General features: G+C 66.3%; 52 protein-coding genes (1 of these 52 running past the window's edge). 33 read left to right on the top strand and 19 right to left on the bottom strand.

Annotation, left to right across the window (positions count from 1 at the left end):
* The 4 genes from DXK94_RS15545 to DXK94_RS15530 form a co-directional block, all read right to left on the bottom strand.
* A protein-coding gene (locus DXK94_RS15545) for a universal stress protein (RefSeq protein ID WP_115525655.1) crosses the window boundary here: on the bottom strand, window positions 1–320 show its 5' portion. It extends 64 nt beyond the left edge of the window; only the first 320 of its 384 coding nucleotides appear in the window; it begins with the start codon at window positions 318–320; the stop codon falls past the left edge of the window.
* Between the two features lie 43 nt (window positions 321–363).
* Entirely contained in the window at window positions 364–2,391 is a 2,028-nt protein-coding gene (locus DXK94_RS15540) for a tripartite tricarboxylate transporter permease (protein WP_115525654.1), read from the bottom strand.
* Between the two features lie 8 nt (window positions 2,392–2,399).
* Window positions 2,400–3,593 carry a hypothetical protein gene (locus tag DXK94_RS15535; protein WP_115525653.1) on the bottom strand — a complete coding sequence of 398 codons (1,194 nt, stop codon included), beginning with the start codon at window positions 3,591–3,593 and terminating at the stop codon, window positions 2,400–2,402.
* Window positions 3,594–3,665: 72 nt separating this feature from the next.
* On the bottom strand, window positions 3,666–4,745 hold the full coding sequence (locus DXK94_RS15530; RefSeq protein WP_115525652.1) for a PrpF domain-containing protein: 1,080 nt from the start codon (window positions 4,743–4,745) through the stop codon (window positions 3,666–3,668).
* Window positions 4,746–5,020: 275 nt separating this feature from the next.
* On the opposite strand from DXK94_RS15530, the gene DXK94_RS15525 reads away from it, so the two are divergent.
* Window positions 5,021–5,935, top strand: coding sequence for a LysR family transcriptional regulator (locus DXK94_RS15525; protein WP_079596979.1), 915 nt, complete (start codon window positions 5,021–5,023; stop codon window positions 5,933–5,935).
* A gap of 14 nt (window positions 5,936–5,949) precedes the next feature.
* Here DXK94_RS15525 and DXK94_RS15520 read toward each other — a convergent pair whose 3' ends face one another.
* Together DXK94_RS15520 and DXK94_RS15515 are read right to left on the bottom strand one after the other, a co-directional pair.
* The gene (locus DXK94_RS15520) at window positions 5,950–7,515 is read right to left on the bottom strand and encodes a succinic semialdehyde dehydrogenase (RefSeq protein WP_115525651.1); all 1,566 of its coding nucleotides are present in this window, start codon (window positions 7,513–7,515) and stop codon (window positions 5,950–5,952) included.
* Between the two features lies 1 nt (window position 7,516).
* The gene (locus tag DXK94_RS15515) at window positions 7,517–7,843 is read right to left on the bottom strand and encodes a GYD domain-containing protein (RefSeq protein WP_115525650.1); all 327 of its coding nucleotides are present in this window, start codon (window positions 7,841–7,843) and stop codon (window positions 7,517–7,519) included.
* Window positions 7,844–7,949: 106 nt separating this feature from the next.
* Between DXK94_RS15515 and DXK94_RS15510 the strand changes: the two genes are divergently transcribed.
* From DXK94_RS15510 to DXK94_RS15495, 4 genes are all read left to right on the top strand, one after another.
* The gene (locus DXK94_RS15510) at window positions 7,950–8,750 is read left to right on the top strand and encodes an alpha/beta hydrolase (protein WP_115525675.1); all 801 of its coding nucleotides are present in this window, start codon (window positions 7,950–7,952) and stop codon (window positions 8,748–8,750) included.
* Window positions 8,751–8,875: 125 nt separating this feature from the next.
* A complete protein-coding gene (locus tag DXK94_RS15505) occupies window positions 8,876–9,817 on the top strand; it encodes a carbohydrate kinase (protein ID WP_079597020.1) in 942 nt (313 codons plus the stop codon).
* Window positions 9,818–9,896: 79 nt separating this feature from the next.
* The gene (locus tag DXK94_RS15500) at window positions 9,897–11,189 is read left to right on the top strand and encodes a DUF6379 domain-containing protein (protein WP_115525649.1); all 1,293 of its coding nucleotides are present in this window, start codon (window positions 9,897–9,899) and stop codon (window positions 11,187–11,189) included.
* Window positions 11,190–11,223: 34 nt separating this feature from the next.
* Window positions 11,224–12,702 carry a DUF6379 domain-containing protein gene (locus DXK94_RS15495; RefSeq protein ID WP_115525648.1) on the top strand — a complete coding sequence of 493 codons (1,479 nt, stop codon included), beginning with the start codon at window positions 11,224–11,226 and terminating at the stop codon, window positions 12,700–12,702.
* Window positions 12,703–12,776: 74 nt separating this feature from the next.
* Here the strand turns inward: DXK94_RS15495 and DXK94_RS15490 are convergent, their stop codons facing one another.
* On the bottom strand, window positions 12,777–13,721 hold the full coding sequence (locus DXK94_RS15490) for a LysR family transcriptional regulator (RefSeq protein ID WP_079596973.1): 945 nt from the start codon (window positions 13,719–13,721) through the stop codon (window positions 12,777–12,779).
* A gap of 235 nt (window positions 13,722–13,956) precedes the next feature.
* On the opposite strand from DXK94_RS15490, the gene DXK94_RS15485 reads away from it, so the two are divergent.
* The 11 genes from DXK94_RS15485 (at window position 13,957) to DXK94_RS15435 (ending at window position 24,827) form a co-directional block, all read left to right on the top strand.
* Window positions 13,957–15,246 carry an ABC transporter substrate-binding protein gene (locus DXK94_RS15485; protein ID WP_115525647.1) on the top strand — a complete coding sequence of 430 codons (1,290 nt, stop codon included), beginning with the start codon at window positions 13,957–13,959 and terminating at the stop codon, window positions 15,244–15,246.
* 53 nt (window positions 15,247–15,299) lie between these two features.
* Window positions 15,300–16,259 (top strand): carbohydrate ABC transporter permease, encoded by a 960-nt coding sequence (locus DXK94_RS15480; RefSeq protein ID WP_115525646.1) that lies wholly within the window; start codon window positions 15,300–15,302, stop codon window positions 16,257–16,259.
* 3 nt (window positions 16,260–16,262) lie between these two features.
* The gene (locus DXK94_RS15475; protein WP_115525645.1) at window positions 16,263–17,099 is read left to right on the top strand and encodes a carbohydrate ABC transporter permease; all 837 of its coding nucleotides are present in this window, start codon (window positions 16,263–16,265) and stop codon (window positions 17,097–17,099) included.
* Window positions 17,100–17,227: 128 nt separating this feature from the next.
* Window positions 17,228–18,010 carry a TIM barrel protein gene (locus DXK94_RS15470; RefSeq protein ID WP_115525644.1) on the top strand — a complete coding sequence of 261 codons (783 nt, stop codon included), beginning with the start codon at window positions 17,228–17,230 and terminating at the stop codon, window positions 18,008–18,010.
* Window positions 18,000–19,559 carry a GMC oxidoreductase gene (locus DXK94_RS15465; protein WP_115525643.1) on the top strand — a complete coding sequence of 520 codons (1,560 nt, stop codon included), beginning with the start codon at window positions 18,000–18,002 and terminating at the stop codon, window positions 19,557–19,559. The genes DXK94_RS15470 and DXK94_RS15465 overlap by 11 nt, the downstream gene beginning before the upstream one ends.
* Before the next feature lie 85 nt (window positions 19,560–19,644).
* A complete protein-coding gene (locus tag DXK94_RS15460) occupies window positions 19,645–20,040 on the top strand; it encodes a DUF6379 domain-containing protein (protein WP_115525642.1) in 396 nt (131 codons plus the stop codon).
* Window positions 20,037–21,140 carry a sugar phosphate isomerase/epimerase gene (locus DXK94_RS15455; protein WP_115525641.1) on the top strand — a complete coding sequence of 368 codons (1,104 nt, stop codon included), beginning with the start codon at window positions 20,037–20,039 and terminating at the stop codon, window positions 21,138–21,140. Before DXK94_RS15460 ends, DXK94_RS15455 begins: the two co-directional genes overlap by 4 nt.
* 20 nt (window positions 21,141–21,160) lie before the next feature.
* Complete coding sequence (locus tag DXK94_RS15450) at window positions 21,161–22,219, top strand: sugar phosphate isomerase/epimerase (RefSeq protein WP_115525640.1); 1,059 nt, start codon at window positions 21,161–21,163, stop codon at window positions 22,217–22,219.
* 8 nt (window positions 22,220–22,227) lie between these two features.
* Window positions 22,228–22,626: a DUF6379 domain-containing protein gene (locus DXK94_RS15445; protein ID WP_115525639.1), complete on the top strand. Its 399-nt coding sequence runs from the start codon at window positions 22,228–22,230 to the stop codon at window positions 22,624–22,626.
* Window positions 22,623–23,810 (top strand): Gfo/Idh/MocA family protein, encoded by a 1,188-nt coding sequence (locus DXK94_RS15440; protein ID WP_181884849.1) that lies wholly within the window; start codon window positions 22,623–22,625, stop codon window positions 23,808–23,810. Before DXK94_RS15445 ends, DXK94_RS15440 begins: the two co-directional genes overlap by 4 nt.
* Window positions 23,811–23,822: 12 nt before the next feature.
* Complete coding sequence (locus tag DXK94_RS15435) at window positions 23,823–24,827, top strand: sugar phosphate isomerase/epimerase (protein ID WP_115525638.1); 1,005 nt, start codon at window positions 23,823–23,825, stop codon at window positions 24,825–24,827.
* Between the two features lie 53 nt (window positions 24,828–24,880).
* Here DXK94_RS15435 and DXK94_RS15430 read toward each other — a convergent pair whose 3' ends face one another.
* The gene (locus DXK94_RS15430) at window positions 24,881–25,927 is read right to left on the bottom strand and encodes a restriction endonuclease subunit R (protein WP_115525637.1); all 1,047 of its coding nucleotides are present in this window, start codon (window positions 25,925–25,927) and stop codon (window positions 24,881–24,883) included.
* 68 nt (window positions 25,928–25,995) lie between these two features.
* On the opposite strand from DXK94_RS15430, the gene DXK94_RS15425 reads away from it, so the two are divergent.
* Window positions 25,996–26,412, top strand: coding sequence for a DUF6379 domain-containing protein (locus DXK94_RS15425; protein WP_079597018.1), 417 nt, complete (start codon window positions 25,996–25,998; stop codon window positions 26,410–26,412).
* 45 nt (window positions 26,413–26,457) lie between these two features.
* Here the strand turns inward: DXK94_RS15425 and DXK94_RS15420 are convergent, their stop codons facing one another.
* The gene (locus tag DXK94_RS15420; RefSeq protein WP_079596961.1) at window positions 26,458–27,720 is read right to left on the bottom strand and encodes an ROK family protein; all 1,263 of its coding nucleotides are present in this window, start codon (window positions 27,718–27,720) and stop codon (window positions 26,458–26,460) included.
* 106 nt (window positions 27,721–27,826) lie between these two features.
* Here DXK94_RS15420 and DXK94_RS15415 point away from each other — a divergent pair, with 106 nt between their 5' ends.
* From DXK94_RS15415 to DXK94_RS15380, 8 genes are all read left to right on the top strand, one after another.
* Window positions 27,827–28,867, top strand: a complete 1,041-nt coding sequence (locus DXK94_RS15415; RefSeq protein WP_115525636.1) for a Gfo/Idh/MocA family protein — start codon at window positions 27,827–27,829, stop codon at window positions 28,865–28,867.
* Complete coding sequence (locus DXK94_RS15410; protein WP_115525635.1) at window positions 28,864–29,652, top strand: hypothetical protein; 789 nt, start codon at window positions 28,864–28,866, stop codon at window positions 29,650–29,652. Before DXK94_RS15415 ends, DXK94_RS15410 begins: the two co-directional genes overlap by 4 nt.
* A 253-nt stretch (window positions 29,653–29,905) precedes the next feature.
* On the top strand, window positions 29,906–31,321 hold the full coding sequence (locus DXK94_RS15405; RefSeq protein WP_395929540.1) for an MFS transporter: 1,416 nt from the start codon (window positions 29,906–29,908) through the stop codon (window positions 31,319–31,321).
* Between the two features lie 16 nt (window positions 31,322–31,337).
* The gene (locus DXK94_RS15400; RefSeq protein WP_115525633.1) at window positions 31,338–32,906 is read left to right on the top strand and encodes a GMC oxidoreductase; all 1,569 of its coding nucleotides are present in this window, start codon (window positions 31,338–31,340) and stop codon (window positions 32,904–32,906) included.
* A 193-nt stretch (window positions 32,907–33,099) separates the two neighbouring features.
* A complete protein-coding gene (locus tag DXK94_RS15395) occupies window positions 33,100–34,320 on the top strand; it encodes an MFS transporter (RefSeq protein WP_115525632.1) in 1,221 nt (406 codons plus the stop codon).
* Between the two features lie 49 nt (window positions 34,321–34,369).
* Window positions 34,370–35,338 (top strand): LysR family transcriptional regulator, encoded by a 969-nt coding sequence (locus DXK94_RS15390; protein WP_115525631.1) that lies wholly within the window; start codon window positions 34,370–34,372, stop codon window positions 35,336–35,338.
* A gap of 53 nt (window positions 35,339–35,391) precedes the next feature.
* A complete protein-coding gene (locus DXK94_RS15385) occupies window positions 35,392–35,955 on the top strand; it encodes a DoxX family protein (RefSeq protein WP_115525630.1) in 564 nt (187 codons plus the stop codon).
* 112 nt (window positions 35,956–36,067) lie between these two features.
* Complete coding sequence (locus DXK94_RS15380) at window positions 36,068–36,850, top strand: SDR family NAD(P)-dependent oxidoreductase (RefSeq protein ID WP_115525629.1); 783 nt, start codon at window positions 36,068–36,070, stop codon at window positions 36,848–36,850.
* Window positions 36,851–36,939: 89 nt separating this feature from the next.
* On the opposite strand, the gene DXK94_RS15375 is transcribed toward DXK94_RS15380, so the two are convergent.
* The 8 genes from DXK94_RS15375 to DXK94_RS15340 form a co-directional block, all read right to left on the bottom strand.
* Entirely contained in the window at window positions 36,940–37,716 is a 777-nt protein-coding gene (locus tag DXK94_RS15375; RefSeq protein WP_115525628.1) for an SDR family NAD(P)-dependent oxidoreductase, read from the bottom strand.
* A gap of 1 nt (window position 37,717) precedes the next feature.
* A complete protein-coding gene (locus DXK94_RS15370; RefSeq protein ID WP_115525627.1) occupies window positions 37,718–38,716 on the bottom strand; it encodes a fumarylacetoacetate hydrolase family protein in 999 nt (332 codons plus the stop codon).
* A gap of 11 nt (window positions 38,717–38,727) precedes the next feature.
* A complete protein-coding gene (locus DXK94_RS15365; protein ID WP_115525626.1) occupies window positions 38,728–39,807 on the bottom strand; it encodes an amidohydrolase family protein in 1,080 nt (359 codons plus the stop codon).
* A complete protein-coding gene (locus tag DXK94_RS15360; protein ID WP_115525625.1) occupies window positions 39,804–40,928 on the bottom strand; it encodes an FAD-dependent oxidoreductase in 1,125 nt (374 codons plus the stop codon). Before DXK94_RS15360 ends, DXK94_RS15365 begins: the two co-directional genes overlap by 4 nt.
* Before the next feature lie 63 nt (window positions 40,929–40,991).
* Window positions 40,992–42,029: a cyclase family protein gene (locus DXK94_RS15355; protein ID WP_115525624.1), complete on the bottom strand. Its 1,038-nt coding sequence runs from the start codon at window positions 42,027–42,029 to the stop codon at window positions 40,992–40,994.
* Window positions 42,026–42,985 carry a fumarylacetoacetate hydrolase family protein gene (locus DXK94_RS15350; RefSeq protein WP_115525623.1) on the bottom strand — a complete coding sequence of 320 codons (960 nt, stop codon included), beginning with the start codon at window positions 42,983–42,985 and terminating at the stop codon, window positions 42,026–42,028. The genes DXK94_RS15355 and DXK94_RS15350 overlap by 4 nt, the downstream gene beginning before the upstream one ends.
* Window positions 42,986–42,991: 6 nt before the next feature.
* Complete coding sequence (locus DXK94_RS15345) at window positions 42,992–44,011, bottom strand: VOC family protein (RefSeq protein ID WP_115525622.1); 1,020 nt, start codon at window positions 44,009–44,011, stop codon at window positions 42,992–42,994.
* Between the two features lie 236 nt (window positions 44,012–44,247).
* Complete coding sequence (locus DXK94_RS15340) at window positions 44,248–45,426, bottom strand: ABC transporter substrate-binding protein (RefSeq protein ID WP_115525621.1); 1,179 nt, start codon at window positions 45,424–45,426, stop codon at window positions 44,248–44,250.
* Window positions 45,427–45,687: 261 nt separating this feature from the next.
* Here DXK94_RS15340 and DXK94_RS15335 point away from each other — a divergent pair, with 261 nt between their 5' ends.
* The 6 genes from DXK94_RS15335 to DXK94_RS15310 all read left to right on the top strand — a co-directional run bounded on the left by DXK94_RS15335 (window position 45,688) and on the right by DXK94_RS15310 (window position 53,758).
* Window positions 45,688–46,272 carry a TetR/AcrR family transcriptional regulator gene (locus DXK94_RS15335; protein WP_079596944.1) on the top strand — a complete coding sequence of 195 codons (585 nt, stop codon included), beginning with the start codon at window positions 45,688–45,690 and terminating at the stop codon, window positions 46,270–46,272.
* Between the two features lie 414 nt (window positions 46,273–46,686).
* Window positions 46,687–48,399 (top strand): choline dehydrogenase, encoded by a 1,713-nt coding sequence (betA, locus tag DXK94_RS15330; RefSeq protein WP_115525620.1) that lies wholly within the window; start codon window positions 46,687–46,689, stop codon window positions 48,397–48,399.
* Between the two features lie 31 nt (window positions 48,400–48,430).
* A complete protein-coding gene (locus DXK94_RS15325; protein ID WP_220272986.1) occupies window positions 48,431–49,984 on the top strand; it encodes an aldehyde dehydrogenase family protein in 1,554 nt (517 codons plus the stop codon).
* Window positions 49,985–50,103: 119 nt separating this feature from the next.
* Window positions 50,104–51,705, top strand: a complete 1,602-nt coding sequence (locus DXK94_RS15320; RefSeq protein ID WP_258868569.1) for an APC family permease — start codon at window positions 50,104–50,106, stop codon at window positions 51,703–51,705.
* 179 nt (window positions 51,706–51,884) lie between these two features.
* Window positions 51,885–52,844, top strand: a complete 960-nt coding sequence (locus tag DXK94_RS15315; RefSeq protein ID WP_115525619.1) for a lipid kinase — start codon at window positions 51,885–51,887, stop codon at window positions 52,842–52,844.
* 77 nt (window positions 52,845–52,921) lie between these two features.
* Entirely contained in the window at window positions 52,922–53,758 is an 837-nt protein-coding gene (locus DXK94_RS15310) for an alpha/beta fold hydrolase (protein WP_115525618.1), read from the top strand.
* A 40-nt stretch (window positions 53,759–53,798) separates the two neighbouring features.
* On the opposite strand, the gene DXK94_RS15305 is transcribed toward DXK94_RS15310, so the two are convergent.
* Window positions 53,799–55,097, bottom strand: a complete 1,299-nt coding sequence (locus DXK94_RS15305; RefSeq protein ID WP_181884848.1) for a Y-family DNA polymerase — start codon at window positions 55,095–55,097, stop codon at window positions 53,799–53,801.
* A 38-nt stretch (window positions 55,098–55,135) separates the two neighbouring features.
* Window positions 55,136–55,567 carry a LexA family transcriptional regulator gene (locus DXK94_RS15300; RefSeq protein WP_115525617.1) on the bottom strand — a complete coding sequence of 144 codons (432 nt, stop codon included), beginning with the start codon at window positions 55,565–55,567 and terminating at the stop codon, window positions 55,136–55,138.
* 116 nt (window positions 55,568–55,683) lie between these two features.
* Between DXK94_RS15300 and DXK94_RS15295 the strand changes: the two genes are divergently transcribed.
* Window positions 55,684–56,502 carry an HAD family hydrolase gene (locus tag DXK94_RS15295; protein WP_115525616.1) on the top strand — a complete coding sequence of 273 codons (819 nt, stop codon included), beginning with the start codon at window positions 55,684–55,686 and terminating at the stop codon, window positions 56,500–56,502.
* A 105-nt stretch (window positions 56,503–56,607) separates the two neighbouring features.
* A partial coding sequence (locus DXK94_RS15290; RefSeq protein ID WP_115525670.1) for a hypothetical protein occupies window positions 56,608–56,852 on the top strand: 245 nt, incomplete at its 3' end.

Here is a 56,852-nt window from a genome sequence, read left to right as displayed (position 1 = left end):
ACGGTGCTTCCCAGGATGAGTTTCCCCACCATGGAGCGGTGCCGCAGGCCGATGACGATCATGTCCACGTTCCGGTCCTGGGCGATCTGGATGACCGCGTCACCGGGGTCTGCGAGGACCGAGGATTCGAGATGCAGTGCCTGCCCTGCTGCCTGCAGCCGGTCTTCGATGTCCTTCAGGTCATTCGCCTCCAGGCCGTGATGGCCGCGGCCAACGTTGACCACAAGGAGGTCTGCTTTCCTGAGCACTGCTTCGGCGATGCCCTGGGTGAGGGCTTCGCGGCCCTCAGGTGCGGGGGCGTAGGCAACGAGAACCGTCATGGTTTTTCTCTTCCGTCGTTTTCGGTGGTGGACATGCTGGTTCCTAGACGAGTGTGTTGAGCCAGCCCTGGGGCAGGTCGATGGGAAGGAGCGACGGGAGTGCGAGGAGCACCACGTACAGCACCGCTGTGTAGACCACCGCCGTCTTGAGCCGGGCCCTTGCGACTATCAGGAGGAAGGCCGGGATGAAGATCGTGACTGCGATCAGGTATCCGAAGGCGGCCGTGAGGGCCAGGAACCCTGTCATCCATAGGAAGGTCTTGAACGCGAACTTCGCGTCAAGGGTCCAGCCTGCCTTCGCGGGCTGTGTGGCAAGGATCCCCTCTGCCTCCTCGGCGATGGTCTGACCTGCCTTAGGGGTCCTGCCGCGAAGCCTTGTCCGGATCTCAATGAAGAGCAGGATGCCGGAGAAGACCAGGCCTCCGATGCTGACCAGTTGGGGCACCAGCCGGGCCTCGGGCGAGAACGACGCCGAGGAAATCTGTGCTGCTGCGAAGGCGGCGGCGAAGATGCCTGCGGCGGCGAGGGACCAGGTGGAGTCCTTCAGCGGGCTTTCGTCATCTTCCGGGCGCTCGTCCCGGTGTCCGTCGTCGAGGTTGGTGTTCCTGCGGGCGCGGATGAACTTGATGAAGGCCCAGAGGATGGGCAGGATGAGGATGGCGAGGAAGACCAGCACGCCGGGGCGGGCCATCCAGTCCAGTCCGTTGTAGAGGCTGTCGGTGAGGAAGTAGTAGCGTTCCAGCGGGATTGCCAGGACGAACCCGATGAGGAACGGCGCCCTGGGGAATCCGGTGGACTTCAGTAGCCAGCCGAAAACGCCGAGGATGATCATCACCCAGAGGTCGCCGAGCTGGCCGCCCTCCTGGAAGGAGCCGAGCAGCATAACGGCCACGAGGCCTGCAGCCAGGACGGCGAAGGGGACCTTGGTGAGCTTGGCGAGCTGCTTGACGCTGAGGAAGCAGAACAGGGCCCCGAGGATGGAAGCAATCGCGAAGGACCACACGATGAGGTACATCAGGTCCAGGTGTTCGGTGATGATGGACGGGCCCGGCTGGATTCCGTACGTGAGCAGCATGCCCAGGAGCATTGCCGAGGGGACGCCGCCGGGGATGCCGAACAGAAGGGTGGGGATGAGGTCGCCGGCTTCGACGGAGTTGTTGGCGCTTTCGGGGCCGACGATGCCGCGGGGGTCGCCCTTGCCGAACTGGCGCTTGTCCTTGGCGGTTGCAACGGCCTGGCCGTAGGCCAGCCATGTTCCGGCGGTGGCGCCGACGCCGGGCAGCACGCCTGCCCAGATGCCGATGAGGGCGCCTCGAATGACCTGTGTCCAGTGGGACAGCCATTCCCGGATGCCCTTGCCCCAGCCTCCGCCAACGGTGATGTTCTCCGTCTGGCCGCGGCGCTGGCTCGCCCGTGAGGCGATTTCGGCCAGGCCGAAGATGCCCAGGGCCACGGCTACCAGTGACAGTCCGTCGCCGAGGAACAGGCTGCCGAAGGTGAAGCGTTCCTCGGCCGTTGTGGGTGAGGTGCCCACCATGCCGAGGACCAGGCCGAGGAGGCCTGCGGAGATGCCCTTGATGATGTTGCCGCGGGAGAGCACGGCGGCGAGGGCTACGCCGAGGACTGTCAGCATGAACAGTTCCGGGCTTGCGAAGGACAGCACGAGGGGCCGGGCGAGGGGTATGGCGAGCGTGAGGCCGACGGCGCCGATGATGCCGCCTGCCATGGAGGACAGGAACGCAAGCGTCAGTGCCCTGGCGGCCTGCCCTTTTTTGGCCATGGAGTAGCCGTCGAGCATTGTCACGCTGGCTGAGGCGGAGCCGGGGGCACCAAGCAGCACGGCCGAGACCGTGTCTGACGTGTGGACCACGGCGAGTGCGCCGATGAGGAGTGCCAGGGCCTGTGGCGGTTCCATGCCGAAGGTGATGGGCAGGAGGATGGCGACGGCGCCGGTGCCGCCGAGGCCGGGGATGAGGCCCATGATGAGGCCGGCGACTGTGCCGATCAGGAGCATGATGAGCAGGGACGGGTCAGCGAGTGATGCCAGCGCTGCCATAGCGGAGTCAAGCATGATGGTCCTTATTCAACGTGGATGTTGTAGGTGCTCTCGAGCAAGTCCTTGACGTAGGACCTGACGGAGCTGCTGACGGTGTAGGCGTCCCTGACGCGGTTGGCCATGTCCGCGTCCGCTACCAGGGGGTAGCCGCCCAGGACTTTCGCTGCCTTTGCCTGGAAGCCCTGGTCGGCGCCGAGCTTTTCGTTTGATTCACGCAGCAGCGTGATGGCCTTCTCGGGCGTGTCCTTGGGGACCCAAAGGCCCTTTTGATAGGTGTACGTCAGGCCGAGCAGGGTCTTGTACGCCTCGAACTTTTCCCCTGAGGGCTTCTTGCCGTGCAGCTGCTCGTACGCTTCCACGACCGTGGGCACATCCGGGAAGTTGGGGTCCCGGACGACGTTGCCCGAGCCGTCCAGCTGCCCGAAGGACATCAGCACGGTGGCTTTGCCCTCCTTGGCGATGCCCTCCACGGCGGAGCCGTAGGCGGAGGTGGTCTGGTAATCCAGGTCGATCTCTCCCCGCTGCAGTGCCAGGTTGACCGGGCCGCGGCCTTCGAAGCCGAAGGTGGAGGTCACGTCCGCTTCGAGCAGATCGAAGGCGACGAGGGTGGTGATGTCCAGCCCGGTGGCGCTGATGCCTCCGAATTCGAGGGGCTTGTCCCTGTTGATGAGGTCGCCGATGCCGTTGACGCCGGCTTCCGTCCGGGCGTAGATGACGCCGCCGGTGCCGTTGACCACCACGGGTTTCAGGTCCTCGAACGAGTACTTCACGGCCGAGCGGCCCAGGACCCACGGAACCACGGTGGACGCGGTGCCCACCAGGATCTCGGTGCCGTCGGTCTTTGCCGAGCGGGCGAACTTGTTGGTGCCCGAGATGCCCTCGCCGCCGGGTTCGTTGACGGGCGCGAAACCGGGGCGGCCCGGGATGTAGTTGGTCAGTTCCGTACCGATGAAGCGGGCCCAGGTGTCGGTGCCGCCGCCGGAGGCCAGGGGAATCAGGAATTCAACGGTTTCGCCGCTGTAGTTCCCGTCTTCGGTGCTGGAGGGCGGGTTCAGGAGCCCTTCGCCCAGCACGGTTGTTGCCAGGCCAAGAACGGCGAAGGAGGCTACTGCTCCCAGCACCATGCGGCGGCTGTGCTTGGCCGGTTCGGGCTGTTCCGGGGCCGCTGTTTCCTGGAGGCCTTCGGGGGGTTCCAGGGAAGACTTTTGACTCGTCATTGAGGGGTCCTTAATCATGTGCCGTGTCAGCTGTGGGGGCAGCCGGAGGGGGCGTGCTTGTAATGGGGCGCTTTACCAGGTGTCCGGCAGCAGGAGTTCCGCGTCGGCAAGCCGCCGGGCACTGCGCAGCGCACCGACAACGGGGACCCCGTCCCTGGCTTCAGACCAGGTCTGGACCAGGCCGGCAGGGGTCCGCAGGGTGACGCCCTCTGAAACGTCACTGGAAATGAGGTTCGCCGCCACGGTTCCGGTGTGCTGGGCCGCCATGGTCAGAGCAACGCTGCCCGTGATGGCAAGGGCCGGGTGGAGGCGGCCCATGGACAGCATGCGGACCACCAGGTCCGCTTCGTCGGACTGCCCGGCCCTGGCCACGAGGGCCAGTTTGGGAATGGCGCGTTCGGCTTCCGCCCGGCTTCCGGCCAGTCCCATCTGCACCGCAGCGTCTCGGCGCATGTCATCGAGATGCACCAGCAGTTCGGTCCGCGAGTCGATCTCTGCTGCCGTTTCGTGGCCGGTCAGGCCCACGGATTCGGCTTCCACGATGACAACGGGAGCGCCGGCGTCGATAAGCGTTGCCGGCACCTGCCTGCCGTCAAAGGTGACCTTGTCCATTGGCTCCCCGGAGGGGAAGAGCTTTCCCGTTGTCCGTCCGGCGGGGTCGAAGAAGCCCATTCCCACCGGCATGCCCGGGAACGGTACACCGGGGATGACCTGGTCGCCGGAGTAACCCAGTTCGCCGCCGGGTGTATCGACCTTTTGCAGGATGAGTTGGTTGGTGTTGGTGTTCAGGGTGCGGACCAGCGTGGTCTCAGGACCCGCTTCCACCCAGCCGCGTTCGATGGCATACGGGGCGACGACGGCCGAGCAGTTGCCGCAGTTGCTGCCCCAGTCGACGCGCTGTTCCTCGATGCCCACCTGGGCGAAGGTGTAATCCACATCCGCTTCATCGGAGAGCGAGCGGGACAGGATGACGGCCTTGCTGGTGGTCGATGTACCGCCGCCAACACCATCGATCTGGCGGTTGTCCGGGCTCCCGTAGAGCCGCAGGAGGACCTCATCCACGGTCTTCCCCGGGACCTGCAGGCTGTCCCATTCGAAGACCCAGCACTTGCTGGTTCCGCCACGCATCCAAGCGGCAGGGATCTTTACCATGATTGCTTTCACACCTTTCCCGGCGCCGGAATACGGGCGATCTGCCCTGTCGGCTAACCCAGTGTGATGCCCATCGCAGATGAATTACAAACGCTAAAAACTGCATATCCCTGCACTTTTACTTCATTCGAAGCACCCTGAAACTACGCGTCAGTAACGTGGACTGGGTCTTTTGGGGCGGGGACCGCGACGGCACCCCGCGCCGCGCCGCGCTGGATGAAGTAAGTGGCTAAAATTGTTAGGGGGGTATAACGAAAACTTCAAGGAAGGCCGCCATGCTGAACGTTCGGAGACTGGAACTGTTGCTGGATGTTGTGGAGCTCGGTTCGATCACTGCCGCGGCAGAGAAGCACGTCTATTCCCCCTCCGGCGTTTCGCAGCAGCTCCGGCGCCTCGAGGCCGAGGTGGGGCAGCCCCTCCTGCAGCGGCAGGCCAGGGGAATGGTGCCCACGGACGCAGGCCACGTCCTGACGGCCCACACACGAAGAATCCTCCGCCAGATGGCAGCGGCGGAAGCGGACCTTGCCGAGATCGCGGGGCTGAACCGGGGCAGCCTCACCATGGGGACGTTTCCCACCCTGGGTGGTTCGTTCCTGCCGTTGGTCATCAGCAGGTTCAAGGCGCAGTACCCGGCGATCACCCTGCACGTGCGCAGCAGCCGCTTTGATGACCTCATTGAGATGCTGGAAAACGGGCAAGTGGGGATGTCCCTGCTCTGGGACTACGAATGGAACCGCCTGAGCCCGGAAAACTTCGCCCTGACAACCGTCTTCGAAGATGCCACAGCCCTCATCGTGGGCAAGGACCACAGGCTCGCCCGCCGCAAGCAGGTGGACATGGCGGACCTGGCGAATGAGGAGTGGATTGTCCGGGAAGAGGAGCACCCGGTGGTCGAGGTGCTCCACCGCAGCGCCCAGGCTGCAGGATTTTCACCGCGGATTTCCTTCCATGCCAATGACTACCAGGAGGCCCAGGCCATGGTCAGCGTGGGCCTGGGTATCGCCCTTGCCCCACGGACGGCTGTAGTGAACAAGCACCCAGGTGTCAGCATCGTCTCGCTGGGCTCGAGTGCCCCCTCCCGCCGGGTGCTCCTGGCACACCGGCATGACAGGGTCAGGGCGGCGGCCGAGATCGCCTTCCAGACGACGCTGCTGGAGGTAGCCAAAGACAAGAGTGTCGACTTCCGGTGACGGGAACGGAACGGTCAGGGGAACCTACCCATCAGTTTGATGGCGCCCCTGACGAGCCGGGCGTACCGCTCGTTGGTCATTCCGGGCGGCGTGCCAACGGGGAGCAGCCGTTGCACGGCGACGGTCTGGGCTTCGGTGTATTTCAGGATGCCTGCCCGGCCGTGCCGCCGCCCCGCCCCGGAATCCTTCATCCCGCCCATGGATGCATCATGGGACGCCCATGCGGCCGAGTACCCGTCATTGACGTTGACTGTTCCTGCCAGCAGGCGCCGTCCCACGCCAACTCCGCGACGGGCAGACCAAACACTCGCGTTCAGTCCGTAGGGGGAGTCATTGGCGAGGGCCACCGCCTCGTCGTCGTCCTCCACCCGGTACACGGCCACCACGGGTCCGAACGTTTCCTCCCGCGCCACCAGCATGTCGCCGGTCACGTCTGCGAGGATGGTGGGCTCGTAAAACAGCGGCCCCAGATCTGGCCTGCCCCGGCCGCCGGTGATGAGCCGGGCGCCTTTGGCCAGGGCCTCCTGGACATGGCCGTTCACCCTCTCCAGTTGTTTCCGGCCAGTGAGTGGCCCCATGTCGATGTCCCAGCCAGGCCCCGCACCAAGTCGCAATGCCTCAACCTGCCCGGTGAAGGTGGCGAGGAACTGCCCATAAACCGCGCGATGCACGTAGATCCGCTCGATGCTGATGCAGAGCTGCCCGGAGTTGGAAAAACAGGCCTGCGCGGCGCCCCGGGCGGCCCTGCCGATATCCGCATCGTCGAGGACCAGCAGGGCGTTCTTGCCGCCAAGCTCTGCGGAAAAACCGATGAGCCGGTCCGCGCACTGCTTGCCCACGATCCTGCCGGTTTCCGAGGACCCGGTGAACATCAGGAAGTCCACCCCGCCAATGATCGCCGGCCCCAATGACGTTCCGTCTCCGGTGACGATCTGGAACACGTCCTCCGGCAACCCCGCCTCCCGCAGCAGCTCCAAGGCTAGGAGTGCGGAAAACGGGGTCTGCGAATCGGGTTTGAGGACAACGCCGTTGCCGGCCAACAGGGCGGGAATGGCGTCCGAGACGGCGAGCGTCAGGGGATAGTTCCACGGGCTGATGATGCCCACCACGCCCTTGGGGACCCGGTATTCTACGGTCCGTGTCAGGCCGGGCGCCGCGCCCCTGCGTCGGGCGGGGCGCAGGTGACGCTCGGCCGTCCGTACGTAGTAGGCGGCGGTGAGGGCGGCGTCCGCGAGTTCCTCGAACGCGTTCAGCCGGGACTTGCCGCTTTCAGCCTGGACCAGGTCCAGGATCTGCGCCTCCTGCCGGAGCAGCAGCCTGTGGAAACGCGCGACGACGGCGCGGCGCTCCCTGATGGAAACAGCGGCCCAGGTCCGCTGGCCCGCGCGGACGCGGGCAACAGCATTTTTGACGTCGGACGGGGTACAGGCAGGAACCTCACCCACAAGGCTCCCGTCCATCGGGGAATAGGACGCCCGCACCGGGCTGCCGGCCGCGCTGGCCACGAGGTTGGAAAGGCGGGACAGGCTTGCAGGAGCCACCGGCTTCCAGCCCGTTCCAGCCGACGTCGGGCCGGGCATGTCAGCTGCCCGGCGGCTGGTATTTGATGTCTGCCGCTTTCTGCAGGGCTTCCATTGTTTCCTCCACGCTCATCAGCACCGTGGTTTCGAGTGAGCTGAGCGCTCCGCCGCCGCTGATGGCGAGGGCTACGGCGGCCATGGAGACGTTGTCCGGGGCTTCCCAGAGGTTGTAGCCGTCGTGGCTGCCGAAGGCGTACCAGAATCCGTGCAGTTTCCCTCCAACAGATTCGATGTATGCCTGCGCGGCCGTTCGCCGGTCCTCGGGGTTGTTGATCAGCCGGCTCCAGGTCTCCGGTGTGTAGCTGAACTTCGATAGATAGAGCGGCATTGTTCTGATCCTTTTCGTCCGTGCTGGAGGTGCGGATCCACCCAGAATGGCAGTGCCGGGCCCTGACGGCAACGGCGGGCCGGGTCCTGCACGGTACGCTCGGCACATGGTCCAGCGGCACAGGTATGGCTACGGTGACGACCCCAGCCAGTGGGGCGAGCTTTTCCTGCCGGAGGTGCCCGGGGGCGGGAGGCACCAGGGTGTGGTGGTGGTGATCCACGGCGGATACTGGCGCTCGACGTACGGTGCGGAACTGGGGGAGCCGATTGCCCTGGACCTTGCCAGCCACGGCATGGCGGCCTGGAACCTGGAGTACCGGAGGGCCGGAAACGGCGGGGGCTGGCCGCACACCTTCCAGGACGTGCTGGCGGGGATCGACAAACTCCGCGACCTTGCCGGCCGGCATGCGCTGGACCTGCGAAAGGTTGTCGCCCTGGGGCACTCCGCCGGGGGCCACCTGGCGGTGTGGGCGGCAGGACGGGACCGGCTGGGCCGGCTGGGGCTGGAGGCCGAACAGCGCGAAGTCGTGGCCACAGCCGACGGCGTCCGCCTCACCGGAGTGGTGAGCCAGTCCGGTGTCCTTAATCTGGCGGAAGCTGAAAGGCTCAACCTCAGCAACGGTGCCGTGGCCAACTTACTGGGCGGGCCGTCGTCGGACGTTCCGGGACGGCACCGGTACGCGGATCCGACGGCTGCGCTGCCGCTGGACGTCCCCGTCTACGCCGTGCACACGACCGAGGACGAGGACGTACCGTTCGGCATGTCCGCAACGTACGTTGAGGCAAGCCGCGGCGGAAAGGTGCCCGCGCAGCTGGTGACGGTACCCGGGGACCACTTCGCGCTCATCAACCCCGACGATGCGGCCTACGTGAAGTGCCGGGAGCTGGTCGAGGAGCTGCTCGCCTAGAAGGCAAAACGGCTGCCGGCACCCTGACGCAGGGGCAGCGCATCAGCCACCCGCGTAAGGGCTGGGATTACCGTCATCGTGCTTAGCAACGTGCCGGCCAGCCGCTCCTCTGGCAGAGTATGAGCATGCTCACAGTTATTGGCGAAGGCCTCGTCGACGTTGTCCAGCGCGCCTCCGGAATCGAAGCGCACGTGGGCGGCAGCCCCCTCAACGTGGCGGTGGGCCTGGCCCGCCTGGACCACCCCGTGCAGTTCATCGGCCGGTACGGCCGCGACGCGTACGGCGACTCGGTGGCGGCGCACCTGCGCGCCAGTTCCGTGATGCTGCCGCTGGGCCCGGACGAACTGCCCACCAGCGTGGCCACCGCCCTGATCGACGACGACGGCGCCGCCACCTACACATTCGACCTCACCTGGCAGCTTCCCGGCATCGCTGACCGGCTCGCCTTTATGCTGCAGGGCACCACCCTGCTGCACACCGGCTCCATCGCCACAATGCTGGCGCCGGGCGCCACCGACGTGCTCGCCGCCGTCGAATATGCCCACCCGCGCGCCACCATCAGCTTCGACCCCAACTGCCGGCCCAGCATCATCACCGATGTGGCCTACGCGCGGCGCCACGCGGAGAAGTTCGTGTCCCTGGCGGACGTGGTGAAGGCGTCCGACGAGGACCTGGCCTGGCTGTACCCGGACATGGACGTGCTGGACGCCGCGCGCCGCTGGCTGACCCTGGGCGGCGCGGAAGGGCCGGCCATGGTGGTGGTCACGCGCGGCGCGGACGGGCCGTGGGGAATCACCCGGGCCGGCGAGGCCAAGGCGGATGCGCCAAAGGTTGAGGTGGCGGACACCGTGGGTGCCGGGGATTCGTTTATGGCGGCGCTCCTGTCCGGCCTGGTGGACCGCGGCCTGGACGGTGCGCAGAACCGCAAGGACCTCCGGGAACTTCCCGCCGAAGGCCTCGCCGAACTCCTGGCCCACGCGGCGCGGGCTGCTGCTGTCACGGTCTCGCGTCCCGGTGCCAACCCGCCCACGCGGGCCGAGCTGAACGGGGCGCCCGGGGAGGGTTAGGCAGAATACTCACAAACTTAGGTGTGAAACCGACATAATGCTGTTACGCTGGTTTTGCACCTAGAGAGAGTGAGCAACGATGCTTCTCGAAAGAGACCTCATCCAGTCCGTCGGCTTCCGCAACGTCACCGAGGGCGGACGCGTGACCGGCTTCCAGTTCCGGGTCCGGATGCCTTCATACCGCGGCATGGCCGCGTCCCTCATCGACGGCATCGCCGTCCGGGTAGGCAACCTCGCCGACGTCGGACCCGACGTTCCGCTGTGGACCCTGGGCGGGCGGACCTACACCCTGCAGCAGCTCTGGGAGAGCGACGGCGTCCGCTGGCCCCTTGAGGGGGCGGCAGTGGTCACCGTTCCGCTCGACGGGGGCCTGCCGCAGGGCGTCCATGACATCAGCATCGAATTGCGGCTGCGGATGTCCTACATCCCGGTTGAGCACCAGCCCACCACCCACCGGGTCAGCCGGAAAGTAACGCTGGCGCCGGAAGGCGGCGACGGTACCTTCCGCTACGGCGTTTCCCTTTACAGCTTCATGGGCGATTACGGCACCGTGATGGACCTGGAAACCGCGTTGGCGGCCGTGGCGGACGTGGGCGCCACCGGCGTCGAGATCCTGGGCGAAGGCCACGTGCCCGGCTACCCCGAACCCACCCCGGCATGGATCGACAACTGGTTCAGCCTGCTCGAGAAGTACTCCCTGGAGCCCACGAACTACGGCTCCTGGATAGATACCCGGCTGCACCCGGGGCGGAGCATGACGGCTGCCGAGGGTGCCGAGGCACTGCAGCGTGACCTGCGGCTTGCCTCCCGGCTGGGTTTCGGCTTTGTGCGGCCCAAGATCGGCGTGGTATCCAGCGACCTGGTTCCGGACCCGATCTGGACCGAGTCCGTGGAACGCTCCCTCGACCTGGCGCACGAGCTGGGGATCATCATCTGCCCCGAGATCCACTCACCCACGCCCATCAAGCACCCCGTCGTGGACGACTACATTGGCCTCATCGAGCGGACCGGAACCAAGAACTTCGGCCTGCTCATCGACACCGGAATTTTCCAGGACCGGCCCATCCCGCTGCGTGAAGGCGAGACGCGCGCAACCCGGCCCGCCTTCCTGGACGGCATCGGCGTCGACCCCGCCGACTTCGCAGCAATCGCCCAGTACGTGGTGTTCATCCAGGCCAAGTTCCACGACATCAACGAGCAACTCGAAGACCAGCAGATTCCCTGGCTGCCGGTGCTCAAGGCGATCAAGGACGCCGGCTACACCGGCTACCTCTCCAGTGAATACGAAGGCGAACGCACACCCTGGCGGGCCATCGAACAGGTGCGGCGACAGCACGCGCTGATCCGCCGCATCACCGCCGGACTTCAATAAAAACCCAATCCTCCTCCCAGCAAAGAGACCAGCCATGCCAAACGGACTTCTTGACGATTCAAGCCTCCGCACCCATCCCGAGGGCCTTGCCCTTGCCCTGACGCTGCCGTGGTACCGGAGCCTGTGGCTTTCCTCGGTCTCCAGCCTGCGGCTCACCATCGACGGACAGGACGTTCCTGCCGATGACCTGGCCCTGGAACTCGGCGGCGTCCGCTACGCACTCGCCGACCTGCCGGCCCGGAGCGAAACCCTCTGGTACCTGCAGGAGCACCCCCTGCTGATCGCCAAGCGGGATACCCCGGTGGCCCTGGGCGGGCAGCACACGGTCCAGCTGATCGGGGAGCTGCGCCTGCCTTACATGCAGATCGCCCCGGGCCAGGACGGCGGCCCCGGCATGTACGTCCCCAACTTCGTGAACCAGACACTCGAGCTGACCGTCACGGACAGGGCGGCTGCTGCTCCTGCATTGACGACGGCGGTGGCCCCGCCTCCGCCGAAGGCTGAGGACGATCCCTTCTCGCTCGGGCTCACCCTGTACTCCGCCAGCGCCGAGTTCAGGGCCGGCTGGTACGACTTCGACGGCCTGCTGAACCGCGTGGCCGGGCTGGGCATCGGCCCCGGCATCGAGATCGTGGCCTCCCAGGTCCTGCCCACCTACCCGCACGTGACGGATGGCTTCGCCCGTTCCTGGCAGGAGGCCTTCGACAAGCACGGCTTCACCGCCAGCTCCTTCGGCGCCAACCTGGACATGGGCCGCCGACGGGACCGGGACATGACTCCGGACGAGGAGTATGAGTTCACCGGGACGCTCTTCCATGGCGCCAAGAAACTCGGCTTCCCGCTGGTCCGCATCCAGAGCGCCAAACCGGAGCTGCTGCGCCGGCTCCTGCCGCTCGCCGAGGACCTCGAACTCAAGCTCGCCTACGAGATCCACGCACCGCTGGGCCCCAACTCGCCGGAAATCATGAAGGTCCGCGACGTCTACGCGGAACTCGATTCGCCGCTGCTGGGTTTCGTGGCGGACTTCTCCTCCACCATGCACAGCATGTCCCCGACGCTCCTGCGGGCCGTCCGCCGCGCCGGGCTCGACGACGAAGCCATCCACACGCTGCAGGCCATCTGGGCTACCGACGCCCCAATGCGGGCCCGGCAGGAGGAGTTCATCGGCTACCTCCGTGGACGGGACTTCGATCCGGCCCGCCTAGGTTCCTTCGCGCACCTGGCCTTCAACATGCACGGCCACGTCAGCCCGAAGGAGTGGGCGGACATCATGCCGCAGATCATGCACGTCCACGCGAAGTTCTATGACATCGACGAGCAAGGAAACGAACCGGCCATCGACTACCCGGAACTCGTCCGGGTATTCGTCGAGGGCGGGTACCGCGGCTACTGGTCCAGCGAGTGGGAGGGCCACGCCTTCGCCGAGCTCGGCGAAGTGGATCCGCTGCTGCTGGTCCGCAAGCAGCACGACCTCATCCGCAATAGCATGCGGTCTGTCCTGGCATCCGCCTGACCCTGCAATCCCAAATGCTTTGGTGCCCGCCGGTCCATCCGGCCGGGCACCGAGGCATTTAAGCGCGCGTTTGTTTACGGGGCTTCCTGGGCCGCAGCCGCTGCAACAATGCCGGCAGCCTCCGTGAAGAGCTCCCGCATCCACTCATGCTCCGAATCGCGGTTATGGACGGGGTGCCACCACAGGGCGTTGACCAGCGGCGTCGCATCGAAGGGCAGCGGCAGGATCCGCACCCCGCCGACGCGCAGCGCGAACGGCACCAGCGCCGCCTGGATGAGCGCGATCCGGTTGGTACCCACCACGAAGTGCGGCAGGGACTGGAAGCTCTCCACCACCACATCCACACGCGGCTCAACACCGAGCTGCATGATCTGGCGTTCTGCCGACGTTGACGCCGAACGGGTCTGGTAGGTCATCACCCAGGGAAGTTCGGCGATGTTCTCCATGGTGATGTTCTCGCCAACGGCGTCATTGGAGGACGAGACGACGGCGACCCAGCCGTCCCGCCACAGGTCCAGGTAGGGGAGCCCGGTCAGGAAGCCGTGCGGAATCACCATGCCGTCCACCGAACGCAGGCGGTTTGCGGCGTCCTCCACCACCATCGGGTTGTGCAGCATGAACCGGAACCGGACCCCGGGGGCGCGCTCGGCCGCAAGCTCCGAAACCACCCTTCCGATGGTGGTAAAGCCGTAATCCGAGCCGTAAATGGAGAACTCGCGCTCTGATTCGCTCGGCTCCCAGGTCGCCTGGCTTTCGAAGACACGACGGGCGGCCTCCAGCGCCGTTGTGGTGTGCTCCGCCAGCCGCAGCGCGAAGGGCGTGAGCTCATAGGCATTGCCCCGGCGGGCCAGGATGGGATCCCCGAAATGGGACCGGAGCCTCGCCAGCGAGGCGCTCAGCGCCGGCTGGCTCAGGTGGAGCCGCTCGGCCGCCCTCGTCACGCTCCGCTCGGTAATCAGGGCATCCAGCGAGATCAGCAGGTTGAGGTCGAGCCGGGAAAGCAGGACATTATTCGTCACGGCACGTCGATCTTTCAACGGTGAACTTTCGTCCCGCCAGTGTATCAGCGGCATCAATAGGTTCTGCGGTGTGCATCACATCCTCCGATGCGGATTGCTTCTGCAGACCCCCGTTCAACTTATGTCTGCCATCGGCAAGACTTATGTGCTTTTTCTGCACATCTCCCGCATACTGGTGAGTGACCGGGGTCACGGCTCCCGGATAATTTCGACAACGAAGTCAGAAAGGCTGGACATGACACAGCACCGTCGCTATTCGGGCCTGAAGGCCGGCGCCCTCGCCGTCCCCACCATCGCAGCCCTCGTCCTTACAGGCTGCTCGGCCTCCACCGGCAGCAACGCCTCTTCAAGCGGCTCGCAGGAATTCTCCCTGTCATTCGCCACCTCCAACACCATCGAGAGCCCCTTCCAGGTACTCGCCGAGAAGTACATGGAGACCAACCCGAACGTCAAGATCACGTTCAACCCCCAGCCCAACGACTCCTATGACCAGACCCTGCGGACCCAGCTCCAGGCCGGCAACGCCTCGGACATTGTGGTGACCTCGCCGGGCAGCGGCCAGGGACGCAGCATCCTTCCGCTGGCGGAGGCCGGGTTCCTTGAGCCCCTGGACGATTCCGCCAAAGAGCTCCTGCCTGAGGGGAGCGCCAGCAGCTTCGGCCCGGAGGGCAAGGTCTTCGGCCAGGCAACGGCCATTACTGTGTCCGCACTGGTCGCGAACGAGGTTGCGGTCAAGGAGGCCGGCGAGTTCCCCGCGGACTTTGCGGCTCTTGAACAGCAGTGCAAGTCCCTCGAATCGTCCGGGAAATCCCTCTTCGCCCTTGCCGGCGCGGCGCCTCCGAACACGGGCCTTACCGCGATGTCCCTGGCAGCCTCCCGCGTTTACGCGGAAGACCCCCAGTGGAACGACAAGCGCGCGGCCAATGAGGTCACCTTCGCGGGCTCGGATGGCTGGAAGTCGGCACTCGAAGCAGTCAACACCCTGAAGGACGCAGGCTGCTTCCAGAAGGGCGCGGCCGGCGCCGGTTTCGACGCCATTACCAAGGGCCTTGCCAGCGGTACGTCACTGGCAGGATTCATTCCGGCCACGAGCTGGAAGCAGCTGCAGTCCGCCGCTGCCGGTTCCGAATTCGGCGTGCGGGCACTGCCGGCAGAAAAGGGCTCTGGCAACGACTACGTCTACGCCAGCGCCAACTACGCCTTCTCCATCAACGCCGCCTCCAAGAACAAGGACGCCGCCAAGGCGTTCCTCGCCTGGGCTGCCGAACCGGAGCAGACCAAGGCGTTCGCAGAGATCGACGGCGCCCTGCCGGTGAGTGGCATCGACAGCTACGACTTCGAGGGCGGCGCGTACAAGAACGTCGGCGACCTGATCAAGGACGGAAAATACGGGCCGTTGCCGAACAGCCAGTGGCCGAACTCCGCCGTCTACGACGCCCTCGCAACCGGCGTCCAGGGCATCATCACGGGGCAGAAGACTCCTGACCAGGTCCTGCAGGCCATGGACGCCGCCTGGGGACAGTAGCCGTTCTTCACTATCAACGTTCCGACCACTCAAAGGGACAAGCAAGGAATACCATGACTGCGACGATGCAACCGAAAAGCGAAGCAGCAGAAGCACCCCGGCGAGGCAGGCGCACTCCGGGGGCGGGACAGAACGCCCGCCCCCGGGGCCGCGGCCTGGAGTTCGGACACTGGTGGTGGGCCCTGCCGGGAATCGCACTGGTGGTTGCCATCCACTACGTGGCAACCGGAATCGGCGGATTCTTCGCCTTCACCAACTGGACGGGCATCGGCTCGTTCAAAATCACGGGCTGGGCCAACTTCGAGGCCATCTTCAAGGACCCCACAAAAGTCGGAGCCCTCTCCAACACCCTTTTCCTGGCCTTCGGCTCGGTTCTCCTGGGCAATATCGCAGGACTGGTCATTGCGTTGGGCCTGAACCGGGTCCTCAAGACTCGCTACATCCTCCGGACCCTCTTCTTTATGCCGGTGGTGCTCAGCCCGCTGGCCACGGCCTACATCTGGAAATACATTTTCGACTTCGACGGTCCGCTCAACGCCCTCCTGACGGCAATAGGCGCCGGCGACCAGGCCAAGCCGTGGCTGGCCGACCCGCAGTGGGCCATCTGGACCGTCCTGGTGGTACTGGTCTGGTCGTCAACCGGCTTTGCCATGGTGATTTTTATGGCCGGCCTGGCCGGCGTCCCGGTGGAAGTCGAGGAAGCGGCCGCCATTGACGGTGCCAACCTGTGGCAGCGGTTCCGGAACGTTACCCTGCCCGCCATCCGACCCGCCGTCGCCATCGCCACCACGCTGGGAATCGTCCAGGGACTGCGCGTCTTCGACCCCATCATGGCGCTCACAGGCGGCGGACCCGCGGGAGCCACGGAAACGCTGGCCACCCAGGTCTACAAGCAGGCCTTTGCGCTCGGGAACTTCGGGGGCGGTGCCGCCCTGGCCCTGGTGCTCGCCGCCATCATCCTGATCTTCGCCGTACTCCAGCAGCGGCTGACGCGTTCGAACCCCGAGGACTAAGCCATGTTCCGCTACACCAAACTCACCCTGCTCCGCGAAGTCGGCCTGTGGGCACTCGCCCTGCTGTTCCTCGCGCCGTTCTACTTCCTGGTGACCACCGCCCTGAAGCCGGACACCGAGTTGTTCACCACCTCGGCCCTGGCTCCGCCAACAAGCCCTGACTTCAGCAACTTCGTGGACGTCCTGACCGCCACCGGCAACTCCAACGTAGTGTTGGGCCTGGTCAACAGCCTCATCATCACCGCCGGCAGCATTGTGGGACTCATTGCCCTCGGCTCCGTCACCGGATACGTCATCTCACGGAGCACCCGCCGCTGGAGCAAGGGCGTGTACTACCTCTTCCTTGTCGCCATCATCCTGCCCGGCCAACTCGGCGCCGTCCCCCTCTACATGGGTGCACGCGCCCTTGGACTTACCGGATCGGCCTGGGGCCTGATCGTCCTCTACACCGGCATGCTCCTGCCGCTCTCGATCTTCCTCTACGCAAACTTCTTCCGCGGCCTCGGCACGGACTACGAAGAAGCGGCAACCATCGACGGCGCCAGCAAGTCCCAAGTTTTCTCCAAGGTGGTGTTCCCCATGATGGCTCCCGCCACGGGCACGGTGACCATCTTTGCCGGGCTCATCGTGTGGAACGACTTCTTCACATCGCTGATTTTCCTGGGCGGCTCCGCCAACCAGACGCTGCCGGTGGCCATGTACTACTACATCGGCTCCCTGGTCTCCCAGTGGAACTCGATCTTCGCCATCGTCATCGTGTCCATGATCCCCATCCTCGCCCTGTTCCTGTTCGCGCAGAAGCGCTTCATCCAGGGATTCTCCGGCGGCCTGAAGGGCTGACCCGCAACGGTTGACCACCGCGCAGCGCCTCGAACGCTGTGCGGCGGCCTTCCACACCCAAAAACCGGCGGATCCGGGCGCTGACGGCCCACAATCCAGCTCACCTTTCTTACCTCAAGGAGCAATCCATGTACCAACTTGCGCCCAATATCGACCTTCTGTTCGCGGAAGCAGGCGACAGCGCCGCAGACCGGGTCCGCGCAGCAGCCGCCGCCGGCTTCGACGCCGTGGAAATGTGGGGGCCCACCGGCAAGGACATTCCAGCCCTCAAGGCAGCCCTTGAGGAAACCGGAGTCCAGCTCACCGCCCAACTGGCCGAACCGCGCATGCAGTTCATGATCCCGCCCAAGGACCACGCGCCCTTCTACACCGGCCTCGATGCCGGCGTCGAGGTGGCACGGCAGCTCGGCTGCCCACGGATTGTGGTGGGCAGCGGCACCGGCTTTGGCGGGCGCAAGCGGCAGGACCAGCTGGACGAACTGATCGAGATCTTCACCCGCGGTGTGGCGCACATCGAGGGTTCGGGCATCACCCTGGTCCTCGAACCGGTGAACATCCGTGTTGACCACCCCGGAGCCCTTCTGGACCGGACTTCGGAAGCCGTCTACGTCGCCAGGGGCGTCAACTCGCCGAACTTCGGCGTCCTCTACGACCTCTACCACTCCACGGTGGAGGGCGAGGACGTGGTTGCCGAACTGGCCAACGCCGGGGATCTCGTCAAGTACGTGCAGATCGCCGATGCCCCGGGGCGCGGGGAGCCCGGGTCGGGTTCCATCGACTGGCCGGCCAGGATCGGGGACCTGCAGGACAGCGGCTACACGGGCCCGATCGGGCTGGAGTACTACCCGACCATTGATTCGGCAAAGTCCGTCCGGCGCATCCAGGAACTGGTGGCGGGCCATGGCCGGTAGCCGCTACCCCGCACGCGTCGACGTCGCCATCGTTGGCAGCGGGCCCACAGCATCCGCGTATGCGCGAATCCTCAGCGAGGAAGCCCCCGGCACCACCGTCGCCATGTTCGAAGTGGGCCCCACCGTCAGCAATCCGCCAGGGGCGCACGTCAAGAACATCGCCGACCCCGGCCGCCGCAGCATTGCCCAGCGCGCTTCCGAGGGACCTGGGGCAGGGGCCGAAACGATCACCTCCCCCGGTGCAGCCAAGAGTGGAGAGCGCCGCGCCAGGGCAGGCACGTACCTCCTGCCGGACGGTTACGCCTTCCCGGGAGAGGACGGCATGCCCGTCGCGGCCATGTCCAGCAACGTGGGAGGCATGGCGGCGCACTGGACCGCCGCCTGCCCGCGTCCCGGAGGCACCGAGCGCATACCGTTCCTGCCGGACCTGGAGCAGCTTCTCGACGAGGCCGACCGCCTGCTGGGTGTCACCACCCACGCCTTCGACGACGCACCCTTCTCGGACCTCGTCATCAACCGCCTGTCGGCCGTCCTGGACGAGGGCCGCGACCCTGCATTCCGCGTCCAGCCCATGCCGCTTGCTGTCCACCGGCGGGAGGACGGCGGCCTCGTCTGGTCAGGCTCCGACGTCGTGATGGGTGACGTGACCCGCGAGAACCCGCACTTTGAACTCTTCGACGAATCGCTGGTGACCCGGGTGCTGGCGGAGGACGGAATTGCCTCCGGCATCGAGGTTCAGGACCGCCGCAGCGGCGAAACACATCACGTCGCCGCCCGCTATGTTGTGGTGGGAGGCGACGCGCTGCGCACGCCGCAGCTGCTGTGGGCTTCCGGCATCAGGCCCGACGCCCTGGGCCGCTACCTCAACGACCAGGCCCAGGTGGTGTTCGCAAGCCGGCTGCGCGGCGTCTCGGCCGAACATGTAACGCGGGCAGCTGACGGTGCCCTGAGCGAGCAGAGCGGCGTGGCGTGGGTGCCCTACATGGACGAGGCACCCTTCCACGGCCAGATCATGCAGCTGGATGCGTCCCCGGTCCCGCTGGCCGACGATGATCCCATTGTTCCGGGATCGATCGTGGGGCTGGGCCTGTTCTGCGCCAAGGACCTGCAGCGCGAGGACCGGGTGGCGTTCGACGACGACGCGCGCGACGCCTACGGGATGCCGGCCATGCGCATCCACTACCGCCTCACCGAGCGGGACCACGAGGTGGTGGAGCGCGCGAAGCAGGAAATCGTCCGCCTGGGCAAGGCGGTGGGCGAACCGCTCGACGAGCGTCCGTTCGTGATGCCCCCCGGAGCGTCCCTGCATTACCAGGGCACCACGCGGATGGGAGAAACGGACGACGGCGGGAGCGTCTGTTCGCCCGACAGCCAGGTGTGGCAGGTCCCCGGCCTTTTCGTGGCCGGCAACGGCGTCATTCCCACCGCCACGGCATGCAATCCGACGCTGACGGCGGTTGCGCTCGCCGTGCGCGGAGCCCGCAAAATCGCAAAAGAACTGAACGACGCTTTACTTATGTCTGAATCCGACAATAGAATGGCTAAATAATGATTAAGTGGCAGGACGCCGCGTTTTCGTTCACTCACGGGCATTTCATTCACCGGCAAGGCATGCCGCAGACAAGGAGGTCTCGATGATCGCCGACCGCATAATCGAGCAGGGAACACTCAGTACCCAGAACGGCCGTACCGCCGTCGAAGTCCGCATCCCCTGGTACCGCGCCCTTCCGGGCTCATGCATCGCCGGCGCAGCACTGACCATAGACGGCGTTGCCGCTCCCGAGGACAGCCTGCGCTGGACCATGAACAACCGGACGTTCAGCTTCGAGGAGCTCGTGGATGAGACCGGCGAATGGTGGTACCCGCTGGATTCGGCCATCCTCTCCGGCGACCTTCCCGTCCGGGATGTCGATGGAGAACACGAGGTCCGCGTGGACCTGAAGCTCTACATCCCGTACATCATCACCGACCACGGCGTGCTGCACATCGAAGAGCACGACACCAAGACCATGAAGGTGGCATCGCGATGACCAGCCTCGGAACGCCGATCCAGGGCGTCACCCTTTACAGCTTCACGCGCGCCTTCCACGCGCGGCAGTACGATCTCGATGGCCTGATCCGCAAGGTAGCGGCCGAGGGTTTTGGTCCGGGGCTTGAGGTCATTGGATTCTCCAGCCTCCGGGGCTTCCCGGACCGCATCGACGACGCTTTCGTGGGCCAGTTCCGCGACCTGGTGGCTGAGGTGGACCTGGTCCCCACGTCCCTCGCGGTCAACGTTGACACCGGCATCCGCCGGGACCGGCTGATGAACCACGACGAACTGGTCGAATACATGCGCAAGCAGATCGAGGTGGCGGCCAGGCTCGGCTTCCCGATTGCCCGCGTGCAGATCTCGCTGACACCCGACGCCATGGAAAGCCTTCTGCCGGTCGCCGAAAAGTACGGCGTTACCCTGGCCCTCGAAGTCCACGCTGACCAGCACGGCGCCCACGAGCGGGTCCTTGCCCTCCGCGACCGCTACGAAAAGCTCGATTCCCCGCTGCTGGGCTTCACCGCCGACTGGGGTGCCACCGTCACCGGCTTTGCCCCCTCCCTGCTGGAGGCCTACCGCCGTCGTGGCGCATCCGAGGACCTGCTCCGGCAGGTTGTTGAGCTGTGGAACGGCTTCTACGCAGAAGGTCCGCCCAACACCCAGAAGGTCCATGGTGAGCGCTTCGGTGCCTTCATCGGCCTGGCCGCCCGCAACGGCCGGCCGGATCTGGGGATCGACTTCGGCATCAACGGAACGGGGCTGTTCGGTCCCGCACCGCTGGACACCTGGCTGGAAATCATGCCGTGGGTCCGCCACGTGCACGGCAAGTTCTTCGGCATCGACGAAAACGGTGAGGAGCCCTCGGTTCCGGTGCGCGGCCTGGTCCGCCAGCTCGTGGAAAACGGCTACACCGGTGCCATTTCCAGTGAATACGAAGGCTGGCACTGGAACAACTGGCAGGACCCGTTCGACATCATCCGCGCCGAGCAGGCCGTCCAGCGCTCTGCCGCGGCTGACGCCGGCTCGGCCATGATCACCGACGCCCCAGAAGCGCGACGCATCCTCAGCAGCCACCTCGCCCAGCCCGTCCGCGGCTGACAACGAAGGAAACAACACACATGTCAGAAGGCATCGCAGGCTCGGGCATCGAGCTTGGCATCACACTCTATTCACTCACCTCCGAGTTCGCCGCCGGGCTCTACACGCCGGAGACGCTCATCAAGGCCGTCGCCGATGAAGGCCTCGGCCCCGGCGTCGAGTTCAACATCGCCCAGATGTTGCGCACCTACCCCGATGTGGACCAGGACTTTGTCCGCTTGTGGCGGGACAGCATGGACCGCTACGGCCTGACCCCCAGCGCCGTGGGCACCAACCTGGACATGGGCCGCCGCAAGGACCGGGACATGACGCCGGACGAGGAGTACGACTTCTTCGCCAGGCAGCTCAAGACCGCCAACACGCTGGGCTTCAACAAGATCGTCATCCGGTCCGCCGGCAAGGAACTGCTCCGCCGGCTGCTTCCGCTGGCCGAGAAGTACGACCAGAAGCTCGGCTACGAGATCCACGCGCCCCAGGGCCCGAACGATCCCAAGATCCTGCAGATCCGAGAGATGTATGAGGAGCTCGGCAGCGACCGGCTGGGCTTCACGGCAGACTTCAGTTCCACCATGCACAGCCTGTCGCCCACGCTGTTCCGCACCCTGACCCAGATGGGCCTGCCCGAGGAGCACTTTGCGGTCATGCAGGACATCTGGCGCAAGCCGCTGCCGATGCAGGAGCGGAACCAGGAGTTCGAGGACTACCTGCGCGAAAATAACTTCGATCCCGCCCGGCTGGGCCCCTTCACCCGGTTGGCGTTCAACATGCACGGACTGGTTCCGCCGGAGGAATGGCTGGACATCATGCCGCAGATGTTCCACGTGCACGCGAAGTTCTACGACATCGACGAGAACGGCAACGAGCCCGCCATGGACATCCCGCGCATCGTGCGCCAGTTCGTCAAGGGCGGCTACAAAGGATTCCTCTCCAGCGAATGGGAAGGCCACGCCTTCGCCGACCTGGGCGAATCGGACCCCATTGACCTGGTGAAGAAGCAGCACGCGCTGATGCGCCGCGCCATCGAAGAATCCGTTGATGCAACTGTTTCCAACCCGGCCCTCGTCGAGACTGCGAAGTAAGGAAAGCCATGGCAACCCACAACTCCCTGTTCCAGGACGCCGACGTCCGCAGGCACCCCGAGGGCATTTCGGTGTCCGTGCAACTGCCCTGGTACCGCAGCCTCTGGCTGTCCGCCGTGGACGATGTTGCGGCCACCGTCAACGGCGTGGCGATCCCCAAGGAAGCTCTCCGCTTCGAACTCCAGGGAAAGTCCTACTCCATCGCGGAACTTCCCGAACAGTGGGAAACCCTGTGGTTCGTCGCTGACAAGCCCGATGTGATCATCCCGCTGGACCGCATCCCCGACGCCGGCGAGGAAATCGATGTCGAAGCCATCCTTACCCTCCGCCTGCTTTACATGCAGATCGCACCCATGCGCTACGTCGGAAACCGGGTGGCGGTTGAGCGCAAGGTAGTGCTGGCATGAACACCCTGCGCGTGGCCATGATCGGCTACGGCTTTATGGGTGCCGCCCACTCCCAGGGCTGGCGCACGGCCCCACGCGTGTTCGATCTGCCGGCGGAGCCGGAAATGGCGGTTCTGGTAGGCCGGAACGCCGACGCGGTGGCCGCGGCTGCCCACAAGTGGGGCTGGGCTGAGTCAGCCACAGACTGGCGCGAGGTGGTCGCGCGGGACGATATCGACGTCGTCGACATTGTCACCCCGGGTGATTCCCATGCAGAGATTGCGATCGCAGCGCTGGAAGCCGGGAAGCACGTGCTCTGCGAGAAGCCGCTGGCCAATACGGTGGCCGAAGCCGAGGCGATGGCCGAAGTTGCGGAGCGGGCGGCCGCAAAGGGCATCCGGGCGATGGTGGGTTTCACCTACCGCCGGGTCCCGGCCGTCACCTTCCTGCGCAACCTGATCGCTGAGGGTGCTGTGGGGAGGGTCAACCAGGTGCGTGCCTCGTACCGGCAGGACTGGCTCGTTGATCCTGACATGCCGCTGGCCTGGCGCCTGCAGAAGGAGCATGCCGGTTCCGGCGCGCTGGGGGACATTGGGGCCCATGCCATCGACCTGGCCCAGTTCGTCACCGGGCTGAACCTGGAGAAGGTGTCCGGAACCATCGACACCATCGTCAAGGAGCGCCCCCTGCTCGATTCCGGCAGCGGGCTTTCCGGCACGGCCGGCGTGGGCAAGGGCAAGGTGACCGTGGACGATATCGCCATCTTCACCGGCCGCTTCGAATCCGGGGCCCTGGCGTCGTTCGAGGCTTCGCGCTTCGCCACCGGACGGAAGAACGCGCTGCAGATCGAGGTCTCGGGGGACAAGGGCGCCCTTGCCTTCGACCTGGAGGACCTCAACAGCGTCCAGTTCTACGACTGCACTGCGCCCAGTGACCGCCAGGGCTTCCGAAAGATCCTGGTCACCGAAGCGGAGCATCCCTACGTCTCCGGGTGGTGGCCGTCAGGCCACATGCTTGGCTATGAGCACGGGTTCTCGCACCAGGTCAAGGACCTCGTCGAGGGCATTGTGGCCGGTACGAACCCGCGTCCCACATTCGCTGACGGGCTGAGGGTGCAGCGGGTGCTCGACGCCGTCGAACGCAGTTCCGACAATGATTCAGCCTGGACCCGTGTTGCCGCTGACGTCCCGGCGCAGGTCCCGTAGGAGGGGAAATACATGGCACGACCTATCACTCTGTTCACCGGCCAATGGGCCGACCTGCCATTCGAGGAGGTGGCGCGGCTCGCAGGCGAGTGGGGCTACGACGGGCTTGAAATCGCGTGCTGGGGTGACCACCTGGACCCCTGGCGCTGGGACGACGACGCCTACGTACAGGGCAAGCTGGACATCCTGGAACGCCACGGCCTGAAGGTATGGACCATTGCCAACCACCTCAAGGGCCAGGCTGTCTGCGACGACCCCATCGACGAACGGCACCGCGGCATCCTGCCGGACGCCGTATGGGGCGACGGCGATCCTGAAGGAGTGCGCCGCCGCGCCGCCGAGGAACTAAAGAACACCGCGCGGCTCGCCGCTAAGCTGGGCGTGAAGACGGTAACCGGGTTTACGGGCTCGTCCATTTGGAAGTACGTGGCCATGTTCCCGCCCGCTTCCGAAAAGATGGTCGACGCCGGCTACCAGGACTTCGCCGACCGGTGGAACCCCATCCTCGATGTCTTCGACGAAGTCGGTGTCCGCTTTGCCCATGAGGTGCACCCGTCCGAGATCGCGTACGACTACTGGACCACGCAGCGGGCGCTGGAGGCGATCGGGCACCGCGAGGCCTTCGGGCTGAACTGGGATCCGAGCCACATGGTGTGGCAGGACATCGACCCCGTGGGGTTCCTCTGGGACTTCAAGGACCGGATCTACCACGTGCACTGCAAGGACACGAAGAAGCGGCTCAGCAACGGGCGCAACGGGCGGCTGTCATCCCACCTGGCATGGGCTGATCCGCGCCGCGGCTGGGACTTCATCTCCACCGGCCACGGCGACGTGCCCTGGGAGGACGCGTTCCGGATGCTGAACTCCATCGGCTACCGCGGTCCGCTGTCCGTGGAGTGGGAGGACGCCGGCATGGACCGTCTGGACGGCGCCCCCGAGGCACTGGCTTTTGTGCGCAGGCTCTCCAGCTACGAGCCCTCCGCGGCAGCTTTCGACGCCGCCTTCAGCACGAAATAAGTACAAAGCAAAGGGACCGGTCCTGGACATCCAGGACCGGTCCTTTTGTGGTGTCAGCCGGTGATTGAGCCTGTCGAAATCAGGGTTTCGACGGGCTCAACCGCCGATGGGAAAGGTTCGACCAGTGCTGCTTCCGCCAGCGCCAGGTGCCGCCTCGTCATGTCAGTGGGGTCATCCTGCAGCCACTCGTGGCCGCCCCACTCGCTGGTCAGCGTGCCGCTGAAGCCGTTACGGCGCAGGAGGGCGCCCAGGTCCCGCAGCGGCTGCGAAACCCGCCCGCCGTCGTCGTCCAGGTCCCAGAACTTTAGGTGGAAGGCGCCCACAAGGGGCAGGATGCCCTGCAGGTCGGCAGCGTCACTGCGACCAAATCGGATGATCAGGTTCATAAAGAGGGTGTGGATCCGCGGCGGCACGTTCCCTGAACGGAGCAGGGCGGTGACGGCGTCGTGGGTGGCGGGATCCCGCCAGTCATTCTCCAGGCGCGCCAGCAGATCCGGGGAAACACCGCCCTGCCGCAGCTCCTCGAGGTAGGTGACCGGAAGGGCCGGCATCAGCATGCTGATGTCCACGAGCACCCGGACGTGGTCATCACCGAGCGCGGCGATCGCCTCCAGGGCAGGTTCGACGGCGGGGCTTCCGGGAGCCTGCTGTCCCTGTATTTCCTCGTACAGCACCAGGTCGAGTTCGTGCAGGAGAGGCTGGAGCCGCGTGAGGAGTTCCGTCCCCGCCTGCCCGATCGGGAGCCGGACTCCGCGGGCTCCAACACGGTGCGCGGCATGGATCTGGGGGACCAGGAAATCCAGGCGCTGCTGCAGGGAGCGGCGGTCCGTGGGCGACGTGAAGTCGTCCAGGCTGGCCCCAACGATGCTGATAGATGCGCCCTTTGCCGCCAGGGCTTCCCGCAGGCCGTCCACCTCGTCGTTCTGCGGAGCGGGGAAGGACCGCCACACCAGCCCGGGCTCGAGCTCTACTGTCTTCACCACCGAGTCCGCTATGCCGGTGACGATGTCCTGGGCCGTCCGCCGGGCAGCGATGATGTCCGGCGTCCAGTTGAAGGAGCTGGCGCAGAACGTCCAGCCGCTTGGAATTTCAGAAGCCATAGGGCGTCTTCCCCTTTATGCTTGTTAATGACAAACTTATGTCAGATTCAGGATAAAGGATGGAAGCCATGTTGGAAACCGCTTTGCGCGAAGATGCGCTGACCGCCACTCCGGGAGGCTTTGAGCTCCGCCTTGGCCTGCCGTGGATCCGTTCAATGCCACTGTCCAGCGTTGCCGGCCTGTCCGTGGACGTCGACGGCGGTCCGCTGGCGCCGGGGGAGTTGGCGGTGATGCTCGGGTCCCGCGCCGTACACCCTGATGCGCTGCAGGCAGAGTCCGGCTGGTGGTTCGTCCAGGACAGGCTCGTCCTGGCAGGCCGGCGTAAACTCCCGCGCGGGCCGCACACCGTTGCCGTCGACTTCCGGCTGATGGTGCCCTACCTGCAGGCACGTCCCGGCTCGCCGCTGGTCCTGCCATTCCATTTGGACGCCCGCCTGGAACTTGACGGGGCGCCGGTCCCCAGCGTGTCCCGCGACGTGGCCTGAGGAGGTCCGGGTCCCGCCGCGGCGGAACCTAAAGGCGGCGGAACGTTAAGCGGAAAGGGCAACCCGTTCCGGCGACGGCCGCCCGTCCGCGAACCAGCGCGGGAAGGTGATGTCGAACAGTTGCTCGCGGGCCAGCTCGGCTCCTCCGCGCAGCGGTTCGCGCTCATCGTTGACGGAGAGGGTGATGGTGAGGTCCCGGGTGGCCAGCGGCAGCGACAGTTCGTAGACGCGTTGGCGCACTTCGGCAAGGAAAACCTCGCCGGCCGAACCCATGGCACCGCCGATGACAATAACCCCGGGGTTGAACATGTTCACCAGCGCCGAGATAGTCTCGCCCGCCACGCGCGCCGACTTCTGGACGAGGGTGATGGCCAGGGAGTCGCCCGCCTGGGCTGCAAGGGTGATCTCCTCGAGGGAAAGCCTTCCCTTCTTCGCCAGCGCGGCAAGGGAAGTGCTCACGCCTTCCTTGATGGCCTCTTCTGCGTCCCGGACCAGTGCCCAGCCGCCGGCAACGGCTTCCAGACAGCCGGTCTTGCCGCAGCGGCATTGGACATCGGAGTCGGAAACCCGGACATGGCCGATGTCGCCTGCCGCGCCGTTGGCACCGCGGTGGATCCTGCCCTTGGACAGCAGGCCGGCTCCGATGCCCGAGCCGATCTTGCAGTAGATGAGGTCCGCGAGTGAGTCGCGCCGGCGGGCGCGTTCGCCGAGGGCAAGCAGGTTGGAGTCGTTATCCACCCACACGGGCGCGGTGAACCGTTCCTCAAAGGGCGTGCGGACGTCGAAGCCGTTCCAGCCGGGCATGATGGGAGGTGCCACAGGCTGGCCCGAGGCGAAATCCACTGGTCCGGGGAGGCCCACCACTACACCCCAGACCGGCACGGCGGGGTGCTGCCCGAGCACTTTTTCCACGAGGGCCATGACGGCCTCGATGGTTTTCTCCGGACCCTGCGCGATGTCCCAGGTGCGGTGCGTGTGTTCCAGGATGTCGCCGTCGAGCGCGGCTACGCCAACCCTGATATGAGCCGCCCCAAGGGCGCAGATCACGATGTGTCCCTGCTCTGCGCGAAAGCGGAGGGTCCGGGGTGCGCGGCCGCCGGACGAGGCTCCGAAGTCGCCCTCGCCGAGGAAGCCCATCGAGATGGCCTGATCGACGCGTTGACTGACAACGCCCCTGCCGAGCCCGGTAACCTTGCCGATTTCCGGCCGCGTGGTGGCCTCGCCCGTTCGCACCAGGTTGACGATCCGCAGGAGGCTCGTCACTTCATCCGTCTGTGCTCCAAAGCGGAGGGTGGAGTCTGTGGTCATGCCAACAATTCTCACATAGATCGGCCGACTAAGGTGCGGTTAAGCACGACTATAGCCAGAAGCGTCCTTACTTATGAATAATAGAGACAAAAGTGAGGAGGCAACGATGCCTTGGAATGTGGGAATACTGGGAGCCGGGCCCGGCGTTGCCGCCCTGCATCTGCCGGTGCTGGGACGCCTGGCGGACCTGTACAAGGTGGTCCATATTGCCGACGCGGGGAGCGGCCGCGCGCAGGTACTTGCGGAAAGGCTCGACGCACGCTGGTCGGAGGGGGAGGCGGACCTCCTCGCCGATCCGGCGGTGGATGTGGTGGCCGTCTGCAGCCCGCCCGCTGAACATGCCCGCCAGATCCTCGGCGCGGTGGCCGCCGGCAAGCGAGCCATCTTCTGCGAGAAGCCGTTGGCCACCAGCGGGCAGGAAGCCGATGACGTCATTGCTGCATGCCGGGCCGCGGGCACACTCCTGCTGGTGGGAACGAACCACTTGTTTGATGCTGCCTGGGGGCGCGCAAAGCACCATCTTGTCGCCTTGGAGGGCCGGGTGCAGGCCATCTCCGTGACCCTGGCGCTGCCTCCGAACGACAGGTACCACCGGCTCGTGGCCGAGGGTGGTTCCCTGCAGGCTGCCCGGCGGGGGCGCCCCGACCTTGGCAACCCCGCGGTGGCGGCAGATGTCCTGCGGCAGCTTCTGACCGGGCTCGCGATCCATGATCTTCCTGCCGTGCGGGACATCGCGCCCGGCATCGATGACATTCTCTATGCAAGGATCGTTGCGCCCATCGGCTACCTGGTGGGCTACCGGGCCGGCGGAGTCCTGGTCCAGCTGGCACTCACCATGCTGCCTGAAGGGCCGGATGCCCTCTGGCGGATGAGCATCGCCACCACCCATGACCGCATCGAGGTGGACTTTCCGCCGGCCTTCGTCCACGCAGGAAGCGCTGCAACCCGGGTGCGCAGCGTGGACGGGCAGTGGACGGAGTATCCGCGCGATGAGGAAGACGGCTATGTGGCCGAGTGGCGCCTGCTTGCCTCGCTCCTGAAAGGTGATGCCCCCGTGGAGTACGACGAACTGCTGGCGGACTCGCTTTTTGCCATCGGGCTGGCCGACGCTGCGGCAGCCAAAGTCCTTGAAGGGGTGCCGCAATGAGCCGGGATGGCGCATTCGGCGTCATCACCGCCTTGCCGGCCTACGCCGCCGCTGTTGCCGAGCTTCCCGTCAGTGCTGCACTCGCGGAGGACATGCGGGGTGCGGTGGTGGTGGTGCCTGGGGCCGGGGATTGGTGGCAGGGCATGCTGGCCGCCCGGGCCGGGGGAGCGTCGGCGGTGGTGCTTGCCGACCCGGCAATGCTCCAGGAGGATGCCCTTGCCTCCTACGCATGGCCGGGTGACATTCCGGTGATCGTTGAGCGGCCCCGCCTGCGTCCCGATGTTGCGGCCGATGCGGTCCGGGCACGGCGGGGCAGTCCGGCCCGCCTGGTCACCGTTGAATGCGCCGCTCCGGTTGCCGGCCTGGACGGCGCCATCCTCGATGGCTTTGGCTGGGCGCGATCCCTGGCCGGGACACCCCTGGCGCTGCGCGCGGGAATGTCCACACCGCAGGGCAGGATGGCGTTGCTGGATTCGGAGGGTGGAGGTTCTGTCCCCACCACCGTTCTGGGGACTCCTGTCGGCGGACATCATGGAGGAGGCCTGCTCCACGTGCTGGCCCTTGGCGAGGTGCGCACTGAAGTGACCGTGGACCAGCCGGCCGGGCTGACCCGGGTGGAGGCCTTCACGGGGGAAGGGGCGTTGCGGGCACCTGAGCGTTACGAATCATCAGCACGCCTGGCGCTCCGCCGGGCTCTCGACGCCTGCCTGTCGGGCAAGCAGGAAGCTGACCTGGATGAGCTGCTCCAGGACATGGCCCTGGCATGGGCACTGCGCCATGCTTAGGAGCATCGCCATTCCTTCATGCTTGATTCCTACACTCTTATGTTGTTTTACGACTAAAGTCGGGTATCATGGAAGTGGCGCCGGGGTTCCTGCCGGACCCGTTCTCCGGCGTGATGGTGCGCCGGAGGCACACCACGTCGCGTCGACGGCCCGATCGTTCGGGTAGATCACTATGCCACTTTCGCCTTTGAGACTCCGTCTCCTTGTAATCTCCCTGCTCACGGTCTCCTTTCTCGGGGCCCTGGACCATACAGTGGTATCCACCTCGCTGGCCACCATCGCCGGTGAGCTGGGCGCGCTGAAGCTGATGAGCTGGGTTGTGGTGGGATACACCCTCGCCAGCACCGTGCTGCTGCCGGTACTCGGCAAGCTCGGTGATGTCCTGGGCGCCCGGCGGATCTTCCTCGGCTCGCTGGTGATGTTCCTCGCCGCCTCCCTGGCCTGCGGTTTCGCGACGGACATGGCGTGGCTCATCGCCGCGCGCGTCCTGCAGGGGATGAGCTCCGCCGGCCTGCAGCTGATGTCCCAGACCATCATTGCCCGCGTCACCACCCAGCGTGAACGCCCCCACTACATGGCCATCATCGGCGCGGCCTTCCCCATCGCCATCCTGGTGGGGCCGGTGCTTGGCGGCGCCATCACTGACTACTGGGGCTGGCAGTGGGTTTTCTGGATCAATATCCCCGTTGGTGCGGCGGCCCTGGCCCTTGCGCTGATTGCTGTGCCGCACCTGGAACCAGGCCCCGCGCCCCGGCACTTTGACGTTGCCGGTGCGGCAGTTTTCACTGCCTCGCTGGTGGCCCTTGTACTCGCAGTCACCTGGGCTGCGGAACGCAGCGCAGGCCTTGCCACAGCTGCTGCGCTCGCGGTCAGCATCCTGGGCTTTGTGGCGTTCTTTTTTATCGAGCGCCGCGCCCCCGAGCCCATCGTGCCGCTCCACTTCTTTGCCAACCGGACCATTGCGGCGGGCACCGCGCTCTCGGCGATTATCGGCGTCGGGCTCTTCTCCATCACTGCCTACCTCCCCACGTACGTCCAGATGGCCTACCGGGCCACGGCCACCGTGTCCGGCCTCGTTCCCATCGCCACCGTGTTCGGCATGCTGATCAGCAACCTGCTCACCGGATGGCTGGCGAGCCGGACCGGCCGGTACCGGATCTTCCCGATCCTGGGGACCTCGCTGGGAGCCGCCGGGCTGTTCGCGATGGCCCTGCTGCCTGCCGGGCTTCAGCTGTGGGTTCCCATGGTGGTGATGGGTGTGGTGGGCATTGGCACCGGTGCCTTCATGAGCCTGATCGTCGCCGTGGTCCAGGGAGCCGTCCCGGCAAGCCAGACCGGCACCATCACCGCAACCGTCAACCTGGTGCGCCAGGTGGGATCAACAGTGGCGACGGCGATCATCGGCGGCGTCATCGGCTTCGGCGTGGCCGCCCTCCTGCCGGCAGGCCTCGACGCTTCAACCCTGACCCCGCAGCTGGTCCACGGGGCCGCGCCGGACGTCCAGGCCAATGTGGCGCAGATCTACAGCTCGGTCTTCACCCCGGTCTTCATCGCCCTGGCGGCCGCCTATGTGGTGGGAATCGCCGCGGCTGTCCTGCTTCCGCAGGGCCGCCTCTCCGACGAACCCGTTCCCGCCGCCCCCTCACCTTCCGAATCCCTTTCGGCCTGATTTCAAAGGAGACATCATGTCCAACCCCACCATCGCCATCGTCGGCAGCGGGCCCATCGGCTCCACCTACGCCCGGCTGCTCGTGGAGCAGGTCCCGAACGCCCGGGTCATCATGTTCGAAGCCGGGCCGCAACTCACCGAAGTCCCGGGCGAGAGCGTCCGCAACATCCCGGATGCCGCCGAAAAGGCCCGTGCCCGCGAAATGTCCCAGGGGCCGCAGGCCGGCGCGTACCGGGAATCGCTCGGCATCCCGGCCGGAACCGTCACCGAGGGCATGTTCACCGCTCGTCAGGGCACCCACCTGCTGGACTTCGGGGGCGCCGGCGCGGCCCATGCCCCATCCTTCCCGGCAGCGGCTGCGGCCACCAACGTCGGCGGCCAGGGTGCGCACTGGACCTGCGCGACGCCGTCGCCCGCCTTCAGCGAAAAGATCCCCTTCATCGCGGACGACGAATGGGACGGGCTGATTGAGGACGCCAAGCGGCTGCTGCACGTCCACAGCGCCGCGTTCGCGGATTCCAAAGTCGGCGAGGCCATCCGGTCCCTCCTCGATGAAGAATTCGGTGCGGAGTTGCCGGAAGGCTATGGGGTGGGCACCCTTCCCGTGGCCGGGGATCCGCAGCCTGACGGGTCCGTGCGCTGGGCGGGTGCCGACGTCGTCCTCGGCCCGCTGGTCGACGGGGACAGTCCGCTCTCAAAGCAGTTCGAACTCCGCGACCTCACCCTGGTCCGCCGGGTGGAACTGGACGGGCACCGGGTCACCGGGGTCACCGTCCAGGACCTGCGGACGGGGGACACGTCATTTGTCGCAGCGGACATGGTTGTGGTTGCCGCCGATGCCTTCCGCTCCCCGCAGCTCCTGTGGGCCTCCGGGATCCGGCCGAAGGCCCTCGGCCACTACCTCACCGAACATCCGGTGGTCATCTCCACGGTGGCCCTGGATGCCGACAAGATGGGCCGGTTCGCCACCGAGGCGGACCTCGACGCCGAACTCGCCCGGCGTGCGCTGAACCCGGCTGATCCCGTTGCCGCGGTCAACCGCATCCCGTTCTCCGAGCCGGAGCACCCCTTCTCCGTCCAGGTCATGTACTCGGAGACCACGCCCTTCCCCATGGAGCCCGGAACCCCGTACTCACAGAACCCATGGGGCTACGTCAACATGGGCTACGGCATGCGCAAGCACCCCCGGTATGAAGATGCGGTCACCTTCGACGACAACGAGCCGGACTACCGCGGATTCCCCAACATGACCATCGAATACGAGCTCACCGAGCGGGAAAACGTGGAGATCGCCCAGGCCACAGAGCGGCTGCGCCGTGCCGGGAAGGCCCTTGGCGTCTTTGTTGCCGAGCCGCGCCTGATGCCCAACGGTTCGAGCCTCCACTACCAGGGCACCATGCGGATGGGCGCCATCGACGACGGCACTTCAGTGGCAGATCCGTGGTCGCGGGTGTGGGGCTACAGGAACCTGGTGGTGGGCGGCAATGCGCTGATTCCGACGGCGACGGCGATGAACCCCACCCTGATGAGCGTGGCGATTGCGGTCCGCGGCGCACGGAAGGTGGCAGAAGAACTGGGGGCCTGATCTGCTGGGAGCTTCCCGCCCGGAAGCAGCCGCGCGGGCGCAGCTCCATCCTGCCATCCGTTCCGTGGATATCAGCTATCCCAAATCCATGATTCCCAGATAGTCCAACGGTTGCCACAGTGAGGGAAGTCACTCTTCAGCGCCTGAACCGCGCTGATCCCTCCGTGACCATCAAGAGGCTAAGGAAAATTCAATGGAGAATATTCAGCTCACGGACACCGGGACCAGGAATGCGGCCTCGGACACCTCAGCGCCGCGCACGGCAGGGCGGCTGCAGGCAACCCTCCTGGTTGCCGGCAGCTGCATGCCGGTGCTCGGCGCCGTCCTTTTGGCGCCCATCCTCCCCACCCTGAACCAGGCGTTCGCGGACACCCCCGGCGTTGCCATCCTGGTACCGCTGACCCTCACGCTGCCCGCACTGTTCGTGGCACTCTTCTCACCGCTTGCCGGCTACCTTGCCGACCGGGTGGGCCGCAAGCAGCTGCTGGTCTTCTCCATGCTGGCCTACGCAGCGTTCGGGACCGCGCCGCTGTGGCTGGACACGCTCGAGTCCATCGCACTGTCCAGGGTGGGCGTCGGAATTGCGGAAGCGGCCATCATGACCTGCTGCACCACGCTCATCACCGACTATTACGCGGGCGGGCAGCGGAACAGATACCTCGGCCTGCAGACTATGGTCAGTGCGCTCGCGGCCACCGCGTTCTTCGCCCTCGGCGGCGCCCTGGGCAGCATCAGCTGGCGGACGCCGTTCTGGCTCTACGCGGTCAGCGCGGTGATCGTGATCCCCATGGTTTTCAAGCTGTGGGAGCCGGCAAAGAGCCGGCGCACGACGGCGGAAAGGACGCCGGTGCCATGGCGGCAGATCGGTGCCCCGGCCGCGGTGACGCTGTTCGGCGGGATCGTCTTTTATGCACTCATCGTCCACCTGCCGTACGTCATCACGGGACTGGGCGTGGGCGATGCAGCCCTCATTGGACTCGCTGCGGCCATCGCGTCCCTGGCCACCGCGGCTGGCGCCATCTCCTTCCGCTTCCTGGCGAAGCTCGGCACGCGGAACCTGCTGGCGCTCGCCTTCGGGCTGGCCGCCGTCGGACTTTCCCTGGTCTCCGTCGCGGGGAGCGTGCCGCTGGCGATCGCGGGGGCGGTGGTTGCCAGCGCCGGAACCGGAGTGCTGCTGCCCACCTTGCTGACCTGGGCCGTGAACGGCCTTGAATTCCAGCAGCGCGGGCGTGGCACCGGCATCTGGACCGGAACCCTGTTCATCGGCCAGTTCCTGACGCCCATCGTCCTTGGCGCGGCCGCGGCGGCAACCGGCAGCCTCAGCCTGGCCTTGGGCGGATTGGGAATCGCGTGCGCGGTGGCCCTCCTGGCTGTCCTGGTCCGGGGACCCCGGATGGCGCCCGCCAGCCATTAGAAGCCCGGCATCGCAAAGGCCGCACTGCGGGCATGGATAACCTGTGGGTATGAAGAACCTGGACCTGAACCTGCTGCCCCACCTGCAGGTCCTGCTTGAACTGCGGAACATCTCCCGGGCAGCGGAGCGGCTCCAGCTCAGCCAGCCCGCCACCAGTGCTGCGATGGCCCGGCTCCGGCGCCACTTCGACGACGAACTCCTGGTGAGGAACGGCCGCACCTACGACCTCACCCCCTTTGCGCAGTCCCTGGTCCCGCTGGTTGATGAAGCCATGCTTCACATCCAGCGGGCCACGCGCGTGCGGTCCGGCTTCGACCCCGCCTCCAGTGAGCGGGAGTTCGTCATCGCCGCCTCGGATTATGCGGCGGCGCTGATCGTGGGTCCGCTGCGGGGCATCCTGCGCCAGGAAGCCCCGGGCGTGTCAGTGGACTTCGTGCCCACCGCCGGTTCCGGGATCCAGGGCCAGATGGCCGACTATTCGAAGATCGACCTGCTCGTGGGGCCCACCGGGTACCACATGCAGGGTGCCAGCAAACAGGTGTTCCGGGACAGCTTCGTGGCCATTGCCGACGCCGGCAACCCCCTGCTCCAGCAGCCCCGGCTGACACTGGAGGACCTGGCCTCGGTTCCCCACGCCGTCGGCTATTTCGGCGAAGGAATCAGCACCCCGGCAGACAAGCTGTTCGAATCGCGGGGCATCCAGCGCCGCGTGGCTGCCGTAGTGGCCGGGTTCCTGTCGCTGCCGCTCCTGGTCGAAGGGACGGACCTGGTGGCCATGGTCCCGCGGATGCTGGCGGCCCGGGCCCAGCGTGGCGCGGACATCGTTGTGCTGGAATTCTCGGAAGGCACCGAAGCTTCCCTGGTGGAGGCCATGTATTGGCACCCGTCCCAGGCGGAGGATCCGGCCAGCGTGTGGCTGCGGTCCGTGGTCCAACGCTCCTGCGCCCGGCTTCACGAGCTCTTTCCCGTCACTGCCCACCCCGTGACTGTCCAGGCGCGGGAGGCAGCGCAGACGTAGAATCGTGCTCACACCGAGCCGGGCAGCGACTCAGCAACCCAAGGAGGACTGTTATGCGCAATGTAACCACCAGCCCTGAGGCGGCCGCCGCCGCCCAGACCCTGTTCCGCGTTGGTCTCGGAGGGGTGCTCATCGCGCACGGATCCCAAAAACTTTTCGGCTGGTTCGGCGGGGGAGGCGTTGAAGGCACCAGCAAGGGCATGCACGCCATGGGGTTCCGCCCGGCAAAACCCAGCGCCGTCCTCGCGGGCGTCGGTGAAGCAGGAGCGGGACTCGCCTTGGCCCTGGGCCTGGCCACCCCTGCCGCCGGCGCCGCTGCTGCCACCACCATGGGCGTAGCAGCCAGCGTCCACGCCCCGAACGGTTTCTTCGCCCAAGAGGGCGGCCTCGAATATCCCGCGGTGCTGGGCCTGGCAGCAGCGGCGTTCACCATTGGCGGCTCAGGTCCCTTCTCCCTGGATGCACTCACCGGCCATGTCCTGGACCGGCCCTGGATGCGGATCACCGCTTTGGCCGTGATCCCCACGGCCATCGCCGTCCAGATTGCCCGCCGCCGCAAAGCCCTGGCCGCCGACGCCGCAGCCCCTGGCGCAGGCACCGCCGCCGAAGCAGGATGAACCCGGCCCTGTGACTATCCACGCGGCAGATACCACCTAGACCCAAAGGACCGTTCCCCGGCCAGCCCATCCCTGCGAAAGTCGAAGAAACACGCTTTCGGAAGGACTTTTTATGCCTGTCTCCAGCCAGCGCCTGGCCGGCAAGACCGCCGTCATCACCGGAACGGCCAGCGGCCAGGGCAGGGCGGCGGCGCTCGCCTTCGCCCGGGCAGGAGCGGTGGTGGTCGGCTGCGACATGGACGACGACGGCGCCGCGGCCACGGTTGCGTCGGTCACCGCCGCTGGTGGCCGGATGAGCAGCAGCCGGGTGGATCTCACGGACGAGGCAGCCGTGGCGGCGTGGGCTGCGGGTGTCGCCGCTACGCATGGCCAGGTCCACATCCTGTACGCCAACGCCGCAGTCACGCGCTTCGCCCCGGTGGAGGAGCTCACCTTCGATGACTGGAAATGGAACATTGAACACGAGATGGACGTGGTGTTCCTGCCGGTCAAGTACTTCTGGCCGCAGCTGATCCAGGCCGTAAACAGTGCCATTGTCCTGGTGGGCTCCACAGCGGGGGTGACCGGCTCCATGACCAACGGCCGGCTGGCCCACACGGCCACGAAGGGAGCGGTGGTGGCCATGACCAAACAGCTCGCGGCCGAGGGCGCTCCGCATGGATTGCGCGTCAACGCCGTCAGTCCCGGAATGATCCGTACCGCAGCCACGGAGGGCAACCTGCTGGCAGCGGACCACCCCATGCGGACCATTGAGGGGAGCATCCCGCTGGGGCGGATCGGGGCGCCCGAAGAAGTCGCCAACTGCGCGCTGTTCCTGGCATCGGATGAGGCCTCGTATGTGACCGGCGCAAACCTAATGGTCGACGGCGGCTGGTCGGCCGTGCTGCCTGGCTAAGTTTCTGCGGTGGCCCCCAACCAGGTAGCGCGATGTGTCGTTTTGGGCCCTCAGAACGACACTTAGCGCTACCTAGTTGGGATTCGGGGCTAGCGGAGGGCGTCGGAGACCGACTTGGCGCCGCCGTGGCCCGACTGGCCGCCGTCCACCGGGATCTCGGCGCCCGTCACGAAGGATGAGAGCGGGCTGAGGAGGAAGAGCACGACGCCGGCCACCTCCTCCACGCTTCCGGAACGTCCCAGCGGGGTTTCCGCTAGGGTGGCCTGCCGGAACTCCGGCTTGGCGCCCGCCGTCATGGGAGTCTCTATAAAACCGGGGTGGACGGTGTTGACGCGGATCCCGCGAGGCCCGAGTTCCATGGCCGCCACCTGGGAGAGCCCGCGCAGCGCCCACTTGCTCGCTGTGTACGCCACCGGATAATGGGCGGTCAGCCCGGCGACCGAGCCCACATTGACGATCGATGCGCCGCTGCCCATCAGCAGGGACAGGGCCTGGATTCCTAAAAGGCTGCCGGCCACGTTCACGTCGTAAACCTTCTGCAGATCCGCCATGGAGGCATCCAGGAGCCTGCTCCGCTGGGTGATGCCGGCGTTGTTGACCAGCCCGTCCACCTGCCAGCCCCGGGACCGGATCCACCCCGCGAGGCCGGACCAACCGGAGGCGTCGCTGACGTCCAGCCGCCGGTATAACAGCTCACCGCCCAATGCAGGGGACGCATCCGCCAGTCCGGCCGGGGCGTCGGCTGTGAGGTCCGTGGCGATGACCCGTGCCCCCGCCTCCGCCAGCAGCCGTGCTTCCGCCGCGCCCTGCCCCTGGCCTGCGCCGGTGACCACCACGGTCCGCCCTTCAAGCTGGAGCGAAACCACCCTAGACGCCGGAAGGAGCCGCAGCGGCAATCCGGTTGCGGGGCCTCGGGCGGGCTGCCACACGGGTCACGGCCTCGCGCCTGGCGCCCACCGTGTTCTCGATGGTGCCGATCCCTTCCACCGTCATCCTCACCACGTCGCCGGTTGCCAGGGGCGGGGGAGTCTTGGAACCGTTGCGTCCCCACAGCTCGGCGAGGCAGCCGCTGCCGCAGGTGCCGGAGCCCAGGACGTCGCCGGGCCGCACCACCGAGTCCTGTGAGGCGTAGGCCACGAGCTCGGCGAAGGGCCAGCCCATGTTGGAGAGCAGGTCCTGGCCGATAGGCTCGCCATTGACTTCGACGGCCATGGAGATGGGCAGGAATCCCTCGGCGTCGTGCCGGTCCTCGAATTCGTCCGCCGTGACGATCCAGGGGCCCAGCGTGTTGGCGAAGTCCTTGCCCTTGCAGGGGCCGAGGCTGACCTTCATCTCCCGCCGCTGCAGGTCCCGCGCGGACCAGTCGTTGAGGATGGTGTAGCCGAAGATGTGCCGGTGCGCCTCCGCGGCGGTCAGGTTCCTGCCATCGCTCCCGGGGACGCGTCCGACGACGGCGGCGACTTCCGTTTCAAAGTCCAGGTCCTCACAGCCTGCCGGAATACCGATCACCTCGCCCGTGCCGGTCACCGTGTGCGGGTTGGTGAAGTAGAACGTGGGCGCCTCGTACCATTCGGGCACCACGCCGGCCACGCCGTCGATGCTCTTCCGCACGCCTTCTACGTGTTCCTCGAACGCCACGAAGTCCCGGATGGTGGCGGGCACCAGCGGGGCGAGCAGTTGCACCTCCGCAAGCGGAACGGCAGGGGCGGAACCTACGGTTTCCCGGGCAACGCGCAGGGTTTTATCCAGCCCGGCGTCCAACAGGGTCTGGACGCCCTGGCCGGCGGGCAGCGCGTAGCAGTGTCCGCCGTCCACAAAGCCGGACTGCGTCCCGCCGTCGTAATTCCAGCGTGCGATCTTGACCATGAGGGTGTTCCTTAAGCAGTGGGTCGGGCGGCCAGGGCGGCCGCTGCCATGATGCCCAGGGTGCGTGCGTTGCCGCCCAAAACCTGGGCCTCGCCGTCGGACGGGAGGCCGGCAGCCTGGACCTCGTCCACGGGAAGGTCGGAGCCCATGTCGAACGGGTAGTCCGAGCCGAGCAGCACCTGCTCCGGACCCGCGGCGGCGACGAGCGCCCGGAGTTCCGCGGCGCTGTGGACCAGGGAATCGAAGTACAGCTTTTTCAGATAGGACGACGGCGGCTGGGCGCAGCCGTGTGCCTCGGGCCGGACCTTCCACGCGTGGTCGGAGCGGCCAAGTTTCGTGGGCAGGTAACCGCCGCCGTGCGCCGCCAGCACTTTCAAATCCGGGTACCGGTCCAGGACGCCGCTGAAGATCAGGTGGGACAGTGCCACCGCGTTTTCTGCGGGTTGGGACACGGTGTTGGCGAGGTAGAAGCGGTCCAGCCGTTCATCCAGCGAGCAGCCGAACGGGTGCAGGAACACCAGGGCGCCCAGCTCCTCGGCCCGGCTCCAGAACGGTTCCAGGCGGGGGTCGGAGAGTTCGACGGTGCTGCGTTCCGGATCGTTCGGCGTGGCGGCGAACGATCCGATTTCGACGCCGAGCAGTCCGCACTCCAGCACCGCATGTTCCAGGGCTTCCACCATCAAGGCGGGGTGCTGGAGCGGGACCAGGCCCAGACCGTTGAGCCGCGCCGGGGCACGGTCAACGAACTCCCGCACGGCCTGGTTGGCTTGCTTCGCTACCTGCAGGGACAGCTCTTCGCCGGCGAAGTAGTAGAAGTGCGACGGCGACGGCGAGACCAGCTGCACGTCCACACCCTGGGCGTCCATGTCCGCGAGCCGGCGGTCCAGGTCCGTCAGCTGCGGCCAGCGCTCCTTGATCATCCGGCCCGAAGCGGCCATCGATTCGGGTCCGTTGCGCCGCACCTCCAAAGCCTGCTGGGCGCCGAAGCCCTCGGGATCCGCCTCGGCCACCAGCTGCTGCAGGGCCGGAAGCAGGATATGCGCGTGGACGTCAACGGTGGGGGTTCCCGGATCTGGCGTGCGCGTGCTCATGCGGGTTCCTTCACCAGGCTGGAGATTGAATGCATGAGTCCGGGCACATTGGCATCCCGGACGCCGTCGAGCATCCACTGGCCCAACTGGACGGACGCATCGACAACTGCCTTTGCCCTGTCCAGGCGGCGGTCGGTGAACTCTTTCCAGAGCGTCTCCGTAACGTCGTCGGCACTGATAAGCAGCTCGGCCAGCACAGCCGCATCCTCCATCGCCATCGCAGCACCCTGCGCAATCGTGGGCGGGCAGCTGTGCGCGGCGTCGCCGATGATGACACTGCGGCCGCGGTTCCAGGGCCCGTCCACCAGATGCGTGGTGAACCAGGTGTAGTTGATGCGGGCACTGTGGTCCAGGTTGGCGCGGATCTCGTTCCAGGGGCCGCCGTACGCCGCGGCGAGTTCAGCCATAATGCGGGGGCCGTCCTCGTGCTTGCGCTCCTGTGCCTTCTCCACAAGGTAGGCGTAGATGGTGTCAGGGCCGGTGGGGCAGTAGCCGGCGATGAAGCAGGGTCCGCCGTAGGTCAGGTCCGTCCGGACCACCTCTTCGGGGCGCTCCACGAAGGCGCGCCAGATGCCCATGCCCGTGGGCTGGGGTTCAACCTCGATGCCGATGGCCGTGCGGACGGCAGAGTGCAGTCCATCGGCGCCGATGAGGAGGTCGTAGGTGGCGCTGCGGCCGTCGTCGGTGCTCACGGTGACTGACCCGCCGTCGTCCGTTATGCCGGTGACCGTCTTGCCGTAGCTGATCCGGGCGCCCGCGTTCTCTGCCCGTTCGCGGAGGATGGCGGTGAGGTCGGGGCGGTACATGCCCATCGTGGCGGGGAGGTCCTCGCCGCCGGTACGGATGTCGTCAAGGACTGCGATGACGGTGCCGGCCGGGTCCGGGGCGCGCAGGCCCAGGGTGCTGAAGCCGTAGCCCTTCGCCTCGACCTGCTCCCAGACGCCGAGTTGGCGGAGGATCCGCAGGGCGTTGCCCTGCAGGGTGATGCCGGATCCAAGGGTCTGCGGTGCTTCCGCCTTCTCGAGGATTTCCACCTGGATTCCGGCGTCGGCCAGGAGGATGGCTGCGGTCAGTCCCGCGGCTCCGGCCCCGACGATTCCGACGTTCTGTACTGCTGCCATCGCTGACTCCTTTGTATTGACGGCGTTACTGCTGGTGGTTTTGTTGCTGTTTTAACTGAAAAGCTACCGGACGGCGATCGGGTTGACGGGCGATCCCACAGCTCCGGTGATGGGCAGCGGGGCTGCGGTCAGCAGGAAGTCGTACCTGCCGTCTGCTGCGCACGCTTCCGCCAGTCCGTCCGGGTCCCACATCTCGCCCAGGAACAGCCCCAGGTTGGGAATGGCGATCTGGTGCAGGGGCTGGAAGGCGGCGTCGAACTCGTTGGGACGGACCTCGAAGCCCCACGTGTCCGTGGCGATTCCGGCGATTTCGGAGCGGTGCAGCCAGGGCGCCGTGGTGAAGGACAGCCCCGGGGCCGACCCGCCCGCGTAGTCACCCCAGCCGTCGCGGCGGACCCGGGTGTACTGCCCGGTGCGGATCACCACGATGTCGCCCCGGCCCACCTTTGAGCTGGGGCCCTGCAGTGCGATGGTGCGCTCCAGGTGCTCCGGGGTGATGGCGAAACCGTCGGGCAGTTCGCCGTCGTTCCTGCCCAGGTCCGGTCCGAGCGCACGCCCAACGTCCAGCAGGACGCCGCGGGTGACGATCTTGGCCGCGGCGGTTTCGATTCCCGTTACCAGGTCGCCTTCGGACGTCACTACGTCGCCGGCGGCGCGGCCGTTCCAGGCCTTGCCCTGGTCGAAGATGTGGCCCAGGCCGTCCCACTGGGTGGAGCACTGCAGGGGCATGGCGATCACGTCGTCCGCTCCGCCGAAGCCGTGCGGGAAGCCCTGGTTGCCGCGTTCGGCGTCCACCCCGGTATCCGTCATGGTGTGGACGGGGTTGGTGCGGCGGCGCCAGCCCTTCTGCGGGCCGTTGGTGTCGAACGGCTGGGACAGCGAGAAAGCCTCACCGGACTTCACCAGTGCCGCGGCCTCGACGCGCTTGCCGGCGTCGATGAAGTTCAGCGTTCCCAGGACGTCGTCGTCGCCCCAGCGGCCCCAGTTGTTGTGGGCCGCGGCCATGGTGCGGATGCTGCCGAGCGGGTCGTCACGCCGGATCACCGGGGAATCGGTGGATTCCCCGGTGGCGGCGGTTGGTGCTGTGTCCTGGGTGGTCACTGGGCACCTTCACTTGTGGTTTCGTCCTTGCAGTGGATGAGCTGGGTGCCCAGTCCTGTGATGGTGCCTTCCATGACGTCGCCGTCCTGCAGCAGCCGGCCCCAGTGCTGGCCGTTGCCGGCGGGGCTGCCGGTGAGCACCAGGTCGCCGGGGCGCAGCGGCATGATCTGGGAGGCTTCGCTGACGAGCTTGGCGACGCCGAAGATCATGTCCTGCGTGGACTCGTCCTGCATGGCCTTGCCGTTGAGCTTCAGCGTCACCTGGACGTCCTGCGGGTCGCCGAAGAACTTGGCGGGCACCAGCAGCGGCCCGGTGGGAAGGAAGCCGGGGGCGTTTTTGGCGCGGTACCAGTCCGAGCCGATGGCCGGCATGTCCTTGCGGAAGACGTATTCACGGGTGGTGATGTCGTTGACCATGGTGTAGCCGAAGACGTAGTCCAGGGCTTCCTCGGGGGTGACGCGGAACGCGGTCCTGCCGATGACTGCTGCCAGTTCCAGCTCCCAGTCGTGGGACTTGGAGTAGGCAGGCAGGGTGAGGTCGTCCGTGGCGGAGGCGATCGCCGTCGGGAGGCCGATGAAGAAGTACGGCGTGCCCTGGCCTGCCCGCTTGTCCATCATGGCGGCGGTCTTGGCGCGCACTTCCTCCTCGTCCTCGCCCGGTTCGCGGTGCGCGGCGGCGAGGTCGATGACGTGCTTGCGGTAGTTCGCGCCGGTCTGCAGGACCTGGGCGGGTTCCACCGGTGCGAGGACCTCGACGTCGGCCAGCGCCAGGCCGGCATCCTGGCCGGCCGAGGCGGCGAGGCCGTCCAGTTGGGCTTCGGTGGTGTCCCAGTGCTCGATCAGGGAGTTGATGTCCCCGTCCAGCGGCAGGACCCGGTCACCCACCAGCAGGCCGGCGCGGGCCTTGCTGTCGCCGGCTTCCTGGAAGCGGATCAGGGCATATGTTGCTTCAGGCATATCTTTCTAGCCCCGTCCCTGCTTCGCGTAGGGGTTCAGGAGGGCTTCCTTCATCTCGGGGGAGGCGCCTTCTTCGGTCGCGGTGAAACCCTCGGCCGGCGGGAAGGATTCGGTCATGGAGTGCGGCATGGCGCCGTTCTTGTAGAAGTTGTTGGAGCCCAGCGACGGCTTCCAGGTGTTGGCGTCCCAGTCCGGGACGTAGTTGCGGTAGCCGCCGGAGTTCAGTTCGACGCGCAGGCCGGACGGGTCGCGGAAGTAGAGGAAGTTCTGCTCGCCCACGCCGTGGATGGAGGGGCCGTATTCCATGGGGGTGCCGTTTTCCATCATGACGTCCGCGGTGCGGAGCAGGTCCTCGGTGGCGTCCACCCAGAAGGCGATGTGGTTGACGCGTCCGGCGCGGCTGGAGGTGTCCAGGACGACGCCCAGGTCGTGGGACTTTTCGTTGGTGGTGAGGACGGAGAAGACGGTGATGGGTGCTTCGTCCAGGTCAACGAAGGCCATGACGCGGAAGCCGAGGGCCTCGTTGTACCACTTGGCGAAGCCGCGGACATCGGAGGATGCCACCGTGACGTGGTCAAGGAAGCGGGGTGCGGCGGCGTGGCTGCTGCGGCGTTCCGGCCGGTCCGGGTAGGTGGACTCGAAACCCGGCTCGGCGACGAACTTCTCCACTTCATAGAAGAGGCGCATGTGGTGGCCGTAGGGCCCGGTGAACTCGTACGCCTTGCCGAAGCCGTGGCCGCCGGGCGTCCAGGTTCCCTGCACGCCGGTTGCTTCGATGCGCTCGGCTGCGGCTTCCAGGGCCGTTTGGGAGTTGGTGCGCCAGGCCATCCGGCCCAGGGACGCTTCCGGTCCTTCCGTGATGACCAGGCTGTAGCGGTAGTAGTCGCCCCAGCAGCGCAGGTAGACGTTGCCGTCCACGCGGTCGATGATGCGCATGCCGAACTTTTCCTCGTAGAACCGTGCCGAGGCTTCGACGTCCGGGGTGGTGATCTCGAGGTGGGCAAGATGGGAGAGGGGAGTTTCCACGTTGAAGTCCTTCTGGTTACTGGCTGCGGTCGGTTTGGTGCAGGTCCTGTAACTACTGTGAGGGACTTCATATATTTGGAGAAGCAGCAGTTTTCAATAGCAACTATCCGTTGCACTGATACCTCAAGCTAACGCTCTCTCACCTGATGCGCCTTAACGGCCGGCGCTCTCTCACTTTCTTCAGGAAAGTGAGAGAGCGCCGGCGAAAATAATGCGAAAGGTGAGAGAGCGTTGCGTTATTCCTTGCCGAGCCCGGCCGCGGAGGTCTTCTCAGCCGTTACGCCGTTGAGTGCGGTGAGGTCGAAGATGCCGTTGATGTCGGCCTGCTTGGTGGTTCCTGCGGCGACGCCATCGGCCAGGAGCTTCTCGTACGTTCCGGCCAGCGGGTCCACGGTGAACACGATGTTCTTCAGTGAGCGGTCGATCACGTCCGCCTTCAGCTCGGCGCCGGCCGCTTCCTTCAGCGCCGCGTTGATGACGCTGGCCTTTTCAGCGTCGGCAGCCTTGTTCAGCCACTCGACCGACTTCACATGGCCTTTGAGGAGGGCCTTGACGGTGTCCGGGTGTTCGGCGGCGAACTTCTGGTTCACGATCAGGATGGTGGTGGGGAACTCGCCGGGCTTGCCGGACAGCGAGCCGTCCCACAGGTCCTTTTCGTCCACCAGGACCTTGGCGCCGGCGGTCAGCACAAGGCGCGAGGCCCAGGGCTCAGGCAGCCACGCGCCGTCGAGCTTTCCGTCCTGGAACAGTTTCAGGGTCTGGGCGTTTTCGGTGGGGTTGATGGCTACGTCGCCGCTGCCGTCCACATTGGTCTTGTAGCCCTGGGATGCCAGCCACGCGCGGAGCGCAACGTCCTGGGTGCCGCCCAACTGGGGGGAGGCGAGGGTCTTGCCCGCCAGGTCTGCGGGCGAGTTGATCTCGGGCTTGACCACAAGCTGGGCGCCACCGGCCGCGGCGCCGGCAATGATGTGCACCGATTCGCCGGCGCTCTTGACGTAGGAGTTGATGGCCGGGTTCGGGCCGATGTAGGTGGCGTCGATGGCACCGGCATTCAGTGCCTCGATGGCGGCCGGGCCGGCGTTGAACACCTGCGTGCTGAGCTTCGTGTCGCCAAGTTCTCCGGCAATGTGTCCCTGGCTGACGCCCACGAGAGCCGGGGCGTGGGTGACGTTGCCGAAGTAGCCGAGCTTCAGTTCGGCGGCGGGGTTGCCGGCCGGCGCACTCTGCTCCGCTGCCGCGGTGCTGTTGTTGCTGTTCACCGCGGAGGCGACGGCGGCACCACCGCCGATGAGGGCGAGGATACCGGCGGCGATGCCGATCTTCAGTCCGAGGGGACGCTTGGGTGCCGACTGGCCGGCAACAATGCGGGTGGAGCTTTCCTGGTTCTGCGGACTCTTGTCCTGGGGAGTAGTCATCGGGAAATTCCTTTGCTGGGGCGGATGCTGAGTTGAGATTACGGAGCGGCCGGCAGCGCCACAATCATTCGTGTAGCAGGGGTTCACGGGGCGACGCGAACGCTCAACGCGGCGTAGCGGCGCGTCAAGAAACGTCGCGGAGCGTCTTTTTTCGGTCTGTTGGCTGATGGGTGGGCGTCGCCTCGAGGTTGAGATGCCGCTGATGCCGTTCCGGCCCTGCTGCGGGATGCGCCGCCACGGTATTGCCCATAGTCTGGCCAAGTGGATACCAGCACCGTGAACTCCGGCGAACAGGTTGACAGGCAGTCCCGCATTCTCGAAGCGGCACTGGCCCTGCTGTCGCGCCACGGCATCTCAGGCGTCAATATGCGCGCGGTGGCCCGGGAAGCGGGCGTCGCCCTCGGGCTGGTGAACTACTACTACGAAGACAAGTCGAGCCTGATCCGCGCGGCCCTGCACCGGATCGACCAGCATGACCTGATGCTGGTCACGCCCGACCCCGACTCGCCGCCGGACGAGCAGCTGAAGAAGGCCCTCCAGCGCGTCGCGGGCCCGGAGTTGCTGACCACACAATATCTGTCCCTGCGGCTCCATTTATGGGCGCTGGCACAGGCTCATGAAGACTTCGCAGCCATCAACGCGGCAGCGTTTGAGCGCTACCTCCAGGGGCTCGCGACGTTGATCGGCAATGCCAGGCCCGGGCTTTCCAATGACGAATGCAGGGAGCGGGCCGCAGACATCGTCGTGGTGCAAAACGGGATGTGGCTCACCGCGCTCCTTGGCGTTGACAAGGATTCCATCCGCCGGAGCATCGCCCGGACCGAAGAGATCGCCTTCGCCGCTTAGCGGCCCGCTTTACCCTCTTTCGCGGATGGAAGCCGTCCGCACTTCCATCGCTGCGCCCTGCCGCTGCGGTTCCGCGTTCATGACAGCCGCCCGTCATATTCGATGCCCAGGGACGGCGTTTCGCCTCCATTTCACCCCGCGACGTTTCGTCGGCGTTAAATCTTGAACGTTTGTCCAGTCGGACTATTGAACACTTGTTCAATGTGGATTACTGTGCATGAGTATGACGTACACCACAGCTCATGGATTTCCGGCACCGCGTTGATTCAGCGCTGATTCATCAGCGGTCCGCATCCACCACTTCAGGGATTTCCAACGCTTTTCCGGGGCATCGCCGTGTATCGCCGGCTTCCGGAAGAAGGACCACCAGCCCTCAGCGGCTGGCCTGCACCAGGTAGAAAGAGAGTTTCCAGCATGACAAAAACCCACTACGACTATGTCATCGTCGGCGGAGGAAGCGCGGGTTCCGTGCTCGCCAACCGCTTGAGCGAAGGGGGCAACAGCAGCGTCCTGGTTCTTGAGGCCGGACGCAGCGACTACCCCTGGGACCTGTTCATCCAGATGCCTGCCGCGCTGACCTTTCCCAGCGGCAACCCGCTGTATGACTGGCGCTACGAATCCGACCCGGAACCCTTCATGGGCGGCCGCCGCGTAGCACACGCCCGCGGCAAGGTCCTGGGCGGCTCCAGCTCCATCAACGGCATGATCTTCCAGCGCGGCAATCCCCTCGATTACGAGCGCTGGGGCGCCGACGCCGGCATGGATACCTGGGATTTCGCGCACTGCCTGCCCTACTTCAACAAAATGGAAAACGCCCTGGCAGCGGACCCGGATGACGAACTGCGCGGCCACGACGGCCCGCTGGTCCTGGAACGCGGTCCGGCCACCAACCCGCTCTTCCAGGCGTTCTTCAAAGCCGCCCAGGAAGCCGGCTACCCCCTGACCGACGACGTCAACGGCTACCGCCAGGAAGGCTTTGCGGCCTTCGACCGCAACGTCCACAAGGGCCAGCGCCTCTCCGCCTCCCGGGCCCACATCCGCCCCAATACACGCCGCCCGAACCTCACCGTCCTGACCCGGGCGATGGTCACCAAAGTCAACTTCAAGGGCACGGTGGCCACCGGCGTCACCTACCGCCGCAACGGCCAGACCCACGTGGTCAACGCCGGCGAGGTCATCCTGTCCGGCGGCGCCATCAACACCCCGCAGCTGCTGCAGCTCTCCGGCGTGGGCGAAGCTGGGCACCTGAAATCCCTGGGCATCAACCCCGTGGTCAACCTTCCCGGCGTCGGCGAGAACCTGCAGGACCACCTGGAGGTCTACATACAGCACGCCTGCACCCAGCCGGTGTCCATGCAGCCGGCTCTGGACGTCTGGCGCATGCCGTGGATCGGCATGCAGTGGCTCTTCGGCCGCAAGGGCCCGGCCGCTACCAACCACTTCGAGGGCGGCGGCTTCGTCCGCTCCAACGAGGACGTCGCGTACCCGAACCTGATGTTCCACTTCCTCCCTGTTGCCGTCCGCTACGACGGCCAGAAGGCGGATGCCAAGCACGGCTACCAGGTGCACATCGGGCCCATGTACTCCGACGCCCGTGGCACCCTCAAGATCAAGTCCACCGATCCCACGGTGCATCCATCCATGGTGTTCAACTACCTGTCCACGGACCAGGACCGCCGTGAATGGGTCGAGGCCGTCCACGTGGCCCGCGACATCCTGGGCCAGTCCGCCATGGGGCCCTTCAACGGCGGCGAGCTCTCACCCGGCCGGGCCGTGCAGACCGACGCCGAAATCCTGGACTGGGTGGCCCGCGACGCGGAAACCGCCCTGCACCCCTCCTGCACGGCCAAGATGGGGCCGGAGTCCGATCCGATGGCAGTGGTGAACCCGCTCGACATGTCCGTCCACGGAACACAGGGCCTCCGGGTCGTGGACGCCTCGGCCATGCCGTACGTGACCAACGGCAACATCTACGCCCCCGTCATGATGCTCGCCGAGAAGGCAGCCGACCTGATCGCCGGGAAGGCCCCGCTGGCGCCGCAGCATGCCGAGTTCTACCGGCACGGCATCAGCCCGCTGGAGCGTAACGGCGCCGGCGCTGCGGCTGCCCCTGCGGCAAAGGCATAGGCATGATTGATGGACTCGAAAAGGAGAAACGATGACCGCCACCGCTGAGCAGGTCCGCGACGCCGGACAAGCGCAGGACGCCATCAAGGGCTTGTACATTGACGGTGCCTGGCACCAGGCGTCCGACGGCGGGACAACCGTTGTGCGCTGCCCGGCGGACGGGCAGGAAGTGGCGGTAGTCGCCTCATCCACCGTAGAGGACGCGGAGCGGGCAATCGCCAGTGCCCGGGCAGCGTTCGACGGCGGTGCGTGGCGCCGGCTGACCGACATTGAACGCGGCGAGGTCCTGCTTCGCGTCGCCGCGTTGCTCGAGCGGGACAAGGCGGCGTACGCCCGGGCCGAAGCACTGGACACAGGCAAGCGCCTCGTGGAGGCTGAATACGACATTGACGACATTGCCTCCTGCTTCCGTTACTACGGCAAGATAGCGGGCCTCGATGCCGGCCGGGTCATCGATACGGGGCGGCCGAACGCCATCAGCCGCGTGGTCTACGAACCGCTCGGCGTCTGTGCCCTCATCGCGCCCTGGAACTACCCGCTCCTGCAGGCGGCCTGGAAAGTGGCGCCGGCACTCGTTGCGGGAAATTCCTTCGTGCTCAAGCCCAGCGAGCTCACACCGTCCACGTCCGTCCTGCTCATGGAGACCCTGGCAGAGGCCGGCGTTCCGGCCGGCGTGGCTAACCTGGTCACGGGATCCGGGTCGCGGGTGGGCCCCCTCCTCAGCTCCGACCCGCGCGTGGACCTCGTCTCCCTGACCGGGAGCCTGGCCACGGGCCAGACCATCATGGCGGCGGCCGCGGAGACCGTGAAGCGGGTCGCCTTCGAGCTCGGCGGGAAGAACCCCAATGTCGTCTTCGCTGACGCCGACTGGGACGCCGCCGTCGACAATGCCCTGACCGCCGTGTTCCTGCACTCCGGCCAGGTTTGCTCGGCAGGGGCGCGCCTCGTGGTCGAGGAGACCATTGCGGAGCGCTTCGTGGCCGAGGTGGTGGAACGCGCCCAGAAGATCCGGATGGGCGGACCTTTCGACCCCAACGCGGAAACGGGTCCGCTGATTTCGGCCAGGCACCGCGACCAGGTCCACGCTTACGTCCAGGCCGGCATCGCGGAGGGCGCGGAGCTTTTGTGCGGCGGCTACATTCCCGACGACGGGCCCCTTGCGGACGGGTTCTTCTACCCGCCCACGGTGCTTGGCAACTGCCGCTCCGGCATGAGTGTGCTGCGGGAAGAGTCATTCGGCCCGGTGCTGACCATCGAGACGTTCCGGACCGAGGAGGAGGCCGTTGCCATCGCCAACGACACCGAGTACGGCCTGGCGGGTGCGGTGTGGACGTCCGACGCGTCGAAAGCACAGCGCGTTGCGGGAGCCCTGCGGCACGGAACAGTATGGATCAATGATTACCACCCGTACGTCCCGCAGGCGGAGTGGGGCGGTTTTGGGAAGTCCGGCATCGGCCGTGAACTTGGCAGCGCCGGCCTCAACGAATACCGCGAGGCAAAACATATCTGGCAGAACATCCAGCCCGCGCCCAGCGGCTGGTTTGGCTCACCTGCCGATGACGCCGGGGTGGGGGCCGCCGGCTAGCACCAGCATTTGGGGGACTTGGCCGGGCGCCGCAGGCGCGGCGCCCGGCCGCCGATATAACCCGTGTCCAATGGCGGCCATGGGTCATCACCATCGTGCTTTTCCACATAGGAGTTCAGATGTTCGAACCCAGCAAGAGTACTGATTCAAGCGGCATGGACGAGTTCGGCTATGCCCAGACCCTGGACCGCAGCATCGGCAAATTCGCCAGTTTCGCGGCCGGAGTCAGCTACATTTCCATCCTCACCGGCGTGTTCCAGCTTTTCTACTTTGGTTTTTCCATGGCCGGCCCCGCCTACGCGTGGTCCTGGCCCCTCGTCTTCGCCGGCCAGCTCATGGTGGCGCTCTGCTTCGCCGAGCTCGCCGGACGGTATCCGGTGGCCGGCTCGGTGTACAACTGGGCCAAGCGGCTCTCGTCAGGGACGTTCGCCTGGCTGGCGGGCTGGCTGCTGCTCATCTCCTCGATCGTGGCGCTCGGAGCCGTGGCCCTTGCACTGCAGCTCACCCTGCCCCAGATCTGGTCCGGTTTCCAGATCATCGGTGACGGCACCGGCACCTACGATTTCGCCCTCAACGGCGTGCTGCTCGCCAGCATCATGATCTCCATCTCCTCCCTCATCAACGCCTTCGGCGTGAAGCTGATGACCAAGATCAACAGCATCGGCGTCTTCGTGGAGCTAGCCGCCGCCGTGCTCCTCATCCTGGCCCTTGGCTGGCATGTGGTGCGGGGGCCGGAAGTCCTTTTCAGCACCGAAGGCTACGGCATGGACCACGACCTTGGCTTCTTCGGGGTGTTCCTCATCGGGGCCATGGCCTCCGGTTACGTGATGTATGGCTTTGACACGGCCAGTTCCCTCGGCGAGGAGACGAAGGACCCGAAAAAGACCGCACCCAAGGCCATCCTCCGTGCCATTACGGCGTCCTTCATCCTCGGCGGCCTGATTCTCCTTGGCGGACTCCTGGCCGCGCCCGACCTCAGCGACCCCAAGCTGGGCGCTGCCGACGGCGGTCTGCAGTACATCGTGCTCTCCGTCCTGGGAGGCCCCTTCGGCAAGGCGTTCCTGGTGTGCATCGTGGTGGCCGTGATCGTCTGCACCCTGGCCGTTCACGCCGCCGCCATCCGCATGATGTTCGCCATGGCCAGGGACAACAACCTGCCCTTCAGCCGCCAGCTCAGCAAGGTGCACCCGGAGCGGAAGACGCCCACGGTGGCGGCAATCGTCATCGGACTCATCGCCATCATTCCGCTGATCGTCAACGTCTCCCAGCCCGCCATCTTCACCATCCTTTCCAGCATCAGCATCGTCCTGATCTACCTGTCCTACCTGCTGGTCACCGTTCCGCTGCTCCGCAAGCGGTTCCAGAAAAAGTGGCCGCTCGCGGATGACGGCACTGAGCCGGGCTTCAGCCTGGGCAAGTGGGGGCTGCCCGTGAACATCCTCGCGGTCCTGTGGGGCGGCGCCATGACCCTGAACCTCATCTGGCCCCGCCCGGAGATCTACAACTCGGTGCCCCCGTTTGAGTGGTACCTGCAGTGGGGCGGAGTGATCTTCGTTGCCACCGTCGCCGGCGGCGGGGCCCTGCTGTACCGCCTGAAAATCAGGCACCAGACGGGTGTCCTGGCCGAACACGCCGCACCCGCCCACCCGGCTGCGGATGTCAGCGGGCCGGATGCTCCAGCTGCGCCCCAGCTGGTGTCAGCACCCGTTTCCAACCCGTAGCCTTACCCACCCTTGGCATCGTCCAACCCCGGACGCGCTGCCAGTCCTGACGGGCATCCCTTTGCGAAACCTGCGAAAGGATGCCCGTCAGTGCTGGTTATGGCCGGTTCCGGGGAAACCGCCCCGCTGCTGGCCGTCCCGCAGGGACTTCCCAAGGTAATCCACCTACCATTGCCCACATGAAGGTTGCCCGAGAGGCCCGCTCTGCTGCCGTGGTGATCAACGCCGGATCACGCCGGGGGGCGGCTGCCAGGGAGCTGGCGGTGCATGCCCTGCAAAAAGCGGGCGTGCCGGTCTCCGCCGTGCACCACATCCACTCGGGGGCCGAACTGGCCGGGACGCTCGACCGGGTGGTTGCGGACGGTCATGACCTGGTGGTTGTGGGCGGCGGTGACGGGACGGTTTCCTACGCCGCCGGCAGGGTTGCCGGCACCGGCGTCGTGCTGGGTGTTCTTCCGCTGGGCACCGCCAACGACCTCGCACGCACGCTGGAGATCCCGAACAACCTGGCCGAGGCATGTGCTGCGGTGGCAGGCGGGAAGGTGGTGGACATCGACCTCGGCAGGGCAAATGGGCAGCCCTTCCTCAACGTCGCTTCCGCCGGCCTGTCCGTGCGGGTTACCAAGGCTCTCACCCCTGGCCTGAAGCGGCGTCTCGGGCCGCTGGCGTACGGCATTGCCACCCTGCGTTCGTATACCCGGCACGAACCGTTCTCCGCCCGTCTTGAGTTCCCGGAGGAGGACCACGAGCCGATGCAGCTCGAGGGCCTGCTGCAAGTGGCCGTCGGCAACGGCAGGCATTACGGCGGCGGCAACACGGTCTCGCCGACGGCGGGAATCGACGACCACATCCTTGACATCTACGCAATCCTCGCAGCGCCGTTCCGTGAGCATGTAAAGATCGCACGCCTGCTCAGGAACGGAAGCTTTATTGAACACGACCGGGTGTACCACCTCACCACGCGGCGGGTCCGCCTGGTCACCGAGCCGCCCATGCCCGTGAACCTCGACGGCGAAATCGCGGCCGTCACGCCCACGGACTTCACCATCCAGCGGAACGCCGTCCACGTCATCGTGCCGCAGGCCAGCAACAGCGCAATGTTCGACGGGCCGCACGCGCCGGGGGCCCCGTCCGCCTGAGGAATCAGCACTGGTGGGCGCGTGCACACGGTGCAAGGATTGCACGACCAGGCGCAGGGCCCCGAGGAGGTTCGAAGATGACCGATACAACGCCAGCCCAGCCCGCAACCGGTTACGCGCCGGTCAACGGGCTCCGGATGTATTACGAGCTGCATGGCGACGGCGGCACCCCGCTGCTGCTCCTGCACGGCGGGCTGTTCGACATTGAGCAGCAGTTCGGCGCACTGATCCCGGCCCTGTCGGCCGGGCGCCTGGTGATCGCCGCCGACTTCCAGGGGCACGGGCACACCAACGATATTGACCGGCCACTGGCCACGCACCACCTGGCCTCCGATGTCATCGGGCTTCTCGAGCACCTCGCCGTCGGCAAGGTCGATGTCTTCGGATTCAGCGTCGGAGGTGCGGTGGCGCTGCACCTCGCGATCAAGCACCCGGAACTTGTGCGCAAGCTCATCGTGTCGTCGGTATCGTTCCGGCCGGAGGGCGACCGCGGCGGCAACTCCGAAGCTGTGGCGGAGATGACGGTGGACATGATCGCGGGAACTCCAATGGAGGAACGCTACCTTGCCGTGTCTCCGCATCCGGACCGCGAGCACCTGCAGGGCCTGCTGGACAAGCTGGCACACTACGGCGAGGGCGAGCCTGGCTGGAGCGACGACGACATCCGCGGAATCCAGGCGCCGACGCTCTTCACGGTGGGCGACTGCGACATGGTCAAGCTCGACCACGCAGTGAAATTCCTCCAACTGCGCGGAGGAGACGTGAACGGCGACTTCGAGGGTGTGCCCGCGTCGCAGCTCGCGGTGTTCCCCGGCACCACGCACTTCTTCGGGCTCGCACGGACCGACCTGGTTCGCGAGGTTGTGACCACGTTCCTCGATGCGCCGCCGCCATCCGGCTGGGCGGACCGGTGAAGGAGCCACTGTAGTTCCTCCACGGCTGCGGCACCGCAGATCAGGCGGCTTTGACCAGGGGGAGCTCGTCCCAGTGGGTGGTGTACCGCGGTGACTGCATGTCGCGCTTCATGGTCCAGTCCAACCCCGTCTTGATGCCGGCCTGCCCCAGCCCGATGGAGCCGCGGCCAAAGCGCCGGCTCACGTCCTCCAGGAGCGGGCCGATGGCCCGTTCTTCATGCCGGTTCTCAAACGGTTCCAGCGGCGGCTGGTTGCCGGTGGGCCGCAGGTCGGTGAGCATGATCCCAGCCTTGGCGTACTGCAGGCCGTCGCGGATGTTGGGCAGCAGCGCATGCGCGGCCCGGGTCAGCAGGAGCGGATCCGCCGTCGGCATCGGGAGGGAAACGCAGACGGACGGATAAGCCTGCTCCTGCTGGCGGAAAGGAGATGTGGCGGCGAACGCTGTGAGGACCTTTGCCTGCAGCCCGTGTTTCGAGAGCCTGGCACTGGCCTGCTGGCCGTAGATGCCCAGCACCTGCCGCAGTCCCGCTGCGGTGGTGACCGGCTTGGCGAAGGAGCGCGAGAAGATCAGCTGGTCCCGGCCGATGCGCTCTTCCTCCATGGGAATGCAGGGAGTGCCCCGCAGCTCCAGGACCGTGCGCATCAGGACCACGGAGAACTTGTCCCGGATCACCACGGGATCGGCGCGGACCAGGTCCAGGACCGTGAAGATGCCCATCACGTTCAGGCGCCTGGTCAGCCTGCCGGCGATGCCCCAGATCTCCTCCACGGACAGCCGCTCCATCAGGGACTCCCGCTGCGGCCAGGGGACACTGTCCCAGTGGCATACCCCGCCGAACGCTGCGTTGTTCTTGGCCCACTTGTTGCACAGCTTGGCCAGCGTCTTGGTGGGGGCAATCCCCACACACACCGGCACGCCGACGTGGCGGCGGACGGCGTCCTTGATGTTCCGGCCAAGGGCCAGCAGCTGGTCCGGATCGCCTTTGACGCCCAGGAAGGCCTCGTCAATGCTGTAGACCTCCATCCACGCGGAGTGCCTGCCGAGCAGCTCCATGACCCGGGCGCTGATATCCCCATAGAGCTCGTAATTGCTCGATTTGGCCACCAGTCCCCACTCCTTTGCCCGCGGCGCGAGCTTGAACCAGGGCTCACCGGTCGCGATGCCGAGCGCCTTCGCCTCGGGGGACCGCGTCACCGCGCATCCGTCGTTGTTGGACAGCACCACCAGCGGCCGGCCCTCCAGGGAGGGATCGAACGCCCGCTCGGCCGAGGCGTAGAAGCAGTTCACGTCAACATGGGCGATCTGCGGCATCCGGCGCATAAGGACCGGCTTAGTCATGGCCCTGCTCCGGCATGCCGAACCCGGGCGCATACCCTTTACACATGATGGAGGCACCTCGTGGCCACGCCCCAGATGGTGAGCTCGGACAGGGCAGGGACCTTGATGTCCGGGTACTTCGGATTCTCCGCCTGGAGCACCACGCCGGTTGAGGTGATGCGCAGGCGCTTGACGGTCAACTCGCCGTCCAGCACGGCAATCACCACGGAACCGTCCCTGGGCTCAAGGGCCCGGTTGACGATCAGCTCGTCACCGTGGCTGATCCCGGCGCCTTCCATGGAGTCCCCGGTCACCCGCACCACGAACGTGCTGGTGATGTCCTTGATCAGGTGCGCGTTCAGGTCGATCCGGCCGTCGAAGTAGTCCTGCGCGGGCGAAGGAAAGCCCGCCGCCACTGCGACCGGAGAGACCAGCACCGAGAACAACGAGGCGCCCGCATCTATCACGCGGGGACCGACAATAACGCCCACAACACACCCTTATTCGAAAATATGTTCGATTCATTCAGTGTAGCGCCGGCCGCCGACAATCGACCCCCCTCCCGGCGAAAGGGAACCCCTCCCGGCATCCCACGTAGACTGGCAGGATGCGGTTGGTAGCGAGCGACATTGACGGAACGATCCTCGGACATGACGGAAAAATCAGCGACCGCACCGTCCGCGCCTTCCACGCCTGCCGGGACGCCGGCGTCGAACTCGTTTTTGTGACCGGCCGCCCGCCGCGCTGGCTGCACCCGCTGCAGGACCAGCTGGGGCACACCGGACGCGTGATCTGCTCCAACGGCGCCGTGGTCTGGGACCTCGAAGCCGACCGGCTGGTCTCCGCCCGCACCCTCGCCCTCGACGCCGTCCTGGAACTGCGCCGCATCATCAAGCAGCTGCGCCCTGCCGCCCTGTTCGCGGCAGAAACGTTGACCGGGTTCCACCTCGAGCCCGGCTTCATCGAGAACGAATCCAGTGAGCTGCTGTCCGAGTTCACCCCCGCGCCGCTCGCCGACACCCTTGGTGCCGATGATTCCGTAGTGAAGTTCCTCGCCATCGTGCGCGAGGGCACGCCGGACGATTTCCTGGCGGAGGTGCGCCCCGCCGTCGCGCATCTTGCCGCCGCCACCCACTCCTCCCCGGGCGTCCCGATGCTCGAACTGTCCTTGCCAGGCGTCAACAAGGCGGTCACTCTGGCCGAGTACGCCCGGGCACTGGGCATCGACGCCTCCGAGGTGGTGGCGTTCGGCGACATGCCGAACGACATCGAAATGCTCCGCTGGGCTGGCCACGGCTATGCCATGGCCAGCGGACACCCGGAGGCCATCGAGGCTGCCGGGCAGCGCGCGCCGCATTTTGACGACGACGGCGTGGCCCAGGTCCTGGAGGCGCGGCTCGCTTCGCTCGGCGCACGGCAGGCCTGATTCCCGCCGTCGTATTCTCAGCTGGCGCTCACCTGGCGTTCATCTTGGCTCCGTAGCGTGGAGCCCGGAGAGCAGACTCCTCTCCTGCTGGACTAAGGGGTAAAGATGGCAAAGAACGTCAAGCACGAAACCGCCGAAGCACCGCTGCGCAGGGCGACGCCCGCTCCGCACTGGAAAAAGCTCCGGCAGGGTGACCGCGTCCGCGTCCTGCTCTCGCCGGGATTCGAGACCGGCGGCCTGGTGGACGCCATCACCCCTGACAACACCGTGGTGTGGATCAATCTCGACGGCGGCCGCGGGCGCACGCTGCTGCACTGCGGCGACGGCATCGAAATCCTGCCCCACGAGGA

Origin of the sequence: Arthrobacter sp. RT-1 (assembly GCF_003367205.1) — a bacterium.
Taxonomy (GTDB): Bacteria; Actinomycetota; Actinomycetes; order Actinomycetales; family Micrococcaceae; genus Arthrobacter.
This window is presented reverse-complemented; position numbering and strand designations above follow the sequence as displayed.

What these genes read in the sequence shown, in the direction of transcription:
- DXK94_RS15480 (WP_115525646.1), top strand. Translation starts at nt 15,300, where the DNA reads ATGACTGCGACGATGCAACCGAAAAGCGAAGCAGCAGAAGCACCCCGG.
- DXK94_RS15530 (WP_115525652.1), bottom strand. Translation starts at nt 4,745, where the DNA reads ATGGTAAAGATCCCTGCCGCTTGGATGCGTGGCGGAACCAGCAAGTGC.
- DXK94_RS15455 (WP_115525641.1), top strand. Translation starts at nt 20,037, where the DNA reads ATGACCAGCCTCGGAACGCCGATCCAGGGCGTCACCCTTTACAGCTTC.
- DXK94_RS15305 (WP_181884848.1), bottom strand. Translation starts at nt 55,097, where the DNA reads ATGACTAAGCCGGTCCTTATGCGCCGGATGCCGCAGATCGCCCATGTT.
- DXK94_RS15435 (WP_115525638.1), top strand. Translation starts at nt 23,823, where the DNA reads ATGGCACGACCTATCACTCTGTTCACCGGCCAATGGGCCGACCTGCCA.
- DXK94_RS15390 (WP_115525631.1), top strand. Translation starts at nt 34,370, where the DNA reads ATGAAGAACCTGGACCTGAACCTGCTGCCCCACCTGCAGGTCCTGCTT.
- DXK94_RS15315 (WP_115525619.1), top strand. Translation starts at nt 51,885, where the DNA reads ATGAAGGTTGCCCGAGAGGCCCGCTCTGCTGCCGTGGTGATCAACGCC.
- DXK94_RS15410 (WP_115525635.1), top strand. Translation starts at nt 28,864, where the DNA reads ATGAGCCGGGATGGCGCATTCGGCGTCATCACCGCCTTGCCGGCCTAC.
- DXK94_RS15500 (WP_115525649.1), top strand. Translation starts at nt 9,897, where the DNA reads ATGCTTCTCGAAAGAGACCTCATCCAGTCCGTCGGCTTCCGCAACGTC.
- DXK94_RS15510 (WP_115525675.1), top strand. Translation starts at nt 7,950, where the DNA reads ATGGTCCAGCGGCACAGGTATGGCTACGGTGACGACCCCAGCCAGTGG.
- DXK94_RS15310 (WP_115525618.1), top strand. Translation starts at nt 52,922, where the DNA reads ATGACCGATACAACGCCAGCCCAGCCCGCAACCGGTTACGCGCCGGTC.
- DXK94_RS15445 (WP_115525639.1), top strand. Translation starts at nt 22,228, where the DNA reads ATGGCAACCCACAACTCCCTGTTCCAGGACGCCGACGTCCGCAGGCAC.
- DXK94_RS15380 (WP_115525629.1), top strand. Translation starts at nt 36,068, where the DNA reads ATGCCTGTCTCCAGCCAGCGCCTGGCCGGCAAGACCGCCGTCATCACC.
- DXK94_RS15420 (WP_079596961.1), bottom strand. Translation starts at nt 27,720, where the DNA reads ATGACCACAGACTCCACCCTCCGCTTTGGAGCACAGACGGATGAAGTG.
- betA (WP_115525620.1), top strand. Translation starts at nt 46,687, where the DNA reads ATGACAAAAACCCACTACGACTATGTCATCGTCGGCGGAGGAAGCGCG.
- DXK94_RS15415 (WP_115525636.1), top strand. Translation starts at nt 27,827, where the DNA reads ATGCCTTGGAATGTGGGAATACTGGGAGCCGGGCCCGGCGTTGCCGCC.
- DXK94_RS15325 (WP_220272986.1), top strand. Translation starts at nt 48,431, where the DNA reads ATGACCGCCACCGCTGAGCAGGTCCGCGACGCCGGACAAGCGCAGGAC.
- DXK94_RS15340 (WP_115525621.1), bottom strand. Translation starts at nt 45,426, where the DNA reads ATGACTACTCCCCAGGACAAGAGTCCGCAGAACCAGGAAAGCTCCACC.
- DXK94_RS15430 (WP_115525637.1), bottom strand. Translation starts at nt 25,927, where the DNA reads ATGGCTTCTGAAATTCCAAGCGGCTGGACGTTCTGCGCCAGCTCCTTC.
- DXK94_RS15365 (WP_115525626.1), bottom strand. Translation starts at nt 39,807, where the DNA reads ATGAGCACGCGCACGCCAGATCCGGGAACCCCCACCGTTGACGTCCAC.
- DXK94_RS15495 (WP_115525648.1), top strand. Translation starts at nt 11,224, where the DNA reads ATGCCAAACGGACTTCTTGACGATTCAAGCCTCCGCACCCATCCCGAG.
- DXK94_RS15385 (WP_115525630.1), top strand. Translation starts at nt 35,392, where the DNA reads ATGCGCAATGTAACCACCAGCCCTGAGGCGGCCGCCGCCGCCCAGACC.
- DXK94_RS15540 (WP_115525654.1), bottom strand. Translation starts at nt 2,391, where the DNA reads ATGCTTGACTCCGCTATGGCAGCGCTGGCATCACTCGCTGACCCGTCC.
- DXK94_RS15520 (WP_115525651.1), bottom strand. Translation starts at nt 7,515, where the DNA reads ATGCCCGGCCCGACGTCGGCTGGAACGGGCTGGAAGCCGGTGGCTCCT.
- DXK94_RS15535 (WP_115525653.1), bottom strand. Translation starts at nt 3,593, where the DNA reads ATGACGAGTCAAAAGTCTTCCCTGGAACCCCCCGAAGGCCTCCAGGAA.
- DXK94_RS15440 (WP_181884849.1), top strand. Translation starts at nt 22,623, where the DNA reads ATGAACACCCTGCGCGTGGCCATGATCGGCTACGGCTTTATGGGTGCC.
- DXK94_RS15370 (WP_115525627.1), bottom strand. Translation starts at nt 38,716, where the DNA reads ATGGTCAAGATCGCACGCTGGAATTACGACGGCGGGACGCAGTCCGGC.
- DXK94_RS15350 (WP_115525623.1), bottom strand. Translation starts at nt 42,985, where the DNA reads ATGCCTGAAGCAACATATGCCCTGATCCGCTTCCAGGAAGCCGGCGAC.
- DXK94_RS15515 (WP_115525650.1), bottom strand. Translation starts at nt 7,843, where the DNA reads ATGCCGCTCTATCTATCGAAGTTCAGCTACACACCGGAGACCTGGAGC.
- DXK94_RS15465 (WP_115525643.1), top strand. Translation starts at nt 18,000, where the DNA reads ATGGCCGGTAGCCGCTACCCCGCACGCGTCGACGTCGCCATCGTTGGC.
- DXK94_RS15460 (WP_115525642.1), top strand. Translation starts at nt 19,645, where the DNA reads ATGATCGCCGACCGCATAATCGAGCAGGGAACACTCAGTACCCAGAAC.
- DXK94_RS15360 (WP_115525625.1), bottom strand. Translation starts at nt 40,928, where the DNA reads ATGGCAGCAGTACAGAACGTCGGAATCGTCGGGGCCGGAGCCGCGGGA.
- DXK94_RS15485 (WP_115525647.1), top strand. Translation starts at nt 13,957, where the DNA reads ATGACACAGCACCGTCGCTATTCGGGCCTGAAGGCCGGCGCCCTCGCC.
- DXK94_RS15470 (WP_115525644.1), top strand. Translation starts at nt 17,228, where the DNA reads ATGTACCAACTTGCGCCCAATATCGACCTTCTGTTCGCGGAAGCAGGC.
- DXK94_RS15295 (WP_115525616.1), top strand. Translation starts at nt 55,684, where the DNA reads ATGCGGTTGGTAGCGAGCGACATTGACGGAACGATCCTCGGACATGAC.
- DXK94_RS15320 (WP_258868569.1), top strand. Translation starts at nt 50,104, where the DNA reads ATGTTCGAACCCAGCAAGAGTACTGATTCAAGCGGCATGGACGAGTTC.
- DXK94_RS15525 (WP_079596979.1), top strand. Translation starts at nt 5,021, where the DNA reads ATGCTGAACGTTCGGAGACTGGAACTGTTGCTGGATGTTGTGGAGCTC.
- DXK94_RS15450 (WP_115525640.1), top strand. Translation starts at nt 21,161, where the DNA reads ATGTCAGAAGGCATCGCAGGCTCGGGCATCGAGCTTGGCATCACACTC.
- DXK94_RS15395 (WP_115525632.1), top strand. Translation starts at nt 33,100, where the DNA reads ATGGAGAATATTCAGCTCACGGACACCGGGACCAGGAATGCGGCCTCG.
- DXK94_RS15400 (WP_115525633.1), top strand. Translation starts at nt 31,338, where the DNA reads ATGTCCAACCCCACCATCGCCATCGTCGGCAGCGGGCCCATCGGCTCC.
- DXK94_RS15425 (WP_079597018.1), top strand. Translation starts at nt 25,996, where the DNA reads ATGTTGGAAACCGCTTTGCGCGAAGATGCGCTGACCGCCACTCCGGGA.
- DXK94_RS15475 (WP_115525645.1), top strand. Translation starts at nt 16,263, where the DNA reads ATGTTCCGCTACACCAAACTCACCCTGCTCCGCGAAGTCGGCCTGTGG.
- DXK94_RS15505 (WP_079597020.1), top strand. Translation starts at nt 8,876, where the DNA reads ATGCTCACAGTTATTGGCGAAGGCCTCGTCGACGTTGTCCAGCGCGCC.